This window comes from Streptomyces sp. Je 1-332 (assembly GCF_040730185.1).
Lineage (GTDB): Bacteria > Actinomycetota > Actinomycetes > Streptomycetales > Streptomycetaceae > Streptomyces.
Window position 1 is genome coordinate 4,659,664 of record NZ_CP160402.1, and the last position, 57,671, is coordinate 4,717,334.

The following is a 57,671-nucleotide window of genomic DNA, read 5'->3' on the forward strand; positions in this document are numbered from 1 at the left end:
ACCGCGCGGCCACGGCGCGTAAATCGGGCCGGAGGATCCGCTCAGAGCCGGGGCCGAATCGGCGGGCATGTCTAAAAGTTACGTGATTCCGGAGCTCCAGCGGAGAGGCGCCCACTCACCTCCTACCGCAGCAGACTGCCCTTCGTGGGGGTGCCCCACTCACTCGGAACGAGTGTGCTCCAGCCACCGCGCCACGGCGTCTCGTGTGGACAGTGGGAGGTCAGTCCAATGGGCCATGTCGGCGCCGAGCTCCCGGATCTTCTGCACCCGGTGTGGATTCCTCAGGAGGACACAGTCCGTGTACTGCTCCCCCGTCGAGCCACGAGCGATGACGTTGCCGTCGCCGGACAACATCACAAACTCCGGCCGCCCCTGCCCGTTCCCCGTGACGCCGGCCGCGGCGCCGGCCCCGGCCAAGTCCCATTCCGTCTCCAGCGCGACCCGCGCCCACCACAAGGCATTGGAGGGGTCGGATTTTCCCTCGTTCACGGCGAGCAGAAACTCTGGCTTGCTCGAAGGGAACAATCCCTCGCTCAGGCAGAGCCTGTGCCATTCACCATTGAAGCTCTCTACCAGGTTCGGCGCGACGTTTTCCAGACCGACAGCAGCACAGTGACCGTCAGCGGCCGTGGAATTCACAAAGGACGCAAGGTTGGGTGGGATTAGTGGCGCGAGCGAATCAATCATCCCCAGGTACGTCAGGCCGGCTTTGGCCAACGACCTTGCCAATTGTGTTTCCTGCATTAGATCCTCTGTCAAACGCGATCATTCCACGAGGCTGCCTGAGCTACGGCCTCTTTGCCCAGGGGTATGGAATGACCTGGTCATAGTTGTGTGAACCATCTTTGCGCCTGCCGAAGTAGGCAATGTTCCCATCGCCATCGACTACGACCCGTAGCTGGCTCGTGGGGTTTCCGTTGTCGTAGATGGGTGATCCTGCCCACCGTTGTCCAGCTCGGCTGTTACCTCCTTGGTAGAAGTCGGGCCGCTGGTTGTGCGCTGGGCCGGTCATTCGTTGTGGGTAGTTCGGGTTCCTCACGATGCGCCCCACCAGATCATGCGCATCCTGCGGAGTGTTGAACCAAGCTGCACGATCCGCGTTCCCCTCGTTGCGCCTGTCGACCGCATCAATTGAATAGTTCTCATCCGGTACCCATTCACTCGGGGGCGGATCTCCGCACTCTGGTGCGAGACCGAGGGGATCTGACCATGTGCATGGATTGTGTGGGTAGGTAAGCGGGTTGTCCGCGGGGCTGAGCCCGAGTGGATCTGGAGAGTGGTAACGGCCTGTGGCAGGGTCGTAGTACCGAAAGTAGTTGTAGTGCAGACCGGTTTCCGGGTCGAAGTACTGACCTGGAAACCGAAGTGGTGTATAGGCGACGCTTTCCGCAGCCCAGGCTGTCGTACCCCAAAGAGCGGAGCGAGTGTGCCAAGCAACGCTCCCGTCTTCATCGATCAGTTCCGTCGGGGTGCCGATGAGGTCGGTGACAATGGCGTAGAAGCGTTCGTCAATCTGCTCCTGGTCGGCGTCGCCCGCGCATTTGCGTTCCGTCTGGACGAGCGGCCGTGTCCCGTCGTGATCCCATGTGAGAACGACAGGGCCACCGAGCGCTTCATCGTGGGTCGTCTGCTCACAAAGGGTAGTGCCATCCCAGGTGAAGTCGACACGCTCGGCGACCGTCTTCCCGTCGTCCGAGATCCGCTCCTTGGCGATACGCCGCCCGAGGGGGTCGTACGTATAGCGCCACTCCGCGCCGTCCGGGGTGATGACCGACGTGAGCCGGTCCTCGGCATCCCAGGTGTATCGCCAGGTGTCAGGCTTGCGAGAAAGGCGGGTCCTCTGACGGAGCACGATGCGCCCTGCGGCATCGTGCTCGTACCGGGTGCTGCCGGACCGCAGGATCCTCGTCCCCGTGTAGTCGCGCTGCCCTTGTTCTGTCTGATCGGAATGCGCCGCCGGCCAGGAAGCGTCCGTCTGGTTGCCTGCCGAGTCATATGCATAGCTCTCGCGCCATCCATCGGCTCGGACCCCTGTGACACGGCCAACCTTGTTCAGCTGGAAACGTGTTGTGCCGCCGCGCAGGTCGTCCTCGATGCCCGTCACGTACCCGTCCGCTCGGTACCGATATGTACGACCCTGGATGAGACGCTGCTGCGGGCCCGTGACGGTCTGGGTTTCCGGCCGACCCCGCTCGTCGAAGGTCTGGGCGAAGGTAAGGTGCTCGCCTATGTGACGGGCGATCTCGCGCCCTGCCGCATCGTGCTCGAAACGGAGGCTCCGGCCTGCCGCTGTCAGCTCAGTACGGTTTCCGACAGCGTCATACGACCATGTGCTGACGGCCCCTGACGGCGTGGTGCGCCGCACACGGCGGCCGAGACCGTCGTAGTCGTAGCTCAACTCCAGGCCGGCAACTGTCTCCGAGCGCAGTTGACCGGTCTCATCCCAGAGCAGCTCGAGTATGGAGCTCGGTGCGGCCGCTCGCAGCATGCGGCCCGACACATCGTACGAGAACTCGGTTATCCGCCCGGCTACGTCCTTCCTCGTCACTTGCCCGAACGCGTCACGCCTGTACCGAATGGTCTCACCGAGCGGAGTCGCCCGCTCGGCCAAACGGCCTGCCGCATCATGCGTGTAGCGCTGCACCCGGCCGTCGAAATCTGACTCCTCGACCAGCCGGCCAGCCGGGTCGTACTTGTAATCCCAAGTCAGACCTTGCGGATTGGTGACCTGGGTGAGCCGCAGTTCGGTGTCGTACGTGAATTCGTGACGCACCCCGTCAGCACTGGTTCGCGCCGACATGACATCGAAGTTCGAGAATTCGAAGTGTGAGACACCACCATTTGCATCCGTACGATGTGTGCAGTTTCCTTCCCCGTCGTAGAGCCACACCTCCTCCGAGCCGTCGGCCTCGACGCGGCGCGAGAGTCTGCCCTCGACCGTCCACTCCGTGCGGGACCGCGCACCGAGAGCGTCGGTCAGGACGATGTGGCGCCCGAACGCGTCACGCTCGTAGGCGCTCACCGCCCCCAGTGCGTCTGTCACCTCGACGACCAGGCCCGCCTTGTCATTCTGCAGCAGGGTGAGGTGTCCAAGAGCATCGGTGAAACGGGTGACACCACCGGCCTGGTCGTAGCTGTAGCGCGTGGTGCGGCCAACCGGGTCGGTGACTGCCTCAAGATTCCCGGCCTCGTCGTACTCCCGGACCCACCGAGAACCGTCGAGGTCAACTACCAAGGTCGGCAACCCCAGTTCGTTGTATTCCGCGGATGATTCCGTGCCATCTGGCAGCGTCACACATGTCACGCGGCCGTTCTCGCCGTAGGCGTATCGCGTGACGTGGCCCAATGGGTCTGTTACCGACAACAGTTGCTGTTCATCGTCCCATTCCTGGTCGGTGACGTTGCCCAGCGGGTCGGTCTCGCGTATGAGTCGGAAGCCTTCGTTGTGTTCGTAGGTGCGGGTGTGGCCGTGAGAATCGGTGACACGGGTGGTGTGGGTGATGGAGTCGTAGATGAGAGTGGAGGCGAGGGCATTGCCAGTGCCTCCGGTTGCCGTGACCCGGCCCTGGTCGTCGTACGCGTACCAGTACGTGGTCTCGTTCCGGTCGGTCCAGGAGGTGATGCGGCCGACGTCGTCATAGGTGTAACGCAGCGGCAGGCCAGACGAGTTGGTCTCCTCGGTGAGGTGGCCGTCCGTGTCGTAGCCGAACGTGATCAGCGTGGTGCCCGCCCCGGTCGGGTCTGCGGGGTCCAGCAGACGCAAGCCGACGATGCGGGAGAGGTCGTCGTCGCGGTCCAGGGCGATGTGGTACCCGCCCGAGTGGACCACCGCTGCAGGGATGTCGGCCTCGACGTACTCGATGGTGATGCGGTTGCCGTTGCGGTCCTGGATGTACTGGAGCGGGAGATCGACCGCTTCGTCGTCGGCCGCCGGGACCGGGCTGTGGAACACCTGGAGCAGGCCGGTGTCCGGGTCCGTGATCCGGACCGCGCCGTCGATCTCGTCGTCCCAGGTCAGGGAGAGGCGTGAGCCGGGTGTCTCCGGCGTGACGGGGCCGCCCGTCTCCGGGTCGGGCATGGGGAAGCAGAGGCGGGCACCGTCTGCGGCCGCGTACACGAAGCCCTCGTCGTCGGCTTGGACGCGCTGGTCGAGCGTCGAGGCCCAGGACGGGCCGAACCAGCCGCCGAAGCGGTAGGAGGAGAGGTGTGTGCGTTCCAGGAGCAGCGGCAGTACGCCGGGCAGTTGGACGTCCGCCCGTGTGAGGGCCATGTCGCCGGTGGCCACGTCGATGGGGTCCCGGACGAACTTCTTCAGCGCGTTGCGCACCGATGCGGGCAGCTTGTCGAAGCCCGGCCGCATCGAAAGGCGCTGGAACGAGGCGCAGTTGAACTTCATCGCGCCGCGTAGCTTGGCCAGGTCCTTGGGCTTGAGTTTGCCAAGGCCCTTGCCGAGGAGTTTGCCGAGGCCTCCGAGTCCCACGCCCATCGCCGCGCCCAGGGCGAGAGTCTCCGCGAGCTTCTTGGGATCTTTGAAGGTGGACGGGTCCTGTAGCAAGGCGTCCAGGGCCGAATACTTCGCGCCCTGGCCCGCCATCCTGCCGACCTTGGCGATCGACTTGATGTCCTTGAGCGCCTTCAGTGCGCGGGAGAGGCCGCGGATGACTTCGAGTACCGCGCGGATCGTGCGGGCCATCGCCGTGCCGGCGTGCTCGATCCGGCCGATCACCGCCATCGCCTTGGCGAACCGGGCGCCCGCCGCCAGGCTGCCGACGACCGCGGAGGCGCCGCCGGTCAGGACCGAAAGGGCGAGGCCGGCCAGCTCGACCTCGATGATCTCCAGGATGATCACGTTGAGCTCGGTGAGGAGCTCGTGCGCTTCGTCGGCGAACTTGTCCAGCGCGTCCGCGCCGTCGCGCAGCGAGTCGGCCATGGTGGTGGCCTGCGTACGGGTCTTCTTGGCCCGCTTGGAGAACGCGGTGGCGGTCTTGCCTTCCCAGGTCACGTCCTTCAGCGCGTGTTCGGCCTCCTTGACGGAGGCGTCGACCGCCTTGGCCAGCGCGCGCCACTTCTTGGCGATCTCGCGGATGCCGTCGGGGTCGACCGCCGGGTCGGAGATCCCGAGGAACTCCATCATGCTGGCCATGTTGTCGCCGGCCATGTGGTTGAACTTGTTGATGTAGTGCAGGGGGTTGAGGTCGACCACCGGGCTCAGCCTCGCTTGTCGGCGCGCAGAGCAGCTTCGATCAGCACGTCCAGCGCGTCGAAGGCCTCGGACAGGTCGGTCATCAGTTTCGCCTCTGCCTCCCACTCATCGGCGAGGTCCTTCGCGAGATCGGAGAGCGTCTCCATGCCCTCGCGCACATCATCGGTCGCGCTCATCAACGCGCCCAGCGCGCCCAGGGCCGACAAATCGTGCGACTCCGCCTTGAAATCGTGCAAGGGCTTCGCGATGTGATGCGGAGCCTTGCGCAGCAGCGGTGCCGCCTTCGCTATCGACGCCGACTCCTTGCCCAGATCACCCATAGCTGCCGCCCGCCCCCGTAGTTCCATCCGTGCGCATACCCACGCGACCGTATCCGGAGCGAGTCTAGGGCGCGTATGTGTTCTCTCATACAGACGTAAAAGCGCTGGTCAACGGGGTTGGCCTGGTCGAACTCGGCCCAGCGGCGAAGCCGGGCCGAGCTCGCGCACACGTCAGCCGCGGTTCATCGCCCGCGTGACCCTCTTCCCACCCGCCGACTCATCCAACGTCTTCCACACGTTCGACGAGCTCACCGACGTGTACACCCCCGGAGCCCCCTGCGCCCCGCATCCGTCCCCGTATGAGACGACGCCGATCTGGATCGGGGCCCTGCGGCCGGGGACGTTGCGGAAGATGGGGCCGCCGCTGTCGCCCTGGCAGGAGTCCTTCGTTTCGACTCCCGCGCAGAAATTGACCTTTGCGTCGTATTCGGCGTAGCTCGTCCTGCATTCCGCGTGCGAGAGGATCGGGACCTTTACCTCGCGTAGGCGGTCCGGGGTGTTGGGGAGGTCCGTGTCCGTGTTTCCCCAGCCCGCGACCGTGGCCTTCTGGCCGGGGCGGATCAGGGCGTCCGTGCCCTGGGTGGGGAGCGCGATCGGGCTTATCCCCTTTACCGGCTTGCTGAGTTGGATGAACGCGATGTCGTAGGCCTCCTGGCCCTTGAGGTAGCGGGGGTGTACCACCACCCCGCCCTTCGCGACGTTGCGTATCTGGCCCTGGCCCGCGGACGAGAGGACCGTGCGGCCTACCGCCACCTGGAGCTTCTTCGGGCTCAGTGGCTTGCCCGCGTCGTTCACCAGGCAGTGTGCCGCCGTCATGATCGTGTCCGCCGTGACCAGGCTGCCGCCGCAGAACTGGCGGTCCAGCGGGCTGCCGGCGCCCTTGTCCAGCACGGCCGCCATGAACGGGTAGGCATCGTTGGACACTTCGGTGCCGCCGATGATCGCGTGCGCCGCGGGGGTGCCGGTGGCCAGCATGGCAAGGGCGGCTGTAGCCACGCCTGTTGCCGTCATGGCCTTGCGGGAAGCCCTCCGTGAGGGACGTCGGGTGCGCGTGGGAGAGGAAAGTCTCATGGGGGTTGAAATTCTCTTCCGTGTCTAGCAGAGCAGGAATTTCCGGTGCGGCACGCCGTATCGAGCTCCGTTGGTGCGGGCTGGTGCGGGCTGGTGCGGGCTGGCGCGTGCCGCCGGCCTGTCAGACGAAGCAGGCCGAGCCTCGGTTCATCGGCCGACGTATGCGGTTCATCGGCCGACGTATGCGGTTCATCGGTTGACCCATGCGACTCACCGAGTGACGTATGCGGCCGAAGCCCCCCAGCCCTCCACACATGGCCGAACCCCGCCCAACCCGAACCCCCGGGAACCACTCCCGTCCCTCCCCGCGTCATCCGTGCGGCTGACGGATCAACCGCTCATCGGCCGGGCGATCAGCCGGTGTTCCTCGTCACCACGCCCCACAAGCGCCCGTTGCGCAAAGGGGAATTATTCGCGTACGCACATCTCCCTCCCTGCCCGCGATCCCGGAATGCGTGGGAACCATGGAGTACGGATTGCGCGTGGGTAACGATGGGGAGCGAGGGCTCCGGCAGCCAGAACGCGCCTTGAGGGGCTTATGTGCTGCTGATACGGTGCGATGACTTGACACTGTGCCTGGGGCTGAATAGCCCGCCCGAGGTTGGCGAAGAGAGTCGCGAGTGTCTGAAAATGACCGAATCTTCTTGGGCGTGCGGGGAGCAGTTGCGTGAAGATCCAAGAGCGTACGGGGGCGGGCAACAGCCGTTCCGCCGCGCCGGTTCAGCCAGCGGTAGGTGAGCGCCTTCCCGCGCCGCCTCGCGAGCGCAAACCGGCACTCGCCGCCCTGGCCGTTCTGCTCATCCTCATCGGCGCCCTCGGCGCCACCGTTCTCGTGCTGCGCGCGGGGGAGCGGGTGGAGGTCGTGAAGGTGACCGCGGAGATCGCGGCGGGGGAGTCGGTGAGTGAGGACAACATCTCCTCCGTCATGGTCGCCGACGACGCGGGCATCAACTACGTGAAGTGGTCGCAGGTCCCCGAGCTGAAGAAGCTCAAGGCCACCAACACCATCCCCAAGGGCGCCCTCGCCGTGGGCGAGATGTTCTCCGGCAAGAGCGGGCTGCCCGCGGGCAAGTCGGCCGTCGGCGTCTCCCTCAAGGAAGGGCAGTACCCCGCGAGGGGTCTGAAGTCCGGCGACAGCGTGGACGTCTACCAGGTCGGCGACTCCACCTCCGGAGGGAGCTCCAGCGACAAGGGGACCGGCGGTTCCGCCGGCACCGGCACGAGTGACTCACCCATCGTCTCGGCCGCCCGCGTTACCGCTGTCGCGGACAAGAGCGATGCCACGGTGAGCACCGGCTCCCTCGGCATCACGCTCCTGGTGGACAGCGCCGACGCCGCAGCCGTCACCAGGGCCGCGTCCGCCGGTGCCGTCTCTCTCGTCCAAGTGTCTCCCAACGGCAACTAGAGGCGAGTAGAAGAGACATGGCGCTCATTGCTCTCGCCGCTGACAAGGGGTCTCCCGGAGTCACCACCGCGGCCGTCGCGCTCGCAGCCGTCTGGCCGCGGCGCGTCCTCGTCGCGGAGACCGACCCCGCCGGCGGCGACCTGGTCTACCGCAGCGCCGCCGCGCACGGCGGCCCGCTCAACCCCAACACCGGGATGCTCAGCATCGCGGCCACCGCCCGTCGTGGGCTTGTCCCCGATCAACTCTGGGACCACACACAGCCGTTGAGCGGCGGGCTCGAAGTGCTCGTCGGGCTCGGTGTGGCCGAGCAGGCCGCCGGGCTCGCGGGTCTCTGGCCGACGCTCGGCCGCGCCTTCTCGCAGCTCGCCGACTCACCCCACGCGCCCGCCGACGTCATTGCTGACTGCGGACGCATCAGTGGGGACACTCCCGCCGTCGAGCTCTTCCCGCAGGCGGCCCTCGTGCTGCTCGTCTCGCGGACCGAGCCCGAGGCCATCGCCCGCGTACGCGACCGTGCCGCGGCCCTCGCCGCCAAGCTGCACGGCGGTTCACGCGGGGCCGCGTCGCTGGCGACCCCGCTCATCGGCGTACTCCTGATCGCCGATCCGTCGACATCCGCGAAGCTCGTCCACCAGGTGAACGACATGCTGATGGCCGCGCAGACCGGCGCCCGCGTCGTCGGCACCCTCGCCGAAGACCCGGCGGGCGCCGAGCAGTTGGCAGGGCGGAAGCGCGGGCGTCTCGACAAGTCCATGCTCATTCGCTCGGCCCGCAAGGTGACCGTCGACCTTTACCAGCAGTACGGCGCCGCCTGGGCCAACCCGAACACGGGCGTCCACGGAGCCATGGGCGCTCACGGCCACGGCACCGTGGGCATGCAGGGCACGCAGGGCACGCAGGGCATGCCGGGCACCCACGGGACCGGCCGATGAGCGTTCCCGTCGATCATCAGCTCGTCAAGCGGTTCCGGCAGGACGCCGGTGACCGCATCGCCGAGCAGCGCCGCCTGGACCAGGTCTCCGGCGTCACCCCCATGTCGGGCGAGGACGAGCGGCAGTACGCCCGCGCCGTCATCGCCCAGATCCTGGAGGAGTACGCCCGGATAGAGATCAACGCCGGGCGCACCCCGCTGGACGCCGAGACCGAGGAGAAGTACGCGGCCGCCGTGCACGCGGCGCTCTTCGGCGTCGGACGGCTCCAGCCGCTGCTCGACGACCCCGAGGTCGAGAACATCGACATCAACGGCTGCGACCAGGTCTTCGTCGGCTACGCCGACGGCCGCGAGACCAAGGCCGATCCGGTCGCCGAGACCGACGAGGAGCTCGTCGAGCTCATCCAGATCCTCGGCGCGTACTCCGGTCTCTCCTCGCGCCCCTTCGACTCCGCCAACCCGCAGCTCGACCTCCGGCTCCCCGACGGCTCACGTCTGTCGGCCGTCATGGACGTCACGCGACGCCCCGCGCTCTCCATCCGACGTGCCCGCATGGGCAAGGTCTTCATGTCGGACCTGGTGGGCAACGGCACGCTGACCCCCGAGGTCGCCCACTTCATGGCATGCGCGGTGCGGGCCCGCAAGAACATCATGATCGCGGGTGCGACGAACGCCGGTAAGACGACTCTGCTGAGGGCCCTCGCCAACGAAATCCCGCCGCACGAGCGTCTGGTGACCGTCGAGCGCGCTCTGGAGCTCGGCCTCGACCAGTTCGCCGACCTGCACCCGAACGTCGTCGCGTTCGAGGAGCGGCTGCCCAACTCCGAGGGCCAGGGCATGATTTCGATGGCGGAGCTCGTACGCCGTTCGCTCCGTATGAACCCCTCCCGCGTCATCGTCGGTGAGGTACTCGGCGACGAGATCGTGACGATGCTGAACGCGATGTCCCAGGGCAACGACGGCTCGCTCTCCACGATCCACGCCAACAGTTCGAGTGAGGTCTTCAACCGCATCTCGACGTACGCACTCCAGGCCACCGAGCGGCTGCCCATCGAGGCCAGCCAGATGCTCGTGGCCGGAGCAGTCAACTTCGTCGTCTTCATCCAGCGGCGCAACAACTACCAGACCGGCGGCAAGCTCCAGCGCATGGTGACCTCGGTCCGCGAGGTCAACGGCGTCGACGGCCGCGTCCTGTCCAGCGAGGTCTTCGCGGAGGCCGCGAACGGGCAGGTCGTCGCGCACGCGCCGATCGCCTGCATGGACGACCTGGCCGCGTTCGGCTACCGCCCCGCCGGGCAATGGGGGTGAGCACGACATGAACTCACTCGGCTCGATGGGCGGCGTCTTCTCGCTGCCCGTCCTGTACGCACTGGGCTGCGGCATCGCGGTCGGCGGAGGCCTCGCGGTCCTCGCGATCGCGCTGCGCGGGCTGCCGGTGAAGCCGGAGCACGAGAAGCAGAAGGCCAGCGAGCGGATGAGCGAACTCATCCGGTTCGCGGGACAGCGCGGCTCGCTCGCGATCGGCGTGGGCCTCGTGGTCCTTCTCCTCACGCGCTGGGCGGTGGCGGGCATCGCGTCCGGCGTCCTCGTCTTCTTCTGGGACAAGCTGTTCGGCGGCGCGTCCGAGGAGCGGGCCCAGATGAAGCGCGTCGAGGCGCTCGCCGCCTGGACGGAGTCGCTGCGCGACACCATCGCGGGCGCGGTCGGCCTTGAACAGGCCATCCCGGCGTCGGCGCGGGCGGCGGCACCCGTCCTCCGCCCCCACCTGGACGCCCTGGTGGACCGACTGCGTGCGCGTACGCCGCTTCCCGAGGCCCTGCAGATACTGGCCGACGAGATCGACGACGCGTCGGCGGACATCATCGTGGCGGCGCTGATCCTGAACGCGAAGCTGCGCGGCCCCGGACTGCGCCAGGTCCTCGGCGCCCTCGCCAAGTCGGCGCGCGAAGAGGTCGACATGCGCCAGCGCGTGATGTCGCAGCGCGCCTCGACGCGGCGCTCGGTGCAGATCGTGGTCGCGGTGTCGATCGCGTTCGTGCTCGGCCTCTCGATCTTCAACCGCGACTTCGTCGAGCCCTACGGCACGGCCGTCGGCCAGCTCGTACTCGCCTGCGTCTGCGGCCTGTTCGCGCTCGGCTTCTGGTGGCTGCGCAAGCTCTCGACCGTGGAGACCCCGGACCGCTTCCTGGTCCGCGACGAGCCCGGCGTGCAGTTCGTGCGGCCGCGGGGGCCGGGTGCTGTGCCCGGGGCGGGCGCTCCGGGTGAGCAGGCACCGCTGACGGGCCCGGCGGGGCCGTACGGCCAGCCGCAGCCGGGCGCGAGCCCTGGCCAGCCCGGCCAGCCCGGCTACTCGAATCCCGAGGGGGTACGTCGATGAGCCTGACGATGCCGATAGTGATCGGCGCCATCATGGGCCTTGGCATCTACGCCCTCGTCCGTGCCCTGATGCCCTCCAAGCGGAGTGCGGTCGCCACGGTCGCGCGGATCGACGCGATGCGGGCGCGGGGGGCGGCGTACGAGTCGCATCGCTCGCCTGCCGGGGACAGCAAGAAGGCCTCCGGACGCCTGGAGACGACGCGCTCCCGGGTGGGCACACGGGTCGCCGAGTTCTACCTCCAGCAGGGCTGGGAGCAGCGGTCGCTCCGTGCCGACCTGGCGGTGCTGGACCGCAGCTGGGAGAAGTTCCTGGCGACGAAGACGCTGCTGGCGGCCGCGGGGCTCTTCTTCGGGCCGTTCATGTTCGTCATCGTCTGGACGCTGGGAGTCGGTCGCAGCCCGATCATCCCCGTATGGCTCGCGTTGATGTTCGGCGTCATCTTCTTCTTCCTTCCCGACCTCGAAGTACGTCGGGACGCCGCGGACAAGCGCCGCGACCTGCGCCGCGTCATCGGTGCCTATCTGGACCTGGTGTCGATGAGCCTGGCGGGCGGCCGCGGCCTCCCGGAGGCCCTGATGGCGGCGGCTGAGGTCTCCGACGGATGGGCGACGCAACGTATCCGAAGCGCCCTGGCCGACGCGCGGATCACCGGCATCAGCCAGTGGCAGGCGCTCGGTTCGCTCGGCGAGGAGCTGGGCGTCGAGGAGCTCAAGGACCTGTCGGCTTCTCTCGGCCTGGTGGCCGACGACGGAGCCAAGGTGCGCGAGTCGCTCGCCTCCCGCGCGGAGACGATGCGCCATCGCGAGATGGCCGAGATCGAGGGCAGCGCGGGCGAGAAGTCGCAGTCGATGCTCGTCGCTCAGCTGCTCCTGTGCGCGGGCTTCCTGGTCTTCCTCATCTTCCCGGCGGCGATGCGCGTGTTCCAGGTCTAGCTCCAGCGGTCTTTACGAGCGAAGGACGGGCCGGCCGACGGGGGCGGCCCGACAACCTCCCCCCACTCCTGAGAGGACAACTCACCATGAACGGACGGAACTTCAGCACCGGCAACCCGGCTGTGGACTTTCTTGTCACCTTCCTGAAGGGCCGCGTGCAGCGTGCCCGCTCCGGCGAGCTCGACCGCGGTGCGTCCGCGGTCGAGTGGGTCATCATCTCGGCGGTCGTCGTGGCGATCGTCGGCGTGGTCGCCGCCGTCATCAACGGCGCGCTGAAGGGCGGCGCCGAGGACGTCAAGAAGTGCATCGAGGGCGCCGACCAGGACGGCACCTGCTGATCAGCCGTAGACCGGGGAGCGAAGGCGGATACGAGTGCACGGGCGTGTGAAGCGATGGGTACGCCGCAGGGTGGAGGCAGCCTCCACCCGCGGTGAATCCGGCATGACCGCGATCGAGTTCGTGCTGCTCACCCCGGTGCTCTTCTTCATGATCTTCGCTACGGTGCAGTTCGCGCTGTACTTCTTCGCGGACCATGTCGCCCAGGCCGCGGCCCAGGCGGGCGCGCGCAAGGCGCGTGCGACGGCCGACGAGAATCCGGGCGGGTGGCGGGGCGACGCGCGTGACGTGGTCGACGACTACATCCAGCAGCTGGGACCGCAGTTGGTCCTCGGCCCGGACGTGAAGACGGTGGAGCCGAAGGCGAACACCGTCGGCGTGGAGATCACCGCGAAGGTGCCCTCTGTCTTCCCCGGCCTCGACATGACGGTGCGCGCGCAGTCGTCCGGGCCGGTGGAGCGGTTCGTCGAGGAGGGTGAGGGCGGCTGATGAGGAACGTATGGGCTGAGATGTCGGGCCGTGCGTCGAACCGGCTGCCGGAGCAGGTAACCAACGGGTCGTCGGAGGACGCGTCGGACCACACATCGGTCGGCGCCTCGGACCGGGGGCTTTCGACCGTCGAAGTGGTCATTCTCGCGCCCGTGATGATCCTCTTCATCCTGCTCCTGGTGGCCTTCGGACAGCTCGTCGACGCCCGGGGGGCCGTCGACGGCGCGGCGCGTGACGCCGCGCGCGCCGGCTCGATCCAGAAGGACAGCGGCACGGCGATGGCGGAGGCGCGTGCGGCCGCCGTGGCCGACCTCGAGGGCTCATGCGTCGGCCCGGTCACCGTCAACCAGACCAGCCAGGGCTTCGAACCCGGCACGTTCTTCACGGTGGAAGTCAGCTGCGAGGTACGGGGGTTGGGCATGCTCGGCCTCGACATGGAGACGACACTGAAGGCCAACTTCAGCTCGTCGCTGGACCCCTACCGGAGGTCGGCGTGAGCACGACTCCTTGTTTCAGCTCTCGTATGCGTGAATGGCATGAATGGGCGGCCTCCCGTCGCGAACGCCTCGACGACCGGGGTTCGGGCGCGGGCGCAGTCATCATCTTCGCGATCGTCTTCCTCACCCTCTCCGCTTTCGTCATCGACGGCGGCATGTCCATCTCCAAGCGGGAGCGTGCGGCGGACATCGCGGAACAGGCCGCGCGCTACGCCGCGCAGGACCTGGACACCGAGGGCATCTACGAGGGCGCCAAGGGGGCGCCCATCAACTACGAGAACTGCGGCGCACGAGTACAGGCGTACGCACGCTCGACGGGCATGCGAGGCGGGGACGTCGCGGCGACGCACTGCGTGACGGCGAACGCGGATCAGGTCGAGGTCGAGGTCCAGATGACCTACAGCCCGGTGTTCACGGGGATGTTCTACGGCGGCGACGTGACGGTGCAGGGACGTGCCGTGGCGGAGAACGCGGTGGGCTGAGCGGGCTGGGAACGCCGTTCTGCGTTCCGCTTCACTCGGGCTTCCACTGGGTGGCTGTCCGTTACCGGTGTTGACCTTGAGCAGGGAATCGTTCCTGATCTTGCTCAGCGGAACGGGGTTGGGCAGATTGGCCTCGCGCGCGATGTCCCTCGTGCCCCGGCCGTGAGCTGGTACGCGGCGGAGCCTCCAGGGGGACGCGCCACCTCACTGGGGAAGCGACAGGAAAGCGCGCACTTCGTCCATGCTCGTCTGCCACTCGGAAATCTTGTTTCCGTCCTCGTCCACGGTTGTGCGCGGCTCCACGGATCGCCATGGTTCCTCGGGAAGAAACTCCTCCGTCAGTTCGTCCAGGAAGATGAGCGAGTTCTGGACGTACACGTCTTCTCCGTGCCTGTAGAGAGGCCAGCAGAAGATGAAATTGCTGTTCGTCGGGTCTGCGATGGACGAAATGAGGCAGGTACTGGCGGTACTTCCTTCATCAAGCACATGCAGGGCCGCGGACCAGCTGTCCCGGTAGTCGTCTTCGCTCCAGTACGTCAGGTCCATCGGAAAGTCTTCCGTGAAGTCGCGCATCGTGATCCTGCCGATGGCGCTGGGCGTGACTTGGGATTCGGCACCCCCAGCGCAGTCGTCCAGCGACGCTGATGAGGCCACGCGGATGGAGAAGCCGTTATTCCTTGATGTAGTTGAGGTCTGCGACGAGGGCGTCCCAGTTGTTGTGGTGCCCATGGTGCGCCCTTGCTCCTCGTGCGCCGGTCAGCGGTTGATCGACTGGATCTCCTGGACGTCCATGTCCTGGGTCGTCTCGAAGGTGCCGTCAGGCAGCGTGTCGCCTGTGCCGCCCGAGCCCTCCCAGGAGATTTCCCAGGTGATCGATGCCTTCAGCTGGTACGGCTTTCCGTTGCTCGCTCGGAGGTACTTGATGCCGCACGGAGGGTCCTGCTTCGACTTGCCCTTGGTGTAGGGCGTGCCGATGCTGCCGTCTTCGTTGATCTTGCATTCGCCCGATGCCGGGAATGTCTCGGCGTCGGCTGTGCCGGGCTCCAGGTGGAGGCTCTTCGGCGTCGCCGTCGTCTCCGCCCACAGGCCCGTGTTCGGAAGCTCCGCGCGGACCCTGACGTCCTTGAAGGTGCCCTTGTCCAGCCAGACCCAAGTGGGCAGATTCACCGTCGACTTGGCCTCGGGCTTCAGCTCGACCTCGGTGTCGGGGACCTTCACCTTGTCGTAGGCGTACTCGGCGAGCATCTTCGGCGTGGGGGCGTGCGGGATGTCGGGGACCGTTCCCGCGTCCTGCCAGAACATGATGCGGCCGCAGTCCCAGGAGTCCGGGTCGCTGTCGTCCGGTGCGACACCGCGCCAGAAGTAGCCGTCCTTGCCGATGTTGTAGTTCTTGTAGCCCTCGGCGTGACTGTTCTCGTCGTCGAAGTTGTTGCTGTCCTCGCCTTTGTCGTAGTGATCGATGAAGAGCGAGTCCGACCAGAACTCGTGAATCCCGGCGTCGTCGACTTCGCCGGCCTCCGCCGCCTTCTTTAGCTGCTCGGGCGTGTAGGCGGGCTCGTACCAGCATGCCGGGGGCTTCCAGTTGGGGTCGATCGGCGCCAGGTTCCCCTTCTTGCCACCCCCGTCGCCGCCACTCTCGTACGAGATCTTGATCGAGGAATGGGTGACACCGGCCCCGAGGTTGCCCTCGTCGTCCACGCTGCCGCCGCCTTCGTGGCCCGGCCCGCCGAGCGCCAGCGCGGGCGAAGGAAGGAGGGCCGAGGCGATCGCCAAGGGGGCGATGACCCGGACCACGGCGGTGCCTATGGTGCTGCGAGTGGAGCGCATGATCAGCATCCCCCAGGGGCGGTCTCTACCGAAGTCGTGATCCAGACGCCGTCGTCGCTCTTCTCCAGCGCGGTGCGGTACTGGACCTTGGGGGACTCGCCTTCGGGAGTCCCCTCCTTCTTGCCGGTCTTGAGGTCCTTGCTGAAGCCCTTGCTCTCGTCCACGCAGTAGAAGAGAGTCGCCCGGCCCTTCTCGCGGATCTCTGCCTCGGGGTTGAAGGCCTTGACCTCGCCGGTGATCGTCAGCCCCTTGTAGCCCTCGACCCACTTCTCGCCGCTCGCGAGGGCGGATCGGGCGCTGTAGAAGGCCAAGTAGTCGGCCTTGGGGTCGGCTTCACCGATCGCGGCGTACGTCCCGCGCAGCCGCTCCTTGCCGTCGTTCAGGATGGACTGGATCTTGGGGTCGCTGTCCGTCCAGCCTTGGAAGTCGGCCTCGAAGGACTTGGGCAGCGTGATCTCGGGCCGGTCGACGTCCGACGACTCCGACGCGGTGGGCGTCGGCTTGGCCGACCCGTTGCCCGCCCCCTCGATCTCATCCGAGGGACTGTCGTCCCCACCACCCCCACAGGCACTCAGGAGCAAGGTCGCGCCAGCCAGCAGAGCGGCGACGACGGGCACAGTGCGACGGGCCACGATTGCAGTCCCCCAGGGTTCGACAGCGTTGGACTTGTTGCAGGAGAGAATGGAGCCGGATGACGCTACCAGGCGTGGGTTTCCGGTACTGGTGGGCTTTGTGAAGGTTCTCGCGTTCCGTGCGATGACGGAAGTGAGCGGAAGCGAACGGAAGCCGGCGGGCCCCAAGTGCTACCCGGGCGCAGCGAATCCGTGCCGGAGCTGTTACGGGCGGGGGTGAATGGCCGGGGATGCCCGACCTGGGTGGGTGTTCGGCGGGACGAGGCGGGACGTCCGCCTCGTGCGGGGATAGGTGGGCCTACCGTGCAACCCGGGAGGAAAGGGGCGGCCGTCGAAGCCCGCAGGCGCCCCCGGCAGCCGCTGCCCCTGTATGACCTCCGGCCCCTTCCGTACCATCGCCTCAGTACGCTCAGCCCACCGCGGCACAGACCGCTGATCCCCACCCGCTCCCTCTCAGAGGACAACAGGACTCCCGCCATGGCGCGCACCACATCAAGTTCGACAGGCGGCCCGTCGGCTCCACGGAATCGGACGCCGCAGCCGCTGCCCCGGCGTCGTCGTACGTTCGGGGACTTCGTCAAGGCGTTCCTCGCCTTTGTCGCGTTGGCCGCGCTCGTCTTCGGCGTGCCTGGCGCCCTCGCGATCGTCGTGGGGTGGCCTCTCCCGGGCGGTATGCCCTCGCTGGACTGGTTGCAGCAGGAGATCACGGTCGGGACGTTCATCAATGTACTGACCGTCGTCGTCTGGCTCGCCTGGGCCCAGTTCACCGCCTGCGTGCTGGTCGAGGTCAAGGCCGCGCTCTCCGGGGTCGGGATGCCGGGTCGCGTTCCCGGTGCCGGTGGCAGTCAGCTGCTCGCGCGTCAGCTCGTCGCCGCGCTGCTTCTCGTGGGCGCGACCGCGGCCAGTTTCACGCCGGGGCTCTCGCAGTTCGGGCAGTCGCTGGAGGGCAACCAGAAGCCCGCGTCCGCCGCTTCCGCCCAGCAGACGCCCGGCGGGCTCTTCGGGCAGGAGCAGGCGCAGAGCGCCGCGAGCGCCGTCGCCGAGCAGGCCGAGCAGGCCGCCGCCCACGCGGGTAGCACCGCCAAGGACGGGGACACGAAGTACTACCGGATCCAGCCTCCCGAGGGCCGTCACCACGACTCCATGTGGGAGATCGCCGAGCGGCACCTCGGGGACGGGCGGCGGTACAAGGAGATCTACCAGCTGAACAAGGACCGCGAGCAGCCCGACGGGTCCCGCCTGTCCGAGGCCAGCCTCATCCGGCCCGGCTGGATCATGGAGATGCCCGCGGACGCGCACGGCGGCGAACTCGTCGAGATGCCCGACGAGGCGCCCAAGGTCTCGCAGGACGTCAAGGAGCAGATCTCCGACTACGCCAAGTCCGGGGACCAGCAGCAGGGCGGCGGCCAGCAGGGCGGCGGCTCCCAGGAGCAGGGCGGCAGCGGCTCCGGATCCGGCTCCGGCGACCGTGACACCGCGCACATCACCATCCCCGAGCAGCGGCCCTCCGACGCGGGCAAGGGGCAGGGGCAGCAGGAAACTCCCGTCGCCGCCAGCCAGTCCGAGGAATCCTCCTTCGGGCTGCCCGAGGCTCTCATCGGTGCGCCCCTCCTCGCCGCCGGGCTCCTCGGCGCTCTCGGACGCCGCCGCCGGCACGCGCTGTGGCAGTCGGCCATGGGCGCCGTCGGTGGCCGGCGCGGCATGGAGCCCCCGACGCCGACCGGGGGCGCCGCCGATGTGCAGGACGCGCTGCTCGTGGGCGCCGACCCCGAGGGCGTACGGCTGCTCGATCTGTCGCTCCGCGGCCTCGCCGCCGCGCTCGCCGAGGAATCGCGGGCACTGCCGACCGTCTACGCCGCCTGGCTCAGCAACGGCGACCTGCACCTCCAGCTCGCCCAGCCCGCCGGACGGCCGCCCGCTCCTTGGCAATTGGGGCAGGACCAGACGTTCTGGATGCTGGCGCGCACCGATGCCGAGCGGTACGAGGAGACGGAAACCGCCGCTCCCTACCCGGGTCTCGTCAGCCTGGGAACGCTCGACGACTCGCGGCTGCTGCTCAATCTCGAGGCCGTGCCCGGTGTCGTGTCGCTGAGCGGGACCGAGGCCGACCGCGCCGCCGTCTTCGCCTCCGTCGCCGCCGAGCTCGCCACCAACGGCTGGTCCGACCGCATGACCATCACCCTCGTCGGCTTCGGGCAGGACCTGACGCCGCTCGCGCCCAACCGGCTGCGGCACCTCGAGGACATCGAGGCGCTCATCGAGACGATGGAGGCCGAGACGCGGCAGCGGCGGGGCGCACTGGGTGCCGCCGGGCACGACTCGGTCCTCACCGGTCGTACGGGGCCCGCCCAGCACACCCGCTGGGCGCCGCACCTGGTGCTGCTCGCCGCCGAGCCCACCGGGGACGACGCGGTGAAGCTCGCCGAACTGGCCGCCGACGCGAGCCGGTTGGGCATCGGATATCTGGTCGGCACCGAGTCCGGTGACCTGCCGGGCGCCGCCTGGGAGATGGAGATCACCCCCGGGGGCAAGCTGCTCGCCCCGCTGCTCGGGCTCGAACTGGAGGCGCAGGCGCTGCCCGAGGCCCAGCAGCGGGCCGTCGTCGAGCTGTTCGTCGACGCCGATCCGGGCGAGGGCGGCACTGCAAGTTCCGGTTCCGGGCGTACGGGGGTCACGCCGCCGTTCCTCGTCGACGTCACCGAGCAGGGCAGGCCCGCGGTCTACGCCCGCCTGGTCGGTACGTACGAGATCATCGGCCTCGAAACGCCGGACGGCGAGCGCAGCCCGCTGATGCACGAGGCGCTCGCGCTGCTCCTGCTGCACCGTGAGGGCGTGCACCCGCGGGTGCTCTCCTCCGCGCTGTGGCCGCGGGGCGTCACCGAGGACGTACGGGACGCGCTCATCGAGCGGCTGCGGGAGTGGCTCGGCACCGAGCCCGACGGGACGCCCCGGCTGCGGGCAGACGGCAGCGGGCGGCTCACGCTCGCCAAGTCCGTGGTCTCCGACCTGGACGTACTGCGGTCGCTGTACCACGAGGCGACTCAGGGCCGCGGTGCCAACAGCCGTGCCGTGCGCGGGCGGATGCTCACCGACGCTCTGGTGCTCGTCCGGGGGCCGCTGCTCGCGGACCGGCCGCAGGGGCGGTACGCGTGGCTCACGCACGAGATCATCGACGCGCAGCTGCCGCTGCTCGTGGCCGACATCGGGCTCGCCCTCTCCGAGTTCCACCTGGAGAAGCAGCGCGCGGAGAAGGCCATCGAGGCGCTGAACGCCTCGCTGAACTCCGCGCCGGGCGACGAACGGCTCTGGAACGAGCTGCTGCGGGCCACCCACGCGGTGGGCGACCCCGCGCGGCTCCAGGCCGTCGCCGCCGATCTCGTTGCCCGGAGCGGGGCTCGAGGCGTGCCGCCCCGTACGGAAGCCTTGCTGGACGAGTTGCTTCCTACCTGGCGTAGTGGGCTTTCCGCCGTCGGGTAGTTCTCTTGCTGCGGGGGGGGTGGGGCGGATTCGAGGCCGCCGCTTCGCGGCGGATGTCTCCCGCGCACCCGCCCACCCGCCCGTCTCGCCGCGTCTAGAGAGTGAACCGTTGGACCCGTTCCTGTACGTCGTCGTCGGCGGTGCCCTCTGGGGCGCCGCCGCCGGACTCCTCGTGCCCCGCGCCGCCTACCGGCTGTCCGTGGCGCCCGACGAGGCCTGGCGCGCCGAGTGCCCCGACGGGCATCCCCTCGGCGGCTGGGTGGGGCTCGCGCGGTGCGGGGAGGGCACCCGCATCGGGCCGCGCACCCTCACCGTCGCCCTCTCCACTGCCCTCGTCTGCGCCGCCATCGCCGCGGCCACCGGCGCCCGGCCCGAGCTCGCCGTCTGGCTGCTGCTCGCACCCGTCGGCGTACTGCTGGCCGTCGTGGACTTCGGAGTGCACCGGCTGCCCGACGTGCTGACGCTTCCGCTCGCCGTGTCCGCGCTCGTGCTCCTGGCGGGGGCCGCGCTGCTTCCCGAGCACGCCGGTTCCTGGATCCACGCCCTGTACGGGGCGCTGGGGCTCGGCGGCGCGTACTTCGTGCTCTTCCTCATCAGCCCGAACGGCATGGGCTTCGGTGACGTGAAGCTGGCGCTCGGGCTCGGGGCCGTCCTCGGCTGGTACGGGTGGGGCGCGGTGCTGCTCGGCACCTTCGCCGGGTTCCTGCTCGCCGCCCTCTACGGGACGGGGCTCGTCATCGCCCGCCGCGCCGGACGCAGGACGGCGATCCCGTTCGGGCCGTTCCTGATCGGCGGAGCCTTCGTGGGGCTCCTCATGGGGGCGTACGCCGCCTGACGTCGGGTGCCGGAATCGGCTGGCGTACGCTGAATCAGTCCGCCCCCAACCCTTACGAAAGGGACGCCCCGGTGACCGAGAAGGCCGACCTTCAGTCCGTCCTCGACCGTGCCGCCGCAGGTGGGCGGATCAGCGCCGAAGAGGCGCTCGACCTCTACCGCGATGCCCCGCTGCACGCGCTCGGCTCCGCCGCCGACGCGATCCGCCGCCGCCGGTACGCCGGGACCGAGCACATCGCGACGTACATCATCGAGCGGAACATCAACTACACGAACGTCTGCGTGACGGCGTGCAAGTTCTGCGCCTTCTACGCCGCCCCGAAGGACACCAAGAAGGGCTGGACGCGCGACCTCGACGACATCCTGCGCCGCTGCGCGGAGACCGTCGAGCTCGGTGGCACCCAGGTCATGTTCCAGGGCGGGCACCACCCGGACTTCGGCGTCGAGTACTACGAAGAGCACTTCTCGGCGATCAAGAAGAACTTCCCGCAGCTGGTCATCCACTCCCTCGGCGCCTCCGAGATCGAGCACATGGCCCGCATCTCGAAGGTCTCCGCCGAGGAGGCGATCAAGCGGATCCACGCCGCCGGGCTCGACTCCTTCGCCGGCGCCGGCGCCGAGCTGCTCCCGGCGCGCCCGCGCAAGGCCATCGCCCCGCTCAAGGAGAGCGGCGAGCGCTGGCTGGAGATCATGGAGATCGCGCACGGCCTCGGGGTGGAATCCACGTCCACGATGCTCATGGGCACGGGCGAGACCAACGCCGAGCGCATCGAGCACCTGCGGATGATCCGCGACGTACAGGACCGGACCGGGGGCTTCCGGGCCTTCATCCCGTACACGTACCAGCCCGAGAACAACCACCTCAAGGGCCGGACGCAGGCCAGCATCTTCGAGTACATCCGCATGATCGCGATCTCGCGGATCTTCCTCGACAACGTGGCCCACATCCAGGGTTCCTGGCTGACCACCGGCAAGGAGGCAGGGCAGCTCACCCTGCACTACGGCGCGGACGACCTCGGCTCGGTGATGCTGGAGGAGAACGTCGTCTCCTCCGCCGGTGCCAAGCACCGCAACAACCTGCGCGACATGATCGACATGATCCGCACCGCGGACCGCGTCCCGGCCCAGCGCGCCACGACGTACGAGCACCTCGTCGTGCACGACGACCCGGCGAACGACCCGACCGACGACCGCGTCGCCTCGCACATCTCCTCCACGGCGATCGAGGGTGGCACGGCCCACCCCGAGCTGAAGCTCCTCGCCAGCAACTGAGGCCGCCGTGCGCACACTTCACGTCGCCGAGGGGACGCCGGAAGCGGCGGTCCTGGTCGACGGGGCGAACATCGCCGCCGTCGGCCCGTACGAGGAACTGGCCGCCGCGGACCCGGCGGCCCGCGTCCGGCGCTGGCCCGGCATCCTCACGCCGGGCCTGCTCAACGTGTACGGCCCCGAACTCCTCGAAGCCACCTATCACCCCGACCCGCGCGAGGCGGACGAGTTCGGCACGGAGCCCATCGGCGGGGAGCGCGCGCGGGCCCTCTTCCGCGCCGTCCCGTCCCGCCTGGGCGCGAGCGCACGCCGGGGCGTACAGCGCCTGTTCGCCCACGGCACGGTGGCGGTGGCGGGCGAACTGCAGGCCAGGCCGGTCCTCGACACCGTCCGCAGGGCGGGCCTGGCGATCGGCCGCCGCCCGGAGCGGCTGCAGGGCCCCGTGTCCCTGTCGCCGACCCCACTGGTCCTCCTGCCGCCTTTGACGGAGGGCGGCCCGGCGCGCTTCGCGGTCTTCGACGTACCGAGCCGAGCCGAGCTGGTGCGACAGGGCGCGACGACGTGCGCGGCGACGGTGATCGCAGGCCGCATGGTGTACCGCGCCCGCTGAGGCAGCCCCGCAGGGGCGCCTCAGGGGCGCGGGGCTGTGTCGATATGCGGCTCCGCCGCGTGGGCGCGAGCAACCACCACGGACCCGCACCCGCCGGCGGGCCCCGCCGGGCAGAGGCCCCGGCGAAGAGCCCGCCGCAGGCGAGAAAGCCCGCCGCAGGCGAGAAAGCCCGCCGCAGGCGAGAAAGCCCGCCGCAGGCGAAGCGGGCCGCGGCCAAGGCAGAAGACCGGCCTGACACAATGGCCGGGTGACCCGAGCCACCCTGGACAAGCAGCCGCACGAAGTCGCCTCGATGTTCGACGACGTGGCGGAACGGTACGACCTGACGAACGACGTGCTGTCGCTCGGACAGGCGAGGCTGTGGCGCAAGGAGGTCGCGAAGGCGGTCGACGCGCGCCCCGCGCAGAAGGTGCTCGACCTCGCCGCGGGCACGGCGACCTCGTCGCAGCCCTTCGCCCGCGCGGGAGCGTACGTCGTGCCCTGCGATTTCTCGCTCGGCATGCTCCAGGTCGGCAAGGCGCGCCACCCCTGGATGCCGTTCACGGCGGGGGACGCGACGAAGCTGCCGTTCAAGGACGACACGTTCGACGCCGTCACGATCTCCTTCGGCCTGCGCAACGTCCACGAGACGGACCAGGCGCTGCGGGAGATGTACCGCGTGACGAAGCCGGGCGGCCGGGTCGTCATCTGCGAGTTCTCGCACGCGACATGGGCGCCGTTCCGCACGGTCTACGAGGAGTATCTGATGCGGGCCCTGCCGCCGGTGGCGCGCGCGGTCTCCTCCAACCCCGACGCGTACGTCTACCTCGCGGAGTCCATCCGCTCCTGGCCGGACCAGCCGACGCTGGCCGCGCTGCTGCGTGACGCGGGCTGGTCGAAGGTGGCGTGGCGGAATCTGACGGGCGGGATCGTGGCCCTGCACCGGGGCTTCAAGGCCTAGGACCCGCTGGGGGGACACCCGAACGGGTAGCGCGCGAAATCCTTCGTTGTGAACCGAGTTGACGGGAACCAGCCGCCGGGCAAGATGTGTCCGTTGTGATACGACTCCGCCGACGCGGCGTGGTCGATGCGAATCCGCTCTGTCGCATCGGCCGCCGCGGGATCACTCGGCACGGGTCGGTTCCATCTGGTCATCTCCCCAATGACGGAGCGTTCCCATGGCGTCGTACTGCCCTCACTGCGGGGCACCCACCCCTGACGAGGCCCGCTTCTGCATGAGATGCGGGCGAGAGCGTCCGCGTGACACGACGGTGGACGCGGGGCCCGCGGAACTGCCTGCGGCAGAACTGGGCGATCCGACTTCCGCTTCCGCTTCCGCTTCCGCCGACGCGGCGTCGGTGGGGCCCGAGGCTGATGCGCCCGCCGGGGCTGACGCACCCGCCGGGGACGCGCCTGCCGGGGACACGAGTGCCAGTGACGCGCCCGAAAGCACGCCTGCCGGGCCCGGGTACACCGCAACTTCCCTCCCTGCTCCCGCACTTCCAGCCGCCCCCGCATCCCCACCCCCGCCCCCACACGTCCCCGCGGCGCCCGCAGGGCCCTCCCCGCTCGGTGCCTTCCTCGGGAGGTCGTTCCGAGGAGACTGGGCGGGAGCCGCCCAAGCCGCCCTGTGGCCCGTGGGACTGGTGCTCGTCGCGGCTGTCGCGTTCGCCATCCCCTCCTACGGGCAAGGCGACGGCGACGTGGTCGTCGGGTTCGGCGACCGGCTACGGATCGCCCTCGCGCTGCTGCTCCAGGCCGTGGGCGGCGGCTTCGAGATGTCGGGAAGCGAGCGCCAGCAGTCGTCCCTCTTCGGCGGCGAGAGCTCCAGCGTCGACGTCGCCTTCGACGGCAGCGCCTCGCTCCACCTCATCCCGCTCACCGTCACCGCCCTGTGGATCGGGGCCCTCTTCATCGGCGTACGCATCCTGCGCAGCCGCGTACTCCTGCGTACCGGCGGGCAGGGCGGAGGCACCGCCGGGCTCGAAGCGGCCGTGCGTGTCAGCCTGTTGGTGACCGTGGCCACTCTCGTGCTCAGCCTCTTCGCGCAGCCCGAGATCGAGGGCGTCGAACTCTCGTCGTCACCTGTGCTCGCCGCGCTCGGCGCGCTCCTCCTCGCGGCCGCTGTCACCTGCGGAGTGCTGCACCGCCACGACCTGGCCCACTGGCTGGCCGTGCGGCCGGGTTGGCAGGCGGCGTTCCGTGCCACCGGCACCGCACTGCGCGCGCTCGCGGTCGTACTGGCCCTCTGCTCGGTCGTCGCGTTCATCAGCCTCGCCCAGGTCGACGACCTCGAAGGCGTCGCCGACCTCGAAGATGCCGATGTCTCCCCCCTGCTCATCGCCCTGCTCCTGCTGCCGAACCTCGGCATCGCGGCCCTCGGGCTCGGGTGGGGAGCACCGCTCAAGGCATCGGTGGAGGGCAGTAGTTCGGCGTTTGGAGGTGGCTACGAGAGCGAGTCCTTCGGGCTCTCGGAGCTGGGCGACGTCACCAACGCCTGGGCGATCATGGGGGCGTTGACGCTCGGGCTCGTGAGCGCGCTGGTCCTCGGCCTCCTTGCCGCGCGCCGCTCCGCGCACCGGGGAGAGCAACTGCTCGCCGCCGGTGTCTTCTTCGGGCTCTTCCTGCTCATCGCCGGGGTCGGCGGCTTCAGCATCGACGCGACCGGAAGCGCGTCCTCGCAGTTCGGTGGCGGCGCAGGCGGCAGCGGCTCGGGCAACGGCAGCTTCGAAACGGGCGTGAGCGTGCCGGACGCGCTCCTGTTCGGCCTGCTCTGGGCCTTCGGCGCCGCGCTCATCGCGCCGTTCCTGCTGCAGATGACGGGGCAGCGGACGGGGCTCGACGCGACGCCGATGCCACCGGTCCCGCCGATGCCGTACGGCGGTCCCGCGAGTGCCCTTGGTGCGACCAGCGCTCCCGGCGCTCCCGGCTCTGTGGCCGACGCCCCCACCGAGGGCGCTGTCGGCTCCGTAGGGCCAGTAGGCCCCGCTTCAACTGGCGTTCCCGCACCCGCGGTTACCCCGGCACCCGCCTACGCCCCCGCCGCCTACGACCCCACCCCCCACGCCCCCACCCCCTACGACCCCCACACCTTCCAGCTGCGCCAACAGCCGCCCGCCTCGCCCGCGTCCCGCCGCACCGCGGTCTGGGTCGGCACCCTCGCCGCCGCCTTTCTCATCGGCAGCGGTATCGCGGCCGGGGTCCTGCTCTGGCAGAACGACGACGACGGCTCGGCGGACAAGGCCGGAGGCAAGGACGACAAGCCCGCCGTCAGCAGGACCGAGGACCCCACGCCGCCGCCCTCGCCATCCCCATCGGCCACCCCTACACAGGACACGGAGAGCCCGGCCGAGCCGAGCGCGAGCCCGGACGCCCTGGACGACGCACCCGAACTGCCCGCGGACTCCGACCTGGTGTCCGACGTGAGCGGCTTCGAGTTCGCCGTGCCCGAAGGCTGGACCCGGCAGGGCGAGGAGAGGCCGGGCCAGATCGTGTACGCCGGGTCGACCGGCCCGGAGGGGTTCATCGTCGGCGTGGTCCCCAGCGCCCCGTACACCTCGTACGAGAACTTCACGACGATCGAGAAGGACGCCAAGAAGGACCCGAAGAAGTCGGACTACCAGCGGATCCGTCTTGAGCCGAACACCTTCCAGGGGCGCCCTGGCGCGATCTGGGAGTACACCTACACCGACGGGGCGGGCCGCGAGATCCATGCGCTGAACCAGAGTTACGTCGCGGACAACGGCACCGAGTACGCCATCCTGCTCTCCTGGCGCGCGGACCACTGGCCCGCGGGCGAGGGCGAGAAGATCCACGGGACCGCGCTCGACCACTGGCGGCTCAACGGCTGAGCGGGCCGGTGGCCGAGCGGATCGACGGCTGAGCGGATCGACGGCTGAGCGGGTCAGCGGCCGACGGGTGCGCCTGCGCTGGAGCACCGCGCCGGGCAGACCCGCTACAGCGCGAGCCGGAAGCAGCGTGCCACCCGGTCCGTGCCCGGCGACATGAAGGTCTCGGCCAGCTCCATGCCGAGCCGGCGGGTCACCGCGATGGACCGTTCGTTACGGGCGTCGACCATCGCCACCACGTCCGGTACGCCCGCCGTGCGCGCCCGCTCCAGGGTGGCCTGCGCGGCGGCGGTCGCGTACCCCTTCCCCCAGGCGGCCCTGGAGAGCCGCCAGCCGATCTCGATCTCGCCCGTGGGCCCCCAGTCGCGCGGCCACGGCTGTGCTCCGGTGAAGCCGATCGGCTCGCCGTCCGCGTCGAGCAACGTCCAGAGGCAGATGCCGAGTTCGGCGTCGTGTCTGCGCTGCCGGGCGGTGAGCTCCTCGTACACGGAGAGCTCGGCCGATGCGCCGGTGCCGAAGAACTCCATGACGTCCGGGTCGTCGAAGAGCCGGTGCCAGACGAAGGCGTCCTCGTGCGTCGGGACGCGCAGGTGTACGACGGGCAGGGTCATGGTCGGCAGTGCCTGCTTTGTCACGGGTGGCCCTTCGGCTGGCGGATCAGTACCGCTGCATAGACTGCCCATAACCCGTGCCCGCCGGCACACAGATTTCGAGCCTTGGGGAGAACCCGCCGTGACCGAGCCCCAGCCCCTCACCGAACACACCGCTGATGTGATCGTCGTCGGGGCCGGGCCAGCCGGTTCCACGACCGCCTACTACCTGGCCAAGGCCGGACTCGACGTACTCCTCCTGGAGAAGACCGCGTTCCCCAGGGAGAAGGTCTGCGGCGACGGCCTCACGCCCCGCGCCACCAAACAGCTCGTGTCGATGGGCATCGACATCTCCGAGGAGGCGGGCTGGCTGCGGAACAAGGGTCTGCGCATCATCGGGGGCGGTGTCCGGCTCCAGCTCGACTGGCCCGATCTCGCCGCCTACCCGAACTACGGCCTGGTCCGTAAGCGCGACGACTTCGACGAGCAGCTCGCCAACCAGGCACAGAAGGCGGGCGCCCGCCTGTACGAGCGCTGCAACGTCGGCGCCCCGATCATCGACGACCGCACGGGCCGCATCACCGGCGTGCACGCCAAGCTCGGTGAGGAGAAGACCCCGGTCACCTTCCACGCTCCGCTGGTGGTCGCCGCCGACGGCAACTCGACGCGGCTGTCCCTCGCGATGGGCCTGCACCGCCGCGAGGACCGTCCGATGGGCGTCGCGGTCCGTACGTACTTCACCTCGCCCCGCCACGACGACGACTACCTGGAGTCCTGGCTGGAGCTGTGGGACCGGCGTGGCGCCGAGGACCGGCTCCTTCCCGGCTACGGCTGGGTCTTCGGCATGGGCGACGGCACGTCGAACGTCGGCCTCGGCATCCTCGACTCGTCGTCCGCCTACAAGGAGCTGGACTGGCGCGAGGTGTTGAAGGCCTGGTGCGCCTCGATGCCCGAGGAGTGGGGCTACACCCCGGACAACATGACGATGCCGATCCGCGGCGCCGCCCTGCCGATGGCCTTCAACCGCCAGCCGCACTACACCAAGGGCCTGCTCCTGGTGGGCGACGCGGGCGGCATGGTGAACCCCTTCAACGGCGAGGGCATCGCGTACGCCATGGAGTCCGGGCAGATCGCGGCGGACGTCATCGTCCAGGCGCACGCCCGCCAGACCCCCGGCCAGCGCGAACTCGCCCTCCAGCGCTACCCGAAGGTCCTCAAGGACACCTACGGCGGCTACTACACGCTGGGCCGCGCCTTCGTGAAGCTCATCGGCAACCCGAAGGTCATGAAGATCGCCACGCAGCGCGGCCTGACGCACCCGATGCTGATGCGCTTCACGCTGAAGATGCTCGCCAACCTCACCGATCCGACGGGCGGCGACGCGATGGACCGCATCATCAACGGCCTGAGCAAGGTGGCGCCGAAGGCGTGAGGCTCTGTCCCGATTTGCCCTGACCGCGTGGGTGGTACGAGGCTGGCGGCATGATTTTCATCGCCGTCAAGTTCACGATCCGCCCCGAGCACGCCGACACCTGGCTGGAGCGGACCGCCGAGTTCACCCGGGCCACCCGCGCGGAGGAGGGCAACCTCTTCTACGAGTGGTCCCGCAGCGTCGACGACCCCCACCAGTTCGTACTCCTGGAGGGCTTCGCCTCCCAGGAGGCAGGCGCCGCGCACGTCGGCTCCGACCACTTCAAGGCGGCCATGGAGACGATGTCCGAGGCGATCGCCTCGAAGCCCGAGATCATCCACACCGAGATCCCGGGCAACAGCTGGTCCGAGATGGGCGAGTTGTCGCCGAAGGGCTGAGGCGCACGGCTTTGCGGGGCTCACTGAGGCACGCGGCTCGCTGAGCGCACAGAAGGGCCGGGAACCCCCCCAGCGGGGTTCCCGGCCCTTCCACGTAGCTGTGAGGGCCCTCAGAGGACGCGCACGGCGCCGTCGGCGGGGTAGCCCGACAGGTCCTGGATGACAACGCCCTTGCCGGGGTTGGCCGCGTCGAGGTACTGGCCGTTACCGATGTACACACCCACGTGGTACGCGGAACCCGCGCCACCCCAGTAAAGGATGTCGCCCACCTGGACGCTGTCGAGCGAGACCGGCGTACCGGAGACCGACTGGTCCTGCGAGACGCGCGGAAGGTCCACGCCCGCCTGCTTGAACGCGGCCTGGACGAGGCTGGAGCAGTCCCAGGCGTTGGGTCCGGAGGCACCCATGACGTACGCGTCACCGAGCTGGGCCTTGAGGAAGCTGACGACCGAGCCGACGCTGCCGCTGGCCGGGGCGGCCACATCGGCGGACGAGGCGCTGGAGCCGCCGGCGGCGCTGAGCGTCGTGCGCTCGGCGGAACGCGAGGCGCGCTCCTCCTCCGCCTTCTTCTTGGCGGCGGCCTCCGCCTTGGCCTTCGCCTTGGCCTCGGCCTTCGCCTGGTCTTCCTTGGCCTGCTTGGCGGCCTTCACGGCGGCCGCGTCCTGCTCGGCGCGGAGCTCGTAGCTGTCGGCGGTCTGCTGCGTGACCTCAGCGGACTGCGCGATCTGCGTGGAGAGGTCCGCGGTGAGCGTGGGCATTTCGATGGTCTCGGTCACCGGCTCGGCGGCGTTCGCCGTACCGGCGGCCGCGGCCACTGCCAGGGTGCTGAGGACGCCACCGGCAACTCCGGCGCGCAGGGCCATCTTCGAGGCGCTGCGACGGGGCTTCCGGTGGCTGGGTATGTGAGCGGTGTGGGACATGAGAACAACCGCTATCAGGGAGTCAGGGTTCCCATCAAGAAACGTGGGCTGCGCCACAGTTGCTCGTGAGGGCCCCGAATCCCGGGCGTGTCACTTCTTATTGACGCCGTAACGGGCAATGCGGACAACGGCGATCACGCCTGTGATCATGGGTTTTCTGCGATACGCCCGAATTGCCCCCGGTCTACCACCGGTTGAGCCGGTTGGCCAAGCCCGGTTTCTCGCCCGCGCGGGGTCGTGTGGCGCAGGTCACAGGGGAAACCCCTGGGGATCTCTCTGAGATCCAGCCGAGACCTTCCTGAGATCTTCCGAAGAATTCAGGGGTGTTGCCCGTATGGGGGAACGGTGACGGGTCGGTGCCGACGGGGTGCCGATCCGCCCGCATGCGGGAAGTCGACCCGCCCGCCTACGGGAAGTCGACCCGCCCGTCTACGGGAAGTCGATCTGCCCGTCTACGGGAAGTCGATCCGCCCGTCTACGGGAAGTGGATCCGCCCTCATGTCGTCTTCGTGTGGCTGCGGCTCCGGCCGCTAGTGAATCGGCGCACGCGTCCGCGGTTGTCCACTCCCGTCCACACCTCTCCCGCCAAAGTGTGAATGAGCCGCCACTATCAAGCCAGCGCGTCCAGCGCCAATTTGCTTGCGGCGGCTATCGCTTGATAGGGCGACCCCCTCCCGACCAGCGGTAACTCGCTGAGATGTCACCTCTGGTGATCACTCAGGCGCTTCGCGTATGAAGATCACCGCTCATCCGACTTCATGATCCTTCGTCAGGTGGTGGAGATCACAAAGCCGTTGTCGCACCCCGTGTCGCAGATCACAGACCGGCGGGCATAAGATGCACGGCAGTTGGGCTTGTGACCTGCTTCACATGTAAGCGATCTTCGGGTCGTGGTGGGTGGTCGCGGTCCGATGCAACCGCCAACAGTCAGTGCCGACTGAGAGGAGCGAGGAGCGTGAACGCCTATGCGCCCATCCTCGTGCTGGGAGCCCTCGGGGCAGGCTTTGCGATCTTCTCCGTGGTCATGGCCACGCTTATCGGTCCAAAGCGGTACAACCGCGCCAAGCTCGAGGCGTATGAGTGCGGTATCGAGCCGACGCCGACTCCGGCCGGCGGCGGGCGATTCCCGATCAAGTACTACCTGACGGCGATGCTCTTCATCGTCTTCGACATCGAGATCGTCTTCCTTTACCCCTGGGCCGTCACCTTCGACGCGCTGGGGATTTTCGGGCTCGTGGAGATGCTGCTCTTCGTGCTCACCGTCTTCGTCGCGTACGCGTACGTATGGCGGCGTGGCGGCCTGGAATGGGACTAAAGGTCTGAGGGGCCAAGAGCATGGGACTCGAAGAGAAACTGCCGAGCGGTTTTCTGCTGACCACCGTCGAACAAGCCGCGGGCTGGGTGCGCAAGTCATCCGTCTTCCCCGCGACCTTCGGCCTCGCGTGCTGCGCCATCGAGATGATGACGACGGGAGCCGGGCGCTATGACCTGGCTCGCTTCGGCATGGAGGTCTTCCGCGGTTCACCGCGCCAGGCCGATCTGATGATCGTGGCCGGGCGGGTGAGCCAGAAGATGGCGCCGGTCCTGCGGCAGGTCTATGACCAGATGCCCAACCCCAAGTGGGTCATTTCCATGGGGGTTTGCGCTTCATCGGGCGGGATGTTCAACAATTACGCGATTGTGCAGGGCGTGGATCACATTGTCCCTGTTGACATCTATTTGCCCGGCTGTCCGCCGCGGCCCGAGATGCTGATGGACGCGATCCTCAAGCTGCACCAGAAGATCCAGGGCGGAAAGCTCGGGGTCAACGCGGAGGAAGCGGCCCGCGAGGCGGAGGAGGCGGCCCTCAAGGCCCTCCCCACCATCGAGATGAAGGGGCTGCTGCGGTGAGCGACGCGCACGACGAACACGACGAGCACCTGAACGGGAACGGCGTTCCCGCACCCCGCGACGAGGCCGGCAAGGTCATCCGCGTCCGCAAGGGCATGTTCGGCGCCAACAACGGCGGCGACACGTCCGGTTACGGCGGGCTCGTGCGGACCATCACCCTGCCGGGCGCCACCGCGCGCCCGTACGGCGGCTGGTTCGACGAAGTCGCGGACGAGCTGGAGGGCGCCCTGGAAGAGCAGGGGCTCCTGCCGGAGAACGCGATCGAGAAGACGGTCGTCGACCGCGACGAGCTCACCTTCCACATCGCGCGCGAGCACCTCGTCCGGGTGGCCCAGACCCTGCGCGACGACCCGGCCCTGCGCTTCGAGCTCTGCACGGGCGTCTGCGGCGTGCACTTCCTCGAGGACAAGGGCCGCGAGCTGCACGCCGTCTACCACCTGCGCTCGATCACCCACAACCGCCTGATCCGGCTCGAAGTCAGCGCCCCTGACGCCGACCCGCACGTCCCCTCGCTGGTCTCCGTCTATCCGACGAACGACTGGCACGAGCGCGAGGCGTACGACTTCTTCGGCCTGATCTTCGACGGCCACCCAGCCCTTACGCGGATCATGATGCCGGACGACTGGCAGGGCTTCCCGCAGCGCAAGGACTACCCCCTCGGCGGCATCCCCGTCGAGTACAAGGGCGCCCAGATCCCGGCTCCGGACCAGCGGAGGTCGTACAGCTGATGTCTGCAACTCAGGGAACTTCCCACGCTTCCGCCCGTGAGACGACCGAGGGGACCGTATATACGGTCACCGGCGGCGACTGGGACGAGGTCGTCCAGTCCGCGGCCCGGTCCGACGACGAGCGCATCATCGTCAACATGGGTCCGCAGCACCCCTCCACCCATGGTGTGCTCCGGCTCATCCTGGAGATCGAGGGCGAGACCGTCTCCGAGGCCCGCTGCGGCATCGGCTATCTGCACACGGGCATCGAGAAGAACCTCGAATACCGCACGTGGACGCAGGGCACGACGTTCGTCACGCGCATGGACTACCTGACGCCGTTCTTCAACGAGGCGGCGTACTGCCTCGGGGTCGAGAAGCTCCTCGGCATCGAGGACCAGATCCCGGACCGCGCGTCGATCATCCGGGTGCTCCTGATGGAGCTCAACCGCCTCTCCTCGCACCTGGTGTGCATCGCCACCGGCGGCATGGAGCTCGGCGCGACGACGATCATGATCTACGGCTTCCGCGATCGTGAACTCGTTCTCGACATCTTCGAGCTGATCACCGGACTGCGCATGAACCACGCGTACATCCGGCCCGGCGGACTCGCACAGGACCTGCCCCCGGGCGCGGTGGACCAGATCCGCGAGTTCGTGAAGAAGATGCAGAAGAACCTCGGCGAGTACGACAAGCTCGCCACCGGCAACCCCATCTTCAAGGCCCGTATGCAGGACGTCGGCTATCTCGACCTCGCCGGCTGCATGGCACTCGGCGCCACGGGGCCCGTCCTGCGCTCGGCCGGTCTGCCGCACGACCTGCGCAAGGCGCAGCCCTACTGCGGTTACGAGAACTACGAGTTCGACGTACCGACCGCCGACACCTGTGACTCCTACGGACGCTTCCTGATCCGTCTGGAGGAGATGCGCCAGTCGCTGCGCATCGTCGAGCAGTGCCTGGACCGCCTCGCGCCGGGTCCGGTCATGGTCGGCGACAAGAAGATCGCCTGGCCAGCGCAACTGGCGCTCGGCCCGGACGGATTGGGCAACTCGCTCGATCACATCAAGAAGATCATGGGCACCTCCATGGAGGCCCTGATCCACCACTTCAAGCTGGTGACCGAGGGCTTCCGGGTCCCGGCCGGGCAGGCGTACACCGCGGTCGAGTCGCCCAAGGGCGAGCTCGGGGTGCATGTCGTCTCCGACGGCGGCACCCGCCCCTACCGGGTCCACTTCCGTGACCCGTCCTTCACCAACCTGCAGGCCATGGCGGCGATGTGCGAGGGCGGCCAGGTCGCTGACGTCATCGTCGCCGTCGCGTCCATCGACCCCGTGATGGGAGGCGTCGACCGGTGACCACCACTCCTTCCCAGCAGGGTGCGGGCGTCAGCCTGGGCATGCCCCAACTCCCCGCCCCCGACTTCCCGGCCGACGTACGGGCCAGGCTCGACGCGGACGCCAAGGAGATCATCTCCCGCTACCCGGACTCCCGGTCCGCGCTGCTCCCGCTGCTGCACCTCGTGCAGTCGGAGGAGGGCCACGTCACGCGTACGGGCATGGCCTTCTGCGCGGAGGTGCTCGGCCTGACCACCGCCGAGGTCACCGCGGTCGCGACCTTCTACACGATGTACCGGCGCAAGCCCTCCGGTGACTACCAGGTCGGTGTCTGCACGAACACGCTGTGCGCCGTCATGGGCGGCGACGCGATCTTCGAGCAGCTCCAGGAGCACCTGGGTGTCGGCAACGAAGGGACCACGGAGGACGGCAAGGTCACGCTGGAGCACATCGAGTGCAACGCGGCCTGCGACTTCGCTCCCGTCGTGATGGTCAACTGGGAGTTCTTCGACAACCAGACCCCCGAGACCGCCAAGCGGCTCGTCGACGACCTGCGCGCGGGCGTGCAGGTCGAGCCGACCCGCGGCGCCCCCTTGTGCACGTACAAGGAGACGGCCCGGATCCTGGCGGGCTTCCCGGACGAGCGCGCCGGCGCCATCGAGGCGAGCGGCGGCGCGGGCCCCGCCTCGCTGATCGGACTGCGCCTGGCCAAGGGCGAGTTGCCGCAGCCGAGGGTGGTCCACCCCCGCGCGGGCGGCCCGCAGGACGAGGCCCCAGCCGAGCACCTCAGCTCGCACGACGCACCGCAGGAGACCTCGGCATCCGACCCGGACCACCCGGCCGGACCGACCGCCGAGGAGGGGGAGTGATGACCTTGGCTGCCGAGATCGACAACGAGACCAGCCCTGAGAAGCTGCTCGCGCCGGTGCTCTCGGCGTTCTGGGACGAGGAGAAGTCCTGGACGCTGGAGACCTACCGACGGCACGAGGGGTACGAGGGCCTGCGCAAGGCCCTGGCCATGGCGCCGGACGACCTCATCGCGTACGTCAAGGACTCCGGTCTGCGCGGCCGGGGCGGCGCCGGATTCCCCACCGGAATGAAATGGCAGTTCATTCCACAGGGCGATGGAAAGCCGCACTATCTAGTTGTCAACGCCGACGAATCGGAGCCGGGGACCTGTAAGGACATCCCGCTCCTCTTCGCGAACCCGCATAGCCTCATCGAGGGCATCGTGATCGCCTGTTACGCGATCCGTTCGTCGCATGCCTTCATCTACCTGCGTGGTGAAGTCGTCCCCGTGCTCAGGCGGTTGCACGAGGCCGTGCGTGAGGCGAAAGAGGCGGGATTCCTGGGCGAGAACATCCTGGGCAGCGGACTCGACCTCGAACTCACCGTGCACGCGGGCGCGGGCGCGTACATCTGTGGTGAGGAGACCGCGCTGCTCGACTCGCTCGAAGGCCGCCGTGGCCAGCCGCGACTGCGTCCCCCTTTCCCGGCCGTCGCGGGCCTCTACGCATGCCCCACTGTTGTCAATAACGTCGAGTCCATCGCGTCGGTTCCCGCGATCCTGAATCGCGGAAAAGACTGGTTCAAGTCGATGGGGAGCGAGAAGTCCCCCGGCTTCACGCTCTATTCGCTGAGCGGCCACGTCACCAGCCCCGGCCAGTACGAGGCCCCGCTCGGCATCACCCTGCGCCAGCTGCTCGAGATGAGCGGCGGGATGAGGGCGGGCCACCGGCTCAAGTTCTGGACGCCGGGCGGGTCATCGACGCCGATGTTCACCGACGAGCACCTCGACGTCCCGCTGGACTACGAGGGTGTGGGCGCCGCCGGCTCGATGCTCGGCACGAAGGCGCTGCAGTGCTTCGACGAGACGACGTGCGTGGTGCGGGCGGTCACCCGCTGGACCGAGTTCTACGCCCACGAGTCCTGCGGCAAGTGCACACCGTGCCGCGAAGGGACGTACTGGCTGGTCCAGTTGCTCCGCGACATCGAGGCAGGCAAGGGCGTCATGTCCGACCTGGACAAGCTGAACGACATCGCCGACAACATCAACGGCAAGTCGTTCTGCGCTCTCGGTGATGGCGCCGCGTCGCCGATCTTCTCCTCGCTCAAGTACTTCCGCGAGGAGTACGAGCAGCACATCACCGGCAAGGGCTGCCCCTTCGACCCGGCGAAGTCGACTCTCTGGGCCGACCGGCCCTCCGCACATTCGGAGGTGAACGCATGACAGTACTGAGTTCGAACAGCGGCTCCGCCGCGGGCAAAAGCGCTCCCTCCGGGGGCGGCGAGGCGGCGGTTCCGCCGGAGGATCTCGTGTCGCTGACGATCGACGGCATCGAGATCAGCGTCCCCAAGGGGACGCTGGTCATCCGGGCCGCCGAGCTCCTCGGCATCGAGATCCCGCGGTTCTGCGACCACCCGCTGCTCGACCCCGCGGGCGCCTGTCGCCAGTGCATCGTCGAGGTGGAGGGCCAGCGCAAGCCGATGGCCTCCTGCACCATCACCTGCACCGACGGCATGGTTGTGAAGTCGCAGCTCTCCTCGCCGGTCGCCGAGAAGGCCCAGCGCGGTGTGATGGAGCTGCTCCTGATCAACCACCCGCTGGACTGCCCGGTCTGCGACAAGGGCGGCGAGTGCCCGCTGCAGAACCAGGCGATGCAGGTCGGCGACCCGGACTCCCGCTTCGACGGCAAGAAGCGCACGTTCGAGAAGCCGGTGCCGATCTCCACGCAGGTGCTGCTCGACCGCGAGCGGTGCGTGCTGTGCGCGCGCTGCACCCGGTTCTCGAACCAGATCGCGGGCGACCCGATGATCGAGCTGATCGAGCGCGGTGCGCTCCAGCAGGTCGGCACGGGCGAGGGTGACCCCTTCGAGTCGTACTTCTCCGGGAACACCATCCAGATCTGCCCGGTCGGCGCGCTGACCTCGGCGGCGTATCGCTTCCGCTCCCGCCCGTTCGACCTGGTGTCGTCGCCGTCGATCTGCGAGCACTGCGCGGGCGGCTGCGCGACCCGCACCGACCACCGGCGCGGAAAGGTCATGCGGCGCCTCGCGCAGGACGACCCCGAGGTCAACGAAGAGTGGATGTGCGACAAGGGGCGCTTCGGCTTCCGTTACGCGCAGAAGCCGGACCGGCTCACGACGCCGCTCGTGCGCAACGCCGAGACGGGTGAGCTGGAGACCGCGAGTTGGCCCGAGGCCCTCGAAGCCGCGGCCGCGGGGCTAGCCGCCGCGCGTGGCCGTGCCGGTGTGCTGACCGGTGGGCGCCTCACCGTGGAGGACGCGTACGCGTACAGCAAGTACGCGCGCGTGGCGCTCGACACGAACGACATCGACTTCCGCGCGCGCGTGCACAGCAGCGAGGAGGCCGACTTCCTGGCCGCTCGTGTCGCGGGCCGTGGCCGGGACCTCGACGGCGCCGGAGTCACGTACGCGGAAGTGGAGAAGGCGCCCGCGGTCCTGCTCGTCGGCTTCGAGGCCGAGGAGGAGGCGCCCGGGATCTTCCTGCGCCTTCGCAAGGCCTGGCGCAAGCACGGCCAGCGGACGTTCTCCCTCGCCACGCACCAGACCCGGGGCCTGGAGAAGGCGGGCGGCACGCTGCTGCCCGCGGCTCCCGGCACGGAGACGGAGTGGCTCGACGCGCTCTCCGGGGAGGTCGGCCTTGAGCGCGACGGTGCCACGGCGGCCGAGGCACTGCGCGCTCCGGGCGCGGTGATCCTGGTCGGCGAGCGTCTCGCCGCCGTGCCGGGCGGGCTCACCGCCGCCGTACGGGCCGCTTCCGCGACCGGTGCGCGGCTGGTGTGGATTCCGCGCCGGGCGGGGGAGCGCGGCGCCATCGAGGCCGGCGCGCTGCCCTCGCTGCTGCCGGGCGGGCGTCCCTCCACCGACCCGCGCGCGCGGGACGAGGTCGCGACCGCCTGGCGCGTCGCCGAACTCCCGCACCGCTACGGCCGTGACACGGGGCAGATCATCGAGGCCGCCGCGACCGGCGAACTGGGCGCGCTCCTGGTGGCGGGCGTGGAGGTCGCCGACCTTCCCGACCCGGCACGCGCGCGTGAAGCACTCTCCGAGGTCGGGTTCCTGGTCTCCCTCGAGCTGCGGCCCAGTGAGGTCACCGAGCACGCCGACGTCGTACTCCCCGTGGCCGCGGTCGCGGAGAAGCCCGGCACCTTCCTTAACTGGGAGGGCAGGGCGCGGATGTTCGAAGCCGCGCTGAAGCCCGACCACATGACGCGCACGCTGGCCCCGACGGACGCGCGTGTGCTGCACATGCTGGCCGACGCCGGGGACGTACACCTGGGTCTGCCCGACCTGGCGAGCGCCCGGCGCGAGCTCGACCGGCTCGGCGGGTGGGACGGCACGCACGCCACCGGGCCCGTGGAGACGGCCGCCCAGCCGCCGAGGCCCGCCTCCGGAGAGGCCGTTCTCGCGGGGCACCGGCTGCTGCTCGACCAGGGCCGCCTCCAGGAGGGCGACGAGGCGCTCGCCGGTACGCGGCACGCCGCGGTCGCCAGGCTCTCGGCGGCCACCGCGGCCGAGGCCGGCGTCAAGGACGGCGACGTCCTGGCCGTAACGGGCTCCATGGGGGCGACGGAACTGCCCCTTGTGGTCACCGAGATGCCCGACCGGGTGGTGTGGCTGCCGCTGAACTCGACCGGGGGAGGCGTCACTTCCGACACCGGTGCGTGCCCCGGCGACCTCGTCCGCATCGGCCCGGCGCTCCTGCCGGAGCCCTCTGAGGCCCCGGAGGTGACGTCGTGATGCACCACATGGTGCCGCTTGCGGCGGAAGACCTGTCCATGTTCGGCCGTGACCCGTGGTGGCTCGTCGCCGTCAAGGCGGTGTTCTGCTTCGCGTTCCTGATGGTGACGGTGCTCTTCTCCATCGTGTGGGAGCGCAAGGTCGTCGCCTGGATGCAGCTGCGCATCGGACCGAACCGGCACGGCCCCTGGGGCATGCTGCAGTCCCTCGCGGACGGCATCAAGCTGATGCTCAAGGAAGACGTGATCGTCAAGCGCGCGGACAAGGTGGTGTACATCCTCGCGCCGATCGTCGCGGCCATCCCGGCCTTCATGGCGATCGCGGTGATCCCCTTCGGTCCCGCGGGCAACGAGATCTCGATCTTCGGCCAGCGCACGACGATGCAGCTCACCGACCTGCCGATCGCGATGCTCTACATCCTCGCGGTCGCCTCGGTCGGCATCTACGGCATCGTCCTCGCGGGCTGGAGCTCCGGCTCCACCTATCCGCTGCTCGGCGGCCTTCGCTCCTGCGCGCAGATGATCTCGTACGAGATCGCGATGGGCGCCGCGTTCGCCTCGGTGTTCCTCTACTCCGGGTCGATGTCGACCTCGGCGATCGTGGAGGCGCAGGCGGACCGTTGGTACATCCTGCTGCTGCCGGTGTCCTTCCTGATCTACATCGTGACGATGATCGGCGAGACCAACCGCGCCCCCTTCGACATGCCGGAGTCCGAGGGCGACCTCGTCGGTGGCTTCAACACCGAGTACTCGTCGATCAAGTTCGCGCTGTTCATGCTTGCCGAGTACGTCAACATGGTCACCGTCTCGGCGGTCTCGGTCACCCTCTTCCTGGGCGGCTGGCGGGCCCCGTATCCCATCAGCACGTTCTGGGAGGGCGCGAACCACGGCTGGTGGCCGATGCTCTGGTTCGTGATCAAGGTCCAGCTGCTGCTGTTCTTCTTCATCTGGCTGCGCGGCACGCTGCCCCGCGTCCGCTACGACCAGCTGATGAAGCTCGGCTGGAAGGTCCTGATCCCGGTCTCGGTCGTCTGGCTGATGCTCGTGGCGACGGTCAGGGCGATGCGGAACGAGGAGTACGACTTCACCTCGATCGCGCTCTATGTAGGCGGCGGAGTCATCGCGCTCCTGTTGCTCTCCGTCGTCGTCGACATCTTCCGCGACAAGCGCGAGAAGGAAGCGGCGGCATCCGAGAGCGAGGAGCCCACCGCCTTCGACCCGATGGCGGGCGGATTCCCCGTCCCGCCGCTGCCCGGACAGAGCCTGCCGCCCGTACCGCGACGACGCTCGCGCCAGGAGCGGGAGCTGATTGTCAGTGGTGGGCCGGATACTCAAAGTGACGGAACCCGAAGTGACGGAAAGGAGGCGTCCGATGGCTGAGCCGAAGAAAGAGTCACACCAGTCGCAGCACGAGTCGAACCAATCGAAGCAGGGGTTCCAGAACCCCGTCGCAGGCTTCGGCGTGACCTTCAAGGCCATGTTCAAGAAGCGGCTGACCGAGCAGTATCCGGAGCAGGAGAAGACCACCGCTCCCCGCTTCCACGGCAGGCACCAGCTCAACCGCCATCCGGACGGCCTGGAGAAGTGCATCGGCTGCGAGCTCTGCGCCTGGGCCTGCCCCGCCGACGCGATCTACGTGGAGGGCGCGGACAACACCGAGGAGGAGCGCTACTCCCCGGGCGAGCGGTACGGCCGCGTCTACCAGATCAACTACGCCCGCTGCATCCTGTGCGGTCTGTGCATCGAGGCGTGCCCCACGCGCGCGTTGACGATGACGAACGACTTCGAGCTGGCCGACAGCAGCCGCGAAAGCCTCATCTACACCAAGGAGCAGCTGCTCGCGGGCCTGGAGGAAGGCATGGTCGAGTCACCGCACTCGATCTTCCCCGGCACGGACGAGCAGGACTACTACCGCGGCCTGGTGACGGAGGCCGCGCCCGGCACGGTTCCCCAAGTGGCCCTCTCCAAGGGGGAGACGCCCCAGGAGGCCGCCTCCACCTTCGGGGAAGACGAGCCCGCGTCGGGGAAGGTGATCAACCGATGACGCAGCTCGCCGCCTACACCACCTCCACCGGTGAGGCCGTCCAGTTCTGGGTGCTCGGCACGGTCGCCGTGATCGGCGCCCTGTGCACGATCCTCATGAAGAAGGCCGTGCACAGCGCGCTCTGTCTCGCCGGAACCATGATCATCCTGGCGGTCTTCTACCTCGCCAACGGGGCGTACTTCCTGGGCGTCGTCCAGGTCGTCGTCTACACGGGCGCGATCATGATGCTCTTCCTCTTCGTGGTCATGCTCGTCGGTGTCACCGCCGCCGACTCCCTGAAGGAGACCATCAAGGGGCAGCGCTGGCTGGCCGGCCTCTGTGGCTTCGGCTTCGCGATCCTGCTCTTCGGGGGCATCGGGAACGCCTCGGTGAACGAGTTCGCGGGAATGGGCAAGGCGAACGCCGGCGGCAACGTGGAGGGTCTCGCCGAGAGCATCTTCACGAAGTACGTCTTCGCGTTCGAGATCACCGGCGCGCTGCTCATCACCGCCACCGTCGGCGCGATGGTGCTCACCCACCGCGAGCGCACGGAGCGCGCCAAGACGCAGCGCGAGATGTCCGAGGAGCGCGTGCGCGGCAAGCACCTGCCGCCGCTGCCCGCCCCCGGTGTCTACGCCCGGCACAACGCCGTGGACATCGCGGGACTGCTCCCCGACGGCACCCCCTCGGAGCTCACGGTCAACAAGACGCTGCGTGAGCGCGGCCAGATCCGCGATGTCTCGGACGAGGCACTCGACGATCTGCGAGCCCTCGAACAGCGCTCCACGGAGCGCCTCGAGCGGTCGCCCAAGTCCGAGGAGGCGTCGAAGTGAGTCCGGTCAACTACCTGTATCTCGCGGCGCTGTTGTTCTCGATCGGCGCCACCGGTGTGCTGATCAGGCGGAACGCGATCGTGGTGTTCATGTGTATCGAGCTGATGCTCAACGCGTGCAACCTCGCCTTTGTCGCCTTCTCCCGGCTGCACGGCAATCTCGACGGCCAGATCATCGCGTTCTTCACGATGGTCGTCGCCGCGGCGGAAGTCGTGGTCGGCCTCGCGATCATCGTGTCGCTGTTCCGCTCCCGTCACTCGGCCTCGGTCGACGACGCCAGCCTGATGAAGCTGTAAGGGGTCGCTGAAAAGTGGAGAACCTGATCGCGCTGCTCGTAGCGGCGCCTCTGCTCGGAGCGGCCGTACTGCTGTGCGGCGGGCGGCGGTTGGACCGCGTGGGCCACTGGCTCGGCACGCTGCTCGCGGCCGCGTCCTTCGTCGTCGGCGTCGTGCTCTTCGCCGACATGCTGGGCAAGGGCGCCGACGAGCGCTCCCTGTCGCAGCACCTGTTCAGCTGGATCCCCGTGGAGGGTTTCCAGGCGGACGTCGCCTTCCAGCTCGACCAGCTGTCGATGACGTTCGTCATGCTGATCACCGGTGTGGGCACCCTGATCCACATCTACTCCATCGGGTACATGGAGCACGACGAGCGGCGGCGCCGCTTCTTCGGCTATCTGAACCTGTTCCTCGCGGCGATGCTCATCCTGGTCCTCGCCGACAACTACCTCCTCCTGTACGTCGGATGGGAGGGCGTCGGCCTCGCCTCGTACCTCCTGATCGGCTTCTGGCAGCACAAGCCCAGCGCGGCCACCGCCGCGAAGAAGGCCTTCCTGGTCAACAGGGTCGGCGACATGGGCCTTTCGATCGCCATCATGCTGATGTTCACCACCTTCGGGACGTTCGCCTTCGGGCCTGTCCTGGAGGCCACGGGTGAGACGTCGGAGGGCAAGCTGACGGCCATCGGCCTGATGCTCCTTCTCGCGGCGTGCGGCAAGTCGGCCCAGGTGCCGCTGCAGTCGTGGCTCGGCGACGCGATGGAGGGCCCGACCCCGGTCTCGGCCCTCATCCACGCGGCGACGATGGTGACCGCGGGCGTGTACTTGATCGTCCGCTCCGGCGCGATCTTCAACGGCGCCCCGGACGCGCAGCTCGTCGTCACCATCGTGGGCGCGGTCACGCTGCTCTTCGGTGCGATCGTCGGTTGCGCGAAGGACGACATCAAGAAGGCGCTCGCCGGATCGACGATGTCCCAGATCGGGTACATGATCCTGGCCGCGGGCCTCGGCCCCATCGGCTACGTCTTCGCGATCATGCACCTGGTGACGCACGGCTTCTTCAAGGCCGGGCTCTTCCTCGGGGCCGGTTCGGTCATGCACGGCATGAACGACGAGGTCGACATGAGGAAGTACGGCGGCCTCAGGAAGTACATGCCGGTCACCTTCGTGACGTTCGGGCTCGGCTATCTGGCGATCATCGGCTTCCCGGGCCTGTCCGGATTCTTCTCCAAGGACAAGATCATCGAGGCGGCGTTCGCCAAGGGCGGCACGGAGGGCTGGATCCTCGGCTCGGTCGCGCTGCTCGGCGCCGCGATCACCGCGTTCTACATGACACGCGTAATGATCATGACGTTCTTCGGTGAGAAGCGCTGGCAGCCCGATGCGGAGGGCCACGAACCGCACCCGCACGAGTCGCCCAGGTCCATGACGATCCCGATGATCGTGCTCGCCTTCGGGTCGGTCTTCGCGGGTGGGTTCTTCAGCATCGGCGACCGCTTCATCCACTGGCTCGAGCCGGTCACCCAGCACGAACACGGCCACTCTCCGCTGAGCGCCGCCACGGTGACGGGCGCCACCATGGTGGTCCTGCTCATCGGTGTGGGGCTCGCCTACGTCCAGTACGGCCGCCGGCCCGTCCCGGTCGCCGCCCCGCGCGGTTCGCTGCTCACCCGGGCGGCCCGGCGCGATCTCCTCCAGGACGACTTCAACCACGTCGTCCTGGTCCGCGGCGGGGAGCACCTCACCCGCTCCCTGGTCTACGTCGATCACACCCTGGTCGACGGTGTCGTCAACGGCTCGGCGGCCTCGGTCGGCGGGTTCTCCGGACGGCTGCGCAAGATGCAGAACGGCTATGCCCGCTCCTACGCGGTCTCGATGTTCGGCGGCGTTGCGGTACTCATCGCCGCGACCCTGCTGATGAGGGCGGTCTGATACCGATGTCCTTTCCTCTCCTGACAGCGACGGCGGCTCTGCCCGCGATCGGGGCGATCGCCACGGCGGCCGTCCCGGCCGCCCGGCGTACCGCCGCCAAGTGGCTCGCGCTGCTCGTGTCGCTCGCCACGCTCGCGCTCGCCGTGACCGTACTGGTGCGCTTCGACCCCGACGGGGCCCGCTATCAACTCACCGAGTCACGCTCGTGGATCGCGGAATTCGGGGTGCGGTACGAGCTCGGGGTGGACGGCATCGGTGTCGCCCTCATCGCGCTCACCGCACTCCTGATGCCCTTCATCATCCTGGCGGGCTGGCACGACGCCGACCCTCTGGAGACGAAGTCCTCGCGCTGGCGGCCGACCCAGGGCTTCTTCGCCCTGATCCTCGCCGTCGAGGCGATGGTGATCCTCTCCTTCGAGGCCACCGACGTCTTCCTCTTCTACATCTTCTTCGAAGCCATGCTCATCCCGATGTACTTCCTCATCGGCGGCTTCGGGGACCGAGCCCACGCGGGCACGGACGAGAACGCCTCGGCCCAACGCTCGTACGCGGCCGTGAAGTTCCTCCTCTACAACCTGGTCGGCGGCCTCATCATGCTGGCCGCGGTCATCGGGCTCTACGTGGTGGCGGGGAACTTCTCGCTCCAGGAGATCACCGAGGCACGGGCCAACGGCACGCTGGAGATGGCCACGAGCACCGAACGGTGGCTGTTCCTCGGCTTCTTCTTCGCCTTCGCGGTGAAGGCGCCGCTGTGGCCGCTGCACACCTGGCTGCCGAACGCGATGGGCGAGTCCACGGCCCCGGTCGCGGTCCTGATCACGGCAGTGGTCGACAAGGTCGGCACGTTCGCGATGCTGCGCTTCTGCCTCGGACTCTTCCCCGAGGCGAGCAAGTGGGCGACACCGGTCATCCTGGTGCTCGCGCTGATCAGCATCATCTACGGCGCGCTGCTCGCCGTCGGTCAGCGCGACATCAAACGCCTGGTGGCGTACGCGTCGATCTCGCACTTCGGGTTCATCATTCTCGGCATCTTCGCGATGACCTCGCAGGGCCAGTCCGGCGCGACGCTCTACATGGTCAACCACGGCATCTCGACCGCCGCCCTGATGCTGGTGGCCGGCTTCCTGATCTCGCGGCGCGGCTCGCGGCTCATCGCGGACTACGGAGGGGTGCAGAAGGTCGCACCGGTGCTCGCCGGAACTTTCCTGATCGGCGGTCTCGCGACGCTCTCGCTGCCGGGGCTCGCGCCGTTCGTGAGTGAGTTCCTGGTCCTGGTCGGCGCGTTCGCGCGCTATCCGGTGGTCGGGATCATCGCCACCATCGGCATCGTGCTCGCCGCGCTCTACACCCTCGTCCTCTACCAGCGGACGATGACGGGCCCGGTGAAGCCGGAGGTCTCGGCCATGCCGGACCTGCGGGCGCGTGAACTCCTTGTCGTCGCCCCGCTGATCGCGCTCCTGATCGGCCTCGGTGTCTACCCGAAGCCGCTCACCGACCTGGTGAATCCGGCGGTCAAGCACACCATGTCCGACGTACAGCAGAAGGACCCGAAGCCCGACGTGGAGGCGGCCAAGTGAGCGCATCAGCCGTCCACAGCCTGTGGACAATGGCGTCGGCCGCGGCGCCGCAGGACCAGATCGACAAGATCGACACTCCCACGATCGAGTACGGGCAGCTGTCACCGACGTTGATCGTCATCGGCGCGGCGGTCCTCGGGATCCTCATCGAGGCCTTCGTGCCGCGCAAATCCCGTTACTACGCGCAGGTGTTCGTGGCGGTCGTCGCCCTCACCGCGGCCTTCGCCGCGGTCGTCGGGCTCGCCGCCACCGGGTACGGCACGACGAAGGCGCACATCGCGGCCATGGGCGCCATCGCGGTCGACGGACCGGCGCTCTTCCTGCAGGGCACGATCCTTCTCGCGGGCCTCGTCGCGATCTTCACCTTCGCGGAGCGGCGGCTCGACCCGGTGGCACACGGCAAGCGCGTGGACTCGTTCGCCGCGCAGGCCGGAGCGACGCCGGGCAGTGAAGGCGAACAGGCCGCCACGAAGGCCGGGTTCACCACCACCGAGGTGTTCCCGCTGGCGCTCTTCGCGATCGGCGGCATGCTCGTCTTCCCGTCGGCGAACGACCTCCTGACGCTCTTCATCGCCCTCGAGGTCTTCTCGCTGCCGCTCTACCTCCTGTGCGCGCTCGCCCGCCGCAAGCGCCTGATGTCGCAGGAAGCCGCCGTCAAGTACTTCCTGCTCGGTTCGTTCTCCTCGGCGTTCCTGCTCTTCGGGATCGCCCTGCTCTACGGGTACGCGGGCTCGGTGTCGTACGGCACGATCGCGAAGGTCATCGACGGCAGCGTCCAGGAGGTCAACCCCGCGCTCGCCGACACCATGGGCAACGACGCGCTGCTCCTGATCGGCGCCGCGATGATCGTCATGGGTCTGCTCTTCAAGGTCGGCGCGGTGCCGTTCCACATGTGGACCCCGGACGTGTACGAGGGTGCGCCCACGCCGGTCACCGGCTTCATGGCCGCGGCGACGAAGGTGGCCGCCTTCGGCGCGCTGCTCCGGCTCCTCTACGTGGTCCTGCCGGGGCTTCGCTGGGACTGGCGGCCCGTGATGTGGGGCGTAGTGATCCTCACGATGCTGGCCGGCGCGATCGTCGCGATCACGCAGACCGACATCAAGCGGCTGCTCGCGTACTCCTCGATCGCCCACGCGGGCTTCATCCTCGCCGGTGTCATCGCCATGAACCCGGACGGCATCTCGTCGGTCCTCTTCTACCTGGGGGCCTACTCCTTCGTGACGATCGGCGCGTTCGCCGTGGTCACGCTGGTGCGGGACGCGGGCGGCGAGGCCACGCACCTGTCGAAGTGGGCGGGGCTCGGCCGGCGCTCGCCGCTGGTCGCCGCGGTCTTCGCGGTGTTCCTGCTCGCCTTCGCCGGCATTCCGCTGACCTCCGGGTTCTCCGGGAAGTTCGCGGTGTTCAAAGCGGCGGCGGAGGGCGGCGCGGGCGCGCTGGTCGTGGTCGGTGTGATCTCGTCCGCGATCGCCGCGTTCTTCTACATCCGCGTGATCGTGCTCATGTTCTTCAGCGAGCCGAAGGCGGACGGCCCGACCGTCGCCGTGCCCTCGCCGCTGACGATGACGGCGATCGGCGTGGGCGTCGCGGTGACGCTGGTGCTCGGCGTGGCCCCGCAGTACTTCCTGGATCTGGCGAACCAGGCGGGGGTCTTCGTCCGGTAGCCGTTTCGCACGCCGGTCCGCATATCTGTTCCACTCGCCGCCGCCCGGCACCCCGTCCGACAGGGGTGCCGGGCGGCGGCCTGTGGATAACTTCCTGAGGTGTCGGTGCGGAGCCCTATCGTGGAGTCTGTGGTCGAAGCGCGACGCACGGGGGCAGGGCGATGGATGGGATCGATGGCATGAGCGAGGTGACCGTACCGAGCGCGGTGACGGAGAGCGGCGTGGTGGCGGACAGCGGCGCCGTGGCGGTGAGTGACGCGCTGCGGACGCTGCACCGCGTCTTCGGGTATGACGCGTTCCGCGGCGAGCAGGAAGCGATCATCGAGCACGTGGTCGCGGGCGGGGACTCCGTCGTGCTGATGCCCACCGGCGGCGGCAAGTCGCTCTGCTATCAGATCCCGGCCCTGGTGCGCCCCGGCACCGGCGTCGTGATCTCCCCGCTCATCGCGCTCATGCAGGACCAGGTGGACGCGCTGCGGGCACTCGGCGTGCGGGCCGGGTTCATCAACTCCACGCAGGACTTCGACGAGCGGCGTGTGATGGAGGCCGAATTCCTGGCGGGAGAGCTCGATGTCCTGTATCTGGCGCCGGAGCGGCTGCGCCTGGAGGGGACGCTCGATCTGCTCTCCCGCGCGAAGATCTCCGTCTTCGCGATCGATGAGGCGCACTGCGTGGCGCAGTGGGGCCACGACTTCCGCCCCGACTATCTGGCGCTCTCCCTGCTCGGCCAGCGCTGGCCCGATGTGCCGCGGATCGCGCTGACGGCGACGGCGACCCACGCCACCCACCGGGAGATCACCGAGCGGCTCGGCATGCCGGACGCCAAGCACTTCGTGGCGAGCTTCGACCGGCCCAACATCCAGTACCGCATCGTGCCGAAGGCCGAGCCGAAGAAGCAGCTCCTGTCCTTCCTCAAGGAGGAGCACGAGGGCGACGCGGGAATCGTCTACTGCCTCTCGCGCAATTCCGTCGAGAAGACCGCCGAGTTCCTGTGCCGCAACGGCATCGAGGCCGTGCCGTACCACGCGGGCCTGGACGGCGGGACGCGCGCCGCCCACCAGTCCCGCTTCCTGCGCGAGGAGGGCCTGGTCGTCTGCGCCACGATCGCCTTCGGCATGGGCATCGACAAGCCGGACGTCCGTTTCGTCGCCCACCTCGACCTGCCGAAGTCGGTCGAGGGGTACTACCAGGAGACGGGCCGCGCGGGCCGCGACGGCCTGCCCTCCACGGCCTGGATGGCGTACGGCCTCCAGGACGTCGTCCAGCAGCGGAAGATGATCCAGGGCAGCGAGGGCGACGAGGCGTTCCGCCGCCGGGCGGCCTCGCATCTGGACTCCATGCTGGCGCTGTGCGAGACGGCCCAGTGCCGCAGGGCCCAGCTCCTCACGTACTTCGGCCAGGACGCCGCGGCGGAGTCCTGCGGGAACTGCGACACGTGCCTCGCACCCCCGGAGACCTGGGACGGCACGGTGCCGGCCCAGAAGGTGCTCTCCACGATCGTGCGGCTCCAGCGCGAGCGCGGGCAGAAGTTCGGCGCGGGGCAGATCATCGACATCCTGCTCGGCAAGAAGACCGCGAAGGTCATCCAGTTCGACCACGACCAGCTTTCGGTCTTCGGCATCGGCGAGGAGCTCGCGGAAGCCGAATGGCGTGGCGTGGTGCGGCAGTTGCTCGCACAGGGGCTGCTCGCCGTCGAGGGGGAGTACGGCACGTTGGTCCTGACCGAGGAGAGCGGTTCAGTCCTCGGCCGGGAGCGGGAGGTGCGGTTGCGCAAGGAGCCGAAGCGGCCCGCCGCCGCGAAGGCTCCGAAGGGAGAGCGGAAGGCGAAAGCCGCGGCGGCCGTCGCCGAGCTGCCCCAGGAAGCGGTGCCGGTGTTCGAGGCACTGCGGGCATGGCGCGGCGCACAGGCCAAGGAGCTGGGCCTCCCGGCGTACGTGATCTTCCACGACGCCACGCTGCGGGAGATCGCCACGCTGCGGCCCACGTCCCTGTCGGAACTGGGCGGCATCAGCGGCCTCGGCGAGAAGAAGCTGGCGACGTACGGGGAGGGGGTGCTGGGGGTCTTGGCGGAGCTGGGCGGCGCGGCTGCTCCGGCGCCGACGGGGGCTCTGGTGCCCTCGCAGGCCCCGGAGCCCCCGGAGGAGGACTGGCCGGAGCCGCCGGAGGACTTCTAGAGGCGCGGTCGGCAGGGCCCCGTAAGGGGCGCGGGGAACTGCGCGCTCAGCCACGACGGCGCAGCAGTCGTACACGGCGCAGGGGACCGGGGATGGCTACACCCCCGGTCTGCACAACCTCAGCGGCTGGAGGCGACCCTGCCAGAAACCTCTCCGAGGCCCACCCGGGTCCCGTCCGGCCCGGGGGCCCACGCCGAGAGGGTCACCTCATCACCGTCCTCCAGGAACGTCCGCTTCCCGTCCGGAAGGACAAGAGCGTCGCGGCCGTTCCAGGTGATCTCGATCAGAGAGCCGTACTGCCCCTCGGAGGGCCCGCTCACGGTGCCCGAGCCGTACAGGTCGCCCGTGCGCAGGGACGCGCCGTTCGCCGTCATGTGCGCCAGCTGCTGGGCTGCCGTCCAGTAGACGGTGGAGAAGGGCGGCTCGGAGATGACGTGGCCGTTCAGGGTCACGGTGATGCGCAGGTCGTAGCCGCCGGGCTCGTCGGCGACGGACTCCGCCGAGTCGTCCAGGTAGGGGAGGAGTTCATGCGTGCGCTCCGGAGGGGCGACCCGCGCCGCGTCCAGGGCCTCGAGGGGGGTGATCCACGCCGAGACCGAGGTGCAGAAGGACTTGCCGAGGAACGGCCCGAGCGGCACGTACTCCCAGGCCTGGATGTCGCGCGCCGACCAGTCGTTGAGGAGGGTCAGCCCGAAGACGTGCTCCCGGAAGTCCGCGAGCGGCACCGGGGAGCCAAGATCCGACGGCGTGCCCACGACGAAACCGACCTCGGCCTCGATGTCGAGGCGGACGGAGGGCCCGAAGACCGGGGCCGTCTCCGCGGGAGCCTTGCGCTGCCCCGACGGGCGTACCACCTCGGTCCCGGAGACCACAACGGTGCCCGACCGGCCGTGGTAACCAATGGGGAGGTGCTTCCAGTTGGGGGTCAGCGGGGACGGCGCGTCCGGGCGGAAGATCTGCCCCAGGTGGGTCGCGTGGTGCTCGGAGGCATAGAAGTCCACGTAGTCCGCGACCTCGAAGGGGAGGTGCAGCGTGACCTCGGACAGCGGGTACAGCAGGGGGCGCACGACCTCGCGGTGCGCCGGGATCGTCACCCACGCGGTGAGCGCGCGCCGCACGTCGGACCACGCCGTGCGGCCCGCGGCGAGCAGCGGGTTGAGCGTGGGCCTGGCGAGCAGCGAGACATAGGGCGAGCCGAGCGCCGCGGCGGCTGCGCCGGCGTCGAGGACGTGATCGCCGAGCCGTACGCCGACCCGGCGTTCCGCGGCGGCCGAGCCGCCGGCCAGGGAGAACACGCCGTACGGGAGATTGTGCGGCCCGAAGGGATCGCCCTCCGCGAGAGCGAAGGGGTCGCCTACGGAGTGGGCGGAAGGGTCGCTCCCGGCCGGATCGAGCGGGGTGTGCTCGGACATGCGTACCTGCCTCGCTTTCCATATGGGTGTGCCACACGTTACGTGGGAACCTTCGGTTGGGGCAGTGTCTAAAGAGTTCGCAATGTCCGGATAAACCTTGCTGGAGTGGTCAGTTCCGGCTTAGCGTCTTTTGGGGGGACGCGGACGGGGTGGGTCCGGGTCATACGGAGGGACACGTGGGGGGACCCGTGGCCAAGAGGAACGACGACGTGCCCTTCGCGATCGACCGTGAGGTGCCCGGCCTGATCGTGAAGTTCGGGAACTATCCGCTGCACCACGGCGGCGTGGGCGCGATCCGCAGCCTCGGGCGGCTCGGCGTGCCCATGTACGCGATCACCGAGGACCGTTACACACCAGCGGCCGCCTCGCGCCATCTCACCGGCGCCTTTCCCTGGCCGACCACCGGGACCGAACAGCCGGAGCGGCTCGTGGAAGGGATGCTGCGCCTCGCGCGCCGCATCGGCAGACCCACGGTCCTGATCCCGACGGACGAGGAAGCGGCCGTCCTCATCGCCGAGCACCAGGAGCCGCTGAGCGGTGCGGGGTTCCTCTTCCCGCGCGTGGAGCCGGAGTTGCCCCGCCGCCTCGCCAGCAAGCAGGGCCTGCACGAGCTGTGCGTGGAGCACGGCATCGTCTCGCCCGCCGCGTCGTTCCCCGAGAGCTACGGGGACATCAGGGAATTCGCCGCGACCGCGGTCTTCCCGGTGGTCGCCAAGAACCGCGAGGCGTTCACGCGCCGCTCCCGGCCCGCGGTGAACGGGACGACGCGCATAGAGACCCGGGAGGGCCTGCTCGGCCTCGCCCGCGACTGGGGCGAGCGGCCCGGGGTGATACTCCAGGAGTATCTGCCGCGGGAGCAGGCCGAGGACTGGATCGTGCACGCGTACTTCGACGCGAACTCCGCGCCGTGCGCGATGTTCACGGGCGTCAAGGTGCGCTCCTGGCCGCCGCACGCGGGGATGACGGCGAACGCGTACGTCGTCGACAATCCGGAACTCGCGGACCTCGCCGCACGTTTCATCAAACAGATCGGCTTCACCGGCGTCATCGACCTCGACCTGCGCTTCGACCGGCGTGACGGTCAGTACAAACTGCTCGACTTCAACCCCCGTATGGGTGCGCAGTTCCGGCTCTTCGAGAGCGAGTCCGGGATCGATGTGGTCCGCGCCATGCATCTGCACCTGACGGGGCGCCCGGTTCCCAAAGGGGAACAGCGCGCCGGACATCGCTACGTCGTCGAGAACATCGACCTGCCCGCCCTCCTCGCCTACCGCCGCAGTGGATACACGACACCGCACGCGCCCCCGCACGCGAGCGGTACGGAACTGGCGTGGCTCGCGGCGGACGACATGAAGCCGTTCTTCACGATGCTCGCGCGTTTCGTGCGGCCCGGGGCGAAGCATCTCTATCAACTGTGGCGGACTAACCGCCGCGGCAGCAGCACCAGTTAGTACCGCTCCACCAGGTAGTACAGCTCCACCACGAAGTAGGAACACGCGGCAAGTGACGTGACGTCCTGGGGAGGGACTTCGTGATCCATCCAGTAGCAGTGATCGGGGCGGGGCCGTTCGGCCTGTCCACCGCGGCCCATCTGCGGGCCCGAGGCATTCCGGTGCGCGTCTTCGGCGACCCGATGGTGAGTTGGCGGGCCAACATGCCCGCCGGCATGCTCCTGAAATCGACCCCCGTGGCCTCGAACATCGACGCGCCGCAGCGCGGCCACACCCTCGTCGACTACTGCGACGCGGCAGGCATCCCGCGTCTGGTGACCGACGAGGACATCATCCCGATCGAGACCTTCGTGTCGTACGGCCGATGGTTCCAGGAGAAGCTCGTGCCCGACCTGGAGCAGGTGCGGGTGGTGTCGGTGGACCGCAAGGGCACGGCGGGCTTCGACCTGAAACTGGACTCCGGCGAGCTGTTCACGGCCCGCGCCGTGGTGGTCGCCACCGGCCTCTCGGGCCTCGCGCAGCTGCCGCCCGCGCTCGCCGCGGCTGCACCCGACGGGCCGTCCCCCACAGGGCCCGTCTCACACAGCTCGCAGCACAGCGATCTGTCGCGGTTGGCGGGGCGCGAGTTGATCGTGGTCGGCGCGGGGCAGTCGGCCCTGGAGACGGCCGCGCTCGCCGCCGAAGCCGGCGCGACCGTACGGGTGGTGGCGCGCGGCAAGGGCTCGGTGGCCTTCGGGGCGCCTCCGTGGAGCCAGCCGAAGCTGCGCCCCGAGTCGCCGTTCGGCCGCGCCTGGTCGCTCTACGCCATCAGCTACTACCCCCACCCCTACCGCTATCTCCCCCCGCAGGCACGCCACTTCCTGGTCCGCCGCATCCTGGGCCCGCTGGGCGCGTGGTGGCTGCGTGAGCGCTTCGAGGGCAAGGTCGAGAAGCGCGAGGTCCGCCGCATCGTGTCGGCGGACATCCGGGACGGCAGCCCCACCCTGCGCCTCGAAACCCTGGGCGGCCGCATCCGGGACCTCTCCGCCGACCACGTCATAGCGGCGACGGGCTACCGCGTGGACATCGCCGCGATGGACTTCCTCGGCCCCGCCCTCCGCGCCCGCCTGGCAGCAAGCCGAGGCACACCGAAACTGGGCGCGGGCTACGTCTCATCGATCCCGGGCCTGTACTTCACGGGCCTCCCGGCGGCGGCGTCGTACGGCCCGGTGATGCGCTTCGTATGCGGCACGGAGTTCGCGTCGCCACGGTTGGCGGGGCATTTGGCGCGGGCGCACGGCTGAGGCGTCACGTCCTTGCCGAGGAAGTCCGCCATCGCGCGGCGTACCCAGCCTGCGGTCGTACTCCAGCCTGGTGTCGCTCAGGGGTGCGAGGAACTCGTGCGGCACCGCTTCTCCCGGGGGCGTCGGGCGGGTAAGTGCCGTCCCGGGGGCAGGGTTTGGCGACACGTCCAAGTGAATCCTTCGAGCGCCGGTTGTGCGACCAGCGCACTCCGCTCGTCACAGCTCTTGTGACGTTGCTTTCGGCATCGCCCGGGATCCGTATTCTCTGGATCATGGCTGCACCCCTCGCATATTCACTCATCGCCACTGACCTGGACGGAACGCTGCTGCGCGGCGACGACACCGTCTCCGACCGGTCGTTGGCCGTGCTGGCGGCGACAGCCGCGGCGGGGGCGCGCCACCTGGTGGTGACCGGGCGGCCCGCGCCGCGCGTGAAGCCGCTCCTCGACGATCTGGGGGGCGGCGGACTCGCCGTCTGCGGGCAGGGGGCGCAGTTGTACGACTCCGGGGCCGACCGCATGGTCTGGTCCGTGACGCTCGACCGCGAGCTCGCCGAAGCCGCGCTCGGGAAGATCGAGGCGGAGGTCGGGCAGGTCTACGCCGCCGTCGACCAGGACGGCGTGGACGGGCTCACCCTCATCGAGCCCGGGTATCTGATGCCGCATCCCACCCTGCCCGCCGTCCGCGTGCGCAGGCGTGACGACCTGTGGACCGAGCCCATCAGCAAGGTGCTCCTGCGCCATCCCGAGCTGACCGACGACGAGTTGGCCGCCGTCGCCCGCGATGCCGTCGGGCCCCTCGCCACCGTCACCATGTCCGGCCCCGGCACCGTCGAACTCCAGCCGCGCGGGGTGACCAAGGCGACTGGCCTCGCCCTCGCCGCCGAACGGCTCGGGATGACGGCTGAGGACACCCTTGCCTTCGGCGACATGCCCAATGACGTGCCGATGTTCGTGTGGGCGGCCCGCGGGGTCGCCATGGCCAACGCCCACCCCGACCTCAAGTCGGCTGCCGACGAGGTGACTTCGTCGAATGAGGACGACGGGGTGGCCGTGGTACTCGAACGGCTTCTCGTAGCGGGAAAGTAGCGGCGGAGTAGCCCCCTAGCCCGCCGTACGTGGAATGCGCTTCTCCCACGTCCTGTGGAACACCACCTCGTCGCCGTCCTTGCACACCACCTCGTTCGAGGTGATGAAGTCTGTCGCGTCGCACGTGATCTCGGAGCGGGAATTGATCGACGCGTCCCACGCCATCTCCGGCCGGTGCAGGCGGATCGTCCAGTCGGAGCGGGTGCGGGCGCTGAGGGGGTCGCTCTCGTTGATCGTGTACGTCTCCACCGCGTCCTCGGTGAACTCGAGACCGTCCGGGTAGACCCGCGTACCGCCGTAGCGCGGGTCCACCTCCAGGCGCCATTCGCCCTTGGCCACATCGCGTACGACCAGGCGCTCGGGGCGCGGTTCGTCGAACGTCGCCGGGTAGACCACCTCCAGCGGCTCCGATTGCTCGGGAGCCTGGAAAGTGATCGCGGTGTCCAAGCCGCCCTCCCTGACGGGGAGTTCCAGCGCGCTGCCCGCCGGATCCAGGACGAAGCCCGCCGAATCCGCCTGCGGCCAGATCCACGGCCAGTACGCGGACGACACCGCGAGCCTGATCTTGTGGCCGGGCGGGAACGTGTGGCCGATCGCGTTCAGTTCGAAGGTGACGTCCTCCGTCCCGCCCACCGGCCACGGGTCCACCCGGTCCCGGCCGTTGCGCGAGGAGAGGTTCAGGACACCCCGCGTCACGAGAGTCGACGAACCGTCCGGGGCCACGTCACACACCCGCGCGATCGCCTGGCCGGACGGGGTGTCCATGGTCAGGCGCAGCTTCACCTTGGGGCGGCCCAGGATGCGTACGGCCGAGGGGACCTCGAACTCGAAGCACGCCGACTTCGCGTCCTCGTCCCGCTGGTCCGGCGGCAGGTCCGCGTCGTTGCCGAACGGGAAGTAGCGCCCCGCGTCCAGGCCCGTGTGCTGCGGGGAGTTGACGATCAGCGGGGCGCCCTGGAGGGCGTACGCGGTCGGGGTGACGTTCGGGGACGGCCAGGAGGGGTCGCCGACCCAGCCGCCCGGCAGCTGGGCGTACACCGTCGCCGGCGGGTGGGATTCACTGATCCAGGAGCGCAGCTTCGGCTCGGACATCACGTCGTTGTCGATGCCCTTCAGGTGGTGGTCCCACCACCTCAGTGTCTCCTGCAGGAAGCCGATCGCCGGGCCCGGCGGAAGCCCCCGGTCCGGGTACTGGTGAGACCACGGGCCGATCAACCCCCGTACGTCTCCCGGCAGATGCTCGACCAGGCGCAGGACCGTGTCCCGGTAGGGGTCGTGGAAGCCGCCCACCGCGAGCACCGCCGCGTTGATCGCCGAGTAGTCCTCGCAGACGCTGCCGTGGCGCCAGTAGTCGTCACGCGTCTGGTGGTCGAGCCAGGTGTGGATGAAGGGTTCGACGGCTTCGAGGCGGTTCTCCCACATCTCGCGCCAGCGGTCGCCGACGAAGAGCGGGTCAGGCGGGCGGGAGACGAAGGCCAGCATCGTGGCCGCCCACGCGTGCATGTCCACCGCGAGGACGGAACCACCCATGTAGTGCACGTCGTTGTCATAGCGGTCGTCCGCGGAGCAGACCGTGATGACCGCCTTGAGCGGCTCGGGCGCGAGGGCCGCGATCTGGAGGGAGTTGAAGCCGCCCCAGGAGATGCCGAACATGCCGACCTTGCCGGAGCACCAGGGCTGCTCGGCGAGCCAGTTGACGACCTCGACCCCGTCGGCCAGCTCGACCGGGGAGTACTCGTCGGTCGGCATGCCCTCCGAGTTGCCGTGCCCCCGCACGTCCACGCGCACGGAGGCGTAGCCGTGGCCCGCGTACCAGGGGTGGCGCTGGAAGTCGCGCGGCGCCGTCCAGTCGCTCAGGCGGTAGGGGAGGTACTCGAGGAGCGCGGGGACGGGTTCGTCGGTCACCGGGCGCCAGATGCGCGCGTACAGCTTGGTCCCGTCCGGGAGGGGTACCTGGACGTCCTCGCGGGTCGTCTCGTACGGGAAGGATGAGCGAATCTGCATGGGGGGAACCTCAGCGTCCTCTGTGGCCTCTGTGGCCAATGTGTCCTATGTGTCCTCAGTGGACGGGGTGCATGGTGCGCCGCAGCCACGGGGCGAGCAGGATGACGGCGACACCGGCGGCCACCGCGATCGCGCCGTTCACGCCGAAGTACGCCGGGTTGGAGACCTCTCCGTACAACTTCACGACCTGCGCCTGGATGCCGTTGGCGAGGGCGAGCGAGAGGAACCAGAGGGCCATGGTCTGGCTGGCGAAGGCCTGCGGGGCGAGCTTCGTCGTGGCGGACATGCCGGAGGTCTCCACGAGGATGTCGCCGAGACCGAGCAGCAGGTACGAGCCGACGATCCACCAGACCGCCATCTTGTACGTGTCGTCGCCGTGGCCGGAGGTGGGGAGCACCATCAGCAGGAAGGACAGGCCGCCCAGGATCACGCCGAACGCGATCTTGTTGGAGGCGTGCGGCTGGCTGTGGCCCATCCGGGCCCAGACCGCGGCGACGACAGGGGCGAGCGCGACCTCGAAGGCGCCGAGCGCGGAGGCGTACCAGCTGGCGGGGAAGGTGAAGCCGAAGATCGCGGTCTCGGCGTTCGTCGACGCGAGCAGGATCATCGTCGAGTACGCCTGGAAGAGGATGAAGTTGAAGACGACCGAGGCGAGGAAGAGCACCACGTACGGCCTGAGGCGGCCGCGCTCCTCGGAGGTCACCCGTGGGCTGCGGAACATGACCACGAAGTAGACGATGGGCGCGATCACCGAGATGACGGTGAGCAGGTCGACGAAGCGGTCCATCGTCAGCCAGCCGACGGCGGCGAGCACACCCGCGAGGGCGGCGAACACGAGGATGCCCACGACGATCAGGACGACCGCGCGGCGCATGGCGTCCTTGGGCAGCGCGAATTCCGCCGATGCCTTGCGTCCGGCGAGGTGACGACGGCCGAAGACGTACTGGATCAGGCCGAAGGTCATGCCGATCGCCGCCGCGGAGAAGCCCCAGTGCCAGCCCTTGTGGTCGCCGAGCCAGCCGGTGATCAGCGGTCCCGCGAAGGCGCCGATGTTGATGCCCATGTAGTACAGCGCGAAGCCCGCGTCCCTGCGGTCGTCGTCGGTGCGGTAGAGCTTGCCGACCATCGAGGCGACGTTCGGCTTGAGCAGGCCGGTGCCCGCGCTGATCAGGCCGAGCCCGACCCAGGTCATCGTCGCCGTCGGCACGGCCATCGAGTAGTGGCCGCAGGCGATGAGGATGCCGCCCCACAGGACCGCGCGGTACGAGCCGAGGATGCGGTCGGCGAGCCAGCCGCCGGCCACCGAGACGAGATAGACGAGCGTTCCGTACGCCGCCGAGACCGAGGCGGCGGTTCCGGAACTCATGCCCATTCCGTCGTTCGCGACGGAGTCCGCGAAGTACAGGACGAGGATGGCCTGCATGCCG

47 protein-coding genes and 1 pseudogene (1 of these 48 running past the window's edge) are annotated in these 57,671 nt (G+C 68.9%); 36 read left to right on the forward strand and 12 right to left on the reverse strand.

Features of this window, described 5'->3' with window-relative positions; all coding sequences use genetic code 11:
- Positions 1 to 159 precede the first annotated feature (159 nt).
- The 4 genes from ABXJ52_RS21185 to ABXJ52_RS21200 all read right to left on the reverse strand — a co-directional run bounded on the left by ABXJ52_RS21185 (position 160) and on the right by ABXJ52_RS21200 (position 6,534).
- The gene (locus ABXJ52_RS21185; RefSeq protein ID WP_367044198.1) at positions 160 to 744 is read right to left on the reverse strand and encodes a hypothetical protein; all 585 of its coding nucleotides are present in this window, start codon (positions 742 to 744) and stop codon (positions 160 to 162) included.
- A gap of 43 nt (positions 745 to 787) precedes the next feature.
- Complete coding sequence (locus ABXJ52_RS21190) at positions 788 to 5,203, reverse strand: RHS repeat-associated core domain-containing protein (RefSeq protein WP_367044199.1); 4,416 nt, start codon at positions 5,201 to 5,203, stop codon at positions 788 to 790.
- 5 nt (positions 5,204 to 5,208) lie between these two features.
- Positions 5,209 to 5,523, reverse strand: a complete 315-nt coding sequence (locus ABXJ52_RS21195; protein WP_367044201.1) for a hypothetical protein — start codon at positions 5,521 to 5,523, stop codon at positions 5,209 to 5,211.
- A 171-nt stretch (positions 5,524 to 5,694) separates the two neighbouring features.
- On the reverse strand, positions 5,695 to 6,534 hold the full coding sequence (locus tag ABXJ52_RS21200) for a serine protease (protein WP_367044203.1): 840 nt from the start codon (positions 6,532 to 6,534) through the stop codon (positions 5,695 to 5,697).
- A 727-nt stretch (positions 6,535 to 7,261) separates the two neighbouring features.
- On the opposite strand from ABXJ52_RS21200, the gene ABXJ52_RS21205 reads away from it, so the two are divergent.
- The 9 genes from ABXJ52_RS21205 to ABXJ52_RS21245 all read left to right on the forward strand — a co-directional run bounded on the left by ABXJ52_RS21205 (position 7,262) and on the right by ABXJ52_RS21245 (position 14,043).
- Positions 7,262 to 7,999 (forward strand): RcpC/CpaB family pilus assembly protein, encoded by a 738-nt coding sequence (locus ABXJ52_RS21205; protein ID WP_367044205.1) that lies wholly within the window; start codon positions 7,262 to 7,264, stop codon positions 7,997 to 7,999.
- A gap of 17 nt (positions 8,000 to 8,016) precedes the next feature.
- A complete protein-coding gene (locus tag ABXJ52_RS21210; protein ID WP_367044206.1) occupies positions 8,017 to 8,931 on the forward strand; it encodes a hypothetical protein in 915 nt (304 codons plus the stop codon).
- On the forward strand, positions 8,928 to 10,238 hold the full coding sequence (locus ABXJ52_RS21215; protein ID WP_367044207.1) for an ATPase, T2SS/T4P/T4SS family: 1,311 nt from the start codon (positions 8,928 to 8,930) through the stop codon (positions 10,236 to 10,238). Before ABXJ52_RS21210 ends, ABXJ52_RS21215 begins: the two co-directional genes overlap by 4 nt.
- Positions 10,239 to 10,245: 7 nt before the next feature.
- Positions 10,246 to 11,307, forward strand: a complete 1,062-nt coding sequence (locus ABXJ52_RS21220) for a type II secretion system F family protein (RefSeq protein WP_367044208.1) — start codon at positions 10,246 to 10,248, stop codon at positions 11,305 to 11,307.
- Positions 11,304 to 12,239: a type II secretion system F family protein gene (locus tag ABXJ52_RS21225; RefSeq protein ID WP_367044209.1), complete on the forward strand. Its 936-nt coding sequence runs from the start codon at positions 11,304 to 11,306 to the stop codon at positions 12,237 to 12,239. Before ABXJ52_RS21220 ends, ABXJ52_RS21225 begins: the two co-directional genes overlap by 4 nt.
- A gap of 86 nt (positions 12,240 to 12,325) precedes the next feature.
- Positions 12,326 to 12,577: a hypothetical protein gene (locus ABXJ52_RS21230; RefSeq protein ID WP_367044210.1), complete on the forward strand. Its 252-nt coding sequence runs from the start codon at positions 12,326 to 12,328 to the stop codon at positions 12,575 to 12,577.
- Between the two features lie 34 nt (positions 12,578 to 12,611).
- Positions 12,612 to 13,064 carry a TadE family protein gene (locus ABXJ52_RS21235; RefSeq protein WP_367044211.1) on the forward strand — a complete coding sequence of 151 codons (453 nt, stop codon included), beginning with the start codon at positions 12,612 to 12,614 and terminating at the stop codon, positions 13,062 to 13,064.
- Positions 13,064 to 13,561, forward strand: coding sequence for a TadE family protein (locus ABXJ52_RS21240; protein ID WP_367044212.1), 498 nt, complete (start codon positions 13,064 to 13,066; stop codon positions 13,559 to 13,561). The genes ABXJ52_RS21235 and ABXJ52_RS21240 overlap by 1 nt, the downstream gene beginning before the upstream one ends.
- Before the next feature lie 26 nt (positions 13,562 to 13,587).
- Complete coding sequence (locus ABXJ52_RS21245; protein WP_367044213.1) at positions 13,588 to 14,043, forward strand: pilus assembly protein TadG-related protein; 456 nt, start codon at positions 13,588 to 13,590, stop codon at positions 14,041 to 14,043.
- Between the two features lie 204 nt (positions 14,044 to 14,247).
- Here ABXJ52_RS21245 and ABXJ52_RS21250 read toward each other — a convergent pair whose 3' ends face one another.
- Genes ABXJ52_RS21250 through ABXJ52_RS21260 form a run of 3 tightly spaced genes read right to left on the reverse strand, consistent with a single transcriptional unit; the run spans position 14,248 to position 16,502 of the window.
- Positions 14,248 to 14,772, reverse strand: coding sequence for a hypothetical protein (locus tag ABXJ52_RS21250; RefSeq protein ID WP_367044214.1), 525 nt, complete (start codon positions 14,770 to 14,772; stop codon positions 14,248 to 14,250).
- 27 nt (positions 14,773 to 14,799) lie between these two features.
- Positions 14,800 to 15,870: a hypothetical protein gene (locus ABXJ52_RS21255; RefSeq protein ID WP_367044215.1), complete on the reverse strand. Its 1,071-nt coding sequence runs from the start codon at positions 15,868 to 15,870 to the stop codon at positions 14,800 to 14,802.
- Positions 15,871 to 15,872: 2 nt separating this feature from the next.
- A complete protein-coding gene (locus ABXJ52_RS21260; RefSeq protein WP_367044216.1) occupies positions 15,873 to 16,502 on the reverse strand; it encodes a hypothetical protein in 630 nt (209 codons plus the stop codon).
- Positions 16,503 to 16,979: 477 nt separating this feature from the next.
- Between ABXJ52_RS21260 and ABXJ52_RS21265 the strand changes: the two genes are divergently transcribed.
- The 7 genes and pseudogenes from ABXJ52_RS21265 (at position 16,980) to ABXJ52_RS21295 (ending at position 26,522) form a co-directional block, all read left to right on the forward strand.
- On the forward strand, positions 16,980 to 19,979 hold the full coding sequence (locus ABXJ52_RS21265) for a BTAD domain-containing putative transcriptional regulator (RefSeq protein ID WP_367044217.1): 3,000 nt from the start codon (positions 16,980 to 16,982) through the stop codon (positions 19,977 to 19,979).
- Between the two features lie 109 nt (positions 19,980 to 20,088).
- Complete coding sequence (locus ABXJ52_RS21270) at positions 20,089 to 20,814, forward strand: A24 family peptidase (protein WP_367044218.1); 726 nt, start codon at positions 20,089 to 20,091, stop codon at positions 20,812 to 20,814.
- 71 nt (positions 20,815 to 20,885) lie between these two features.
- Positions 20,886 to 22,085 (forward strand): cyclic dehypoxanthinyl futalosine synthase, encoded by a 1,200-nt coding sequence (gene mqnC / locus ABXJ52_RS21275; protein ID WP_367044219.1) that lies wholly within the window; start codon positions 20,886 to 20,888, stop codon positions 22,083 to 22,085.
- A 7-nt stretch (positions 22,086 to 22,092) separates the two neighbouring features.
- On the forward strand, positions 22,093 to 22,692 hold the full coding sequence (locus ABXJ52_RS21280) for a hypothetical protein (RefSeq protein WP_367044220.1): 600 nt from the start codon (positions 22,093 to 22,095) through the stop codon (positions 22,690 to 22,692).
- 247 nt (positions 22,693 to 22,939) lie between these two features.
- Positions 22,940 to 23,632 carry a demethylmenaquinone methyltransferase gene (locus tag ABXJ52_RS21285; protein ID WP_367044221.1) on the forward strand — a complete coding sequence of 231 codons (693 nt, stop codon included), beginning with the start codon at positions 22,940 to 22,942 and terminating at the stop codon, positions 23,630 to 23,632.
- A gap of 217 nt (positions 23,633 to 23,849) precedes the next feature.
- A pseudogene (locus ABXJ52_RS21290) lies at positions 23,850 to 23,918 on the forward strand (zinc-ribbon domain-containing protein); the annotation flags it as partial.
- Between the two features lie 390 nt (positions 23,919 to 24,308).
- Positions 24,309 to 26,522, forward strand: coding sequence for a hypothetical protein (locus ABXJ52_RS21295; RefSeq protein ID WP_367049493.1), 2,214 nt, complete (start codon positions 24,309 to 24,311; stop codon positions 26,520 to 26,522).
- 104 nt (positions 26,523 to 26,626) lie between these two features.
- Here the strand turns inward: ABXJ52_RS21295 and ABXJ52_RS21300 are convergent, their stop codons facing one another.
- Positions 26,627 to 27,130 carry a GNAT family N-acetyltransferase gene (locus tag ABXJ52_RS21300; protein ID WP_367049160.1) on the reverse strand — a complete coding sequence of 168 codons (504 nt, stop codon included), beginning with the start codon at positions 27,128 to 27,130 and terminating at the stop codon, positions 26,627 to 26,629.
- A 121-nt stretch (positions 27,131 to 27,251) separates the two neighbouring features.
- On the opposite strand from ABXJ52_RS21300, the gene ABXJ52_RS21305 reads away from it, so the two are divergent.
- Both ABXJ52_RS21305 and ABXJ52_RS21310 read left to right on the forward strand, forming a co-directional pair.
- Complete coding sequence (locus tag ABXJ52_RS21305) at positions 27,252 to 28,541, forward strand: geranylgeranyl reductase family protein (protein ID WP_367044222.1); 1,290 nt, start codon at positions 27,252 to 27,254, stop codon at positions 28,539 to 28,541.
- A gap of 50 nt (positions 28,542 to 28,591) precedes the next feature.
- Positions 28,592 to 28,918 (forward strand): putative quinol monooxygenase, encoded by a 327-nt coding sequence (locus tag ABXJ52_RS21310; RefSeq protein WP_367044223.1) that lies wholly within the window; start codon positions 28,592 to 28,594, stop codon positions 28,916 to 28,918.
- Between the two features lie 110 nt (positions 28,919 to 29,028).
- Here ABXJ52_RS21310 and ABXJ52_RS21315 read toward each other — a convergent pair whose 3' ends face one another.
- On the reverse strand, positions 29,029 to 29,838 hold the full coding sequence (locus tag ABXJ52_RS21315; protein WP_367044224.1) for a C40 family peptidase: 810 nt from the start codon (positions 29,836 to 29,838) through the stop codon (positions 29,029 to 29,031).
- A 955-nt stretch (positions 29,839 to 30,793) separates the two neighbouring features.
- Here ABXJ52_RS21315 and ABXJ52_RS21320 point away from each other — a divergent pair.
- The 15 genes from ABXJ52_RS21320 to recQ all read left to right on the forward strand — a co-directional run bounded on the left by ABXJ52_RS21320 (position 30,794) and on the right by recQ (position 49,006).
- Positions 30,794 to 31,153 carry an NADH-quinone oxidoreductase subunit A gene (locus ABXJ52_RS21320; protein WP_003992243.1) on the forward strand — a complete coding sequence of 120 codons (360 nt, stop codon included), beginning with the start codon at positions 30,794 to 30,796 and terminating at the stop codon, positions 31,151 to 31,153.
- A gap of 20 nt (positions 31,154 to 31,173) precedes the next feature.
- Positions 31,174 to 31,728 carry an NADH-quinone oxidoreductase subunit B family protein gene (locus ABXJ52_RS21325; protein ID WP_160506582.1) on the forward strand — a complete coding sequence of 185 codons (555 nt, stop codon included), beginning with the start codon at positions 31,174 to 31,176 and terminating at the stop codon, positions 31,726 to 31,728.
- Positions 31,725 to 32,456 (forward strand): NADH-quinone oxidoreductase subunit C, encoded by a 732-nt coding sequence (locus ABXJ52_RS21330; protein ID WP_367044225.1) that lies wholly within the window; start codon positions 31,725 to 31,727, stop codon positions 32,454 to 32,456. Before ABXJ52_RS21325 ends, ABXJ52_RS21330 begins: the two co-directional genes overlap by 4 nt.
- Positions 32,456 to 33,790, forward strand: a complete 1,335-nt coding sequence (locus tag ABXJ52_RS21335) for an NADH-quinone oxidoreductase subunit D (RefSeq protein WP_367044226.1) — start codon at positions 32,456 to 32,458, stop codon at positions 33,788 to 33,790. Before ABXJ52_RS21330 ends, ABXJ52_RS21335 begins: the two co-directional genes overlap by 1 nt.
- Complete coding sequence (gene nuoE, locus ABXJ52_RS21340; RefSeq protein WP_367044227.1) at positions 33,787 to 34,638, forward strand: NADH-quinone oxidoreductase subunit NuoE; 852 nt, start codon at positions 33,787 to 33,789, stop codon at positions 34,636 to 34,638. The genes ABXJ52_RS21335 and nuoE overlap by 4 nt, the downstream gene beginning before the upstream one ends.
- Positions 34,638 to 35,999, forward strand: coding sequence for an NADH-quinone oxidoreductase subunit NuoF (nuoF, locus tag ABXJ52_RS21345; protein ID WP_367044228.1), 1,362 nt, complete (start codon positions 34,638 to 34,640; stop codon positions 35,997 to 35,999). The genes nuoE and nuoF overlap by 1 nt, the downstream gene beginning before the upstream one ends.
- Entirely contained in the window at positions 35,996 to 38,533 is a 2,538-nt protein-coding gene (locus tag ABXJ52_RS21350) for an NADH-quinone oxidoreductase subunit G (RefSeq protein WP_367044229.1), read from the forward strand. The genes nuoF and ABXJ52_RS21350 overlap by 4 nt, the downstream gene beginning before the upstream one ends.
- Positions 38,534 to 38,541: 8 nt before the next feature.
- Positions 38,542 to 39,912 carry an NADH-quinone oxidoreductase subunit NuoH gene (nuoH, locus tag ABXJ52_RS21355; RefSeq protein WP_367049161.1) on the forward strand — a complete coding sequence of 457 codons (1,371 nt, stop codon included), beginning with the start codon at positions 38,542 to 38,544 and terminating at the stop codon, positions 39,910 to 39,912.
- Positions 39,905 to 40,576: an NADH-quinone oxidoreductase subunit NuoI gene (gene nuoI / locus ABXJ52_RS21360; RefSeq protein WP_367044230.1), complete on the forward strand. Its 672-nt coding sequence runs from the start codon at positions 39,905 to 39,907 to the stop codon at positions 40,574 to 40,576. The genes nuoH and nuoI overlap by 8 nt, the downstream gene beginning before the upstream one ends.
- Positions 40,573 to 41,388, forward strand: a complete 816-nt coding sequence (locus ABXJ52_RS21365) for an NADH-quinone oxidoreductase subunit J (RefSeq protein WP_367044231.1) — start codon at positions 40,573 to 40,575, stop codon at positions 41,386 to 41,388. Before nuoI ends, ABXJ52_RS21365 begins: the two co-directional genes overlap by 4 nt.
- On the forward strand, positions 41,385 to 41,684 hold the full coding sequence (gene nuoK, locus ABXJ52_RS21370) for an NADH-quinone oxidoreductase subunit NuoK (RefSeq protein ID WP_363311139.1): 300 nt from the start codon (positions 41,385 to 41,387) through the stop codon (positions 41,682 to 41,684). Before ABXJ52_RS21365 ends, nuoK begins: the two co-directional genes overlap by 4 nt.
- 14 nt (positions 41,685 to 41,698) lie before the next feature.
- Positions 41,699 to 43,594, forward strand: a complete 1,896-nt coding sequence (nuoL, locus tag ABXJ52_RS21375) for an NADH-quinone oxidoreductase subunit L (protein WP_367044232.1) — start codon at positions 41,699 to 41,701, stop codon at positions 43,592 to 43,594.
- 5 nt (positions 43,595 to 43,599) lie between these two features.
- A complete protein-coding gene (locus ABXJ52_RS21380; protein ID WP_367044233.1) occupies positions 43,600 to 45,171 on the forward strand; it encodes an NADH-quinone oxidoreductase subunit M in 1,572 nt (523 codons plus the stop codon).
- Positions 45,168 to 46,832: an NADH-quinone oxidoreductase subunit NuoN gene (gene nuoN / locus ABXJ52_RS21385; RefSeq protein WP_367044234.1), complete on the forward strand. Its 1,665-nt coding sequence runs from the start codon at positions 45,168 to 45,170 to the stop codon at positions 46,830 to 46,832. The genes ABXJ52_RS21380 and nuoN overlap by 4 nt, the downstream gene beginning before the upstream one ends.
- A gap of 179 nt (positions 46,833 to 47,011) precedes the next feature.
- Positions 47,012 to 49,006, forward strand: coding sequence for a DNA helicase RecQ (gene recQ, locus ABXJ52_RS21390; RefSeq protein ID WP_367044235.1), 1,995 nt, complete (start codon positions 47,012 to 47,014; stop codon positions 49,004 to 49,006).
- Between the two features lie 119 nt (positions 49,007 to 49,125).
- Here the strand turns inward: recQ and fahA are convergent, their stop codons facing one another.
- A complete protein-coding gene (gene fahA, locus ABXJ52_RS21395) occupies positions 49,126 to 50,418 on the reverse strand; it encodes a fumarylacetoacetase (protein ID WP_367044236.1) in 1,293 nt (430 codons plus the stop codon).
- 188 nt (positions 50,419 to 50,606) lie between these two features.
- Between fahA and ABXJ52_RS21400 the strand changes: the two genes are divergently transcribed.
- The 3 genes from ABXJ52_RS21400 to ABXJ52_RS21410 all read left to right on the forward strand — a co-directional run bounded on the left by ABXJ52_RS21400 (position 50,607) and on the right by ABXJ52_RS21410 (position 54,240).
- Positions 50,607 to 51,869 (forward strand): ATP-grasp domain-containing protein, encoded by a 1,263-nt coding sequence (locus ABXJ52_RS21400; protein WP_367044237.1) that lies wholly within the window; start codon positions 50,607 to 50,609, stop codon positions 51,867 to 51,869.
- Between the two features lie 80 nt (positions 51,870 to 51,949).
- Entirely contained in the window at positions 51,950 to 53,152 is a 1,203-nt protein-coding gene (locus tag ABXJ52_RS21405; RefSeq protein ID WP_367044239.1) for an FAD-dependent oxidoreductase, read from the forward strand.
- Between the two features lie 272 nt (positions 53,153 to 53,424).
- The gene (locus tag ABXJ52_RS21410; RefSeq protein WP_367044240.1) at positions 53,425 to 54,240 is read left to right on the forward strand and encodes an HAD family hydrolase; all 816 of its coding nucleotides are present in this window, start codon (positions 53,425 to 53,427) and stop codon (positions 54,238 to 54,240) included.
- Between the two features lie 15 nt (positions 54,241 to 54,255).
- Here the strand turns inward: ABXJ52_RS21410 and ABXJ52_RS21415 are convergent, their stop codons facing one another.
- Positions 54,256 to 56,244 (reverse strand): CocE/NonD family hydrolase, encoded by a 1,989-nt coding sequence (locus tag ABXJ52_RS21415; RefSeq protein WP_367044241.1) that lies wholly within the window; start codon positions 56,242 to 56,244, stop codon positions 54,256 to 54,258.
- 55 nt (positions 56,245 to 56,299) lie between these two features.
- Positions 56,300 to 57,671, reverse strand: the 3' portion of a protein-coding gene (locus ABXJ52_RS21420) for a peptide MFS transporter (protein WP_367049163.1). 134 nt of this gene lie beyond the right edge of the window; 1,372 of the gene's 1,506 nt are visible here — the last part of the coding sequence; its start codon lies off the right edge, out of view; its stop codon occupies positions 56,300 to 56,302.

Bases quoted from the DNA above. Each gene is read 5' to 3' on its own strand.
- ABXJ52_RS21415 (WP_367044241.1), bottom strand. From the start codon at position 56,244: ATGCAGATTCGCTCATCCTTCCCGTACGAGACGACCCGCGAGGACGTC.
- ABXJ52_RS21255 (WP_367044215.1), bottom strand. From the start codon at position 15,870: ATGCGCTCCACTCGCAGCACCATAGGCACCGCCGTGGTCCGGGTCATC.
- recQ (WP_367044235.1), top strand. From the start codon at position 47,012: ATGAGCGAGGTGACCGTACCGAGCGCGGTGACGGAGAGCGGCGTGGTG.
- ABXJ52_RS21215 (WP_367044207.1), top strand. From the start codon at position 8,928: ATGAGCGTTCCCGTCGATCATCAGCTCGTCAAGCGGTTCCGGCAGGAC.
- ABXJ52_RS21410 (WP_367044240.1), top strand. From the start codon at position 53,425: ATGGCTGCACCCCTCGCATATTCACTCATCGCCACTGACCTGGACGGA.
- nuoI (WP_367044230.1), top strand. From the start codon at position 39,905: ATGGCTGAGCCGAAGAAAGAGTCACACCAGTCGCAGCACGAGTCGAAC.
- ABXJ52_RS21265 (WP_367044217.1), top strand. From the start codon at position 16,980: ATGGCGCGCACCACATCAAGTTCGACAGGCGGCCCGTCGGCTCCACGG.
- fahA (WP_367044236.1), bottom strand. From the start codon at position 50,418: ATGTCCGAGCACACCCCGCTCGATCCGGCCGGGAGCGACCCTTCCGCC.
- ABXJ52_RS21200 (WP_367044203.1), bottom strand. From the start codon at position 6,534: ATGACGGCAACAGGCGTGGCTACAGCCGCCCTTGCCATGCTGGCCACC.
- ABXJ52_RS21250 (WP_367044214.1), bottom strand. From the start codon at position 14,772: ATGGGCACCACAACAACTGGGACGCCCTCGTCGCAGACCTCAACTACA.
- ABXJ52_RS21245 (WP_367044213.1), top strand. From the start codon at position 13,588: ATGCGTGAATGGCATGAATGGGCGGCCTCCCGTCGCGAACGCCTCGAC.
- ABXJ52_RS21300 (WP_367049160.1), bottom strand. From the start codon at position 27,130: ATGACCCTGCCCGTCGTACACCTGCGCGTCCCGACGCACGAGGACGCC.
- ABXJ52_RS21220 (WP_367044208.1), top strand. From the start codon at position 10,246: ATGAACTCACTCGGCTCGATGGGCGGCGTCTTCTCGCTGCCCGTCCTG.
- ABXJ52_RS21335 (WP_367044226.1), top strand. From the start codon at position 32,456: ATGTCTGCAACTCAGGGAACTTCCCACGCTTCCGCCCGTGAGACGACC.
- ABXJ52_RS21195 (WP_367044201.1), bottom strand. From the start codon at position 5,523: ATGGGTGATCTGGGCAAGGAGTCGGCGTCGATAGCGAAGGCGGCACCG.
- ABXJ52_RS21230 (WP_367044210.1), top strand. From the start codon at position 12,326: ATGAACGGACGGAACTTCAGCACCGGCAACCCGGCTGTGGACTTTCTT.
- ABXJ52_RS21225 (WP_367044209.1), top strand. From the start codon at position 11,304: ATGAGCCTGACGATGCCGATAGTGATCGGCGCCATCATGGGCCTTGGC.
- ABXJ52_RS21350 (WP_367044229.1), top strand. From the start codon at position 35,996: ATGACAGTACTGAGTTCGAACAGCGGCTCCGCCGCGGGCAAAAGCGCT.
- ABXJ52_RS21380 (WP_367044233.1), top strand. From the start codon at position 43,600: ATGTCCTTTCCTCTCCTGACAGCGACGGCGGCTCTGCCCGCGATCGGG.
- ABXJ52_RS21315 (WP_367044224.1), bottom strand. From the start codon at position 29,838: ATGTCCCACACCGCTCACATACCCAGCCACCGGAAGCCCCGTCGCAGC.
- nuoH (WP_367049161.1), top strand. From the start codon at position 38,542: ATGGTGCCGCTTGCGGCGGAAGACCTGTCCATGTTCGGCCGTGACCCG.
- ABXJ52_RS21240 (WP_367044212.1), top strand. From the start codon at position 13,064: ATGAGGAACGTATGGGCTGAGATGTCGGGCCGTGCGTCGAACCGGCTG.
- nuoF (WP_367044228.1), top strand. From the start codon at position 34,638: ATGACCTTGGCTGCCGAGATCGACAACGAGACCAGCCCTGAGAAGCTG.
- ABXJ52_RS21185 (WP_367044198.1), bottom strand. From the start codon at position 744: ATGCAGGAAACACAATTGGCAAGGTCGTTGGCCAAAGCCGGCCTGACG.
- ABXJ52_RS21310 (WP_367044223.1), top strand. From the start codon at position 28,592: ATGATTTTCATCGCCGTCAAGTTCACGATCCGCCCCGAGCACGCCGAC.
- ABXJ52_RS21325 (WP_160506582.1), top strand. From the start codon at position 31,174: ATGGGACTCGAAGAGAAACTGCCGAGCGGTTTTCTGCTGACCACCGTC.
- ABXJ52_RS21365 (WP_367044231.1), top strand. From the start codon at position 40,573: ATGACGCAGCTCGCCGCCTACACCACCTCCACCGGTGAGGCCGTCCAG.
- ABXJ52_RS21210 (WP_367044206.1), top strand. From the start codon at position 8,017: ATGGCGCTCATTGCTCTCGCCGCTGACAAGGGGTCTCCCGGAGTCACC.